48 protein-coding genes, 1 other RNA gene and 1 pseudogene (1 of these 50 running past the window's edge) are annotated in these 57671 nt (G+C 28.2%); 9 read left to right on the top strand and 41 right to left on the bottom strand.

Annotated features, from left to right (window positions below):
- A protein-coding gene (gene priA / locus KE631_RS01675; protein ID WP_212509142.1) for a replication restart helicase PriA crosses the window boundary here: on the top strand, nucleotides 1-891 show its end. 1551 nt of this gene lie to the left of the window's left edge; the window shows 891 of its 2442 coding nt (coding positions 1552-2442); its start codon lies beyond the left edge, outside the window; the stop codon is at nucleotides 889-891.
- Between the two features lie 486 nt (nucleotides 892-1377).
- Nucleotides 1378-2658: a hemolysin family protein gene (locus KE631_RS01670; protein ID WP_212509141.1), complete on the top strand. Its 1281-nt coding sequence runs from the start codon at nucleotides 1378-1380 to the stop codon at nucleotides 2656-2658.
- A gap of 107 nt (nucleotides 2659-2765) precedes the next feature.
- Here the strand turns inward: KE631_RS01670 and pth are convergent, their stop codons facing one another.
- From pth to KE631_RS01500, 34 genes are all read right to left on the bottom strand, one after another.
- A complete protein-coding gene (pth, locus tag KE631_RS01665; RefSeq protein ID WP_212509140.1) occupies nucleotides 2766-3332 on the bottom strand; it encodes an aminoacyl-tRNA hydrolase in 567 nt (188 codons plus the stop codon).
- 301 nt (nucleotides 3333-3633) lie between these two features.
- Entirely contained in the window at nucleotides 3634-3975 is a 342-nt protein-coding gene (rbfA, locus tag KE631_RS01660; protein ID WP_212509139.1) for a 30S ribosome-binding factor RbfA, read from the bottom strand.
- A 3-nt stretch (nucleotides 3976-3978) separates the two neighbouring features.
- Entirely contained in the window at nucleotides 3979-5838 is a 1860-nt protein-coding gene (gene infB / locus KE631_RS01655; protein ID WP_212509138.1) for a translation initiation factor IF-2, read from the bottom strand.
- 159 nt (nucleotides 5839-5997) lie between these two features.
- Nucleotides 5998-6255 carry a YlxR family protein gene (locus KE631_RS01650; RefSeq protein ID WP_212509137.1) on the bottom strand — a complete coding sequence of 86 codons (258 nt, stop codon included), beginning with the start codon at nucleotides 6253-6255 and terminating at the stop codon, nucleotides 5998-6000.
- A 5-nt stretch (nucleotides 6256-6260) separates the two neighbouring features.
- Nucleotides 6261-7334: a transcription termination factor NusA gene (gene nusA / locus KE631_RS01645; protein ID WP_212509136.1), complete on the bottom strand. Its 1074-nt coding sequence runs from the start codon at nucleotides 7332-7334 to the stop codon at nucleotides 6261-6263.
- A gap of 242 nt (nucleotides 7335-7576) precedes the next feature.
- Entirely contained in the window at nucleotides 7577-9433 is a 1857-nt protein-coding gene (locus KE631_RS01640) for a DUF2779 domain-containing protein (protein WP_212509135.1), read from the bottom strand.
- 207 nt (nucleotides 9434-9640) lie between these two features.
- Nucleotides 9641-10099: an SsrA-binding protein SmpB gene (smpB, locus tag KE631_RS01635; protein ID WP_212509134.1), complete on the bottom strand. Its 459-nt coding sequence runs from the start codon at nucleotides 10097-10099 to the stop codon at nucleotides 9641-9643.
- Between the two features lie 245 nt (nucleotides 10100-10344).
- A complete protein-coding gene (locus KE631_RS01630) occupies nucleotides 10345-10899 on the bottom strand; it encodes an inorganic diphosphatase (protein WP_212509133.1) in 555 nt (184 codons plus the stop codon).
- A 93-nt stretch (nucleotides 10900-10992) separates the two neighbouring features.
- Nucleotides 10993-11697 (bottom strand): TrmH family RNA methyltransferase, encoded by a 705-nt coding sequence (locus KE631_RS01625; protein ID WP_212509132.1) that lies wholly within the window; start codon nucleotides 11695-11697, stop codon nucleotides 10993-10995.
- Between the two features lie 108 nt (nucleotides 11698-11805).
- Complete coding sequence (thiI, locus tag KE631_RS01620) at nucleotides 11806-13098, bottom strand: tRNA uracil 4-sulfurtransferase ThiI (RefSeq protein ID WP_249291107.1); 1293 nt, start codon at nucleotides 13096-13098, stop codon at nucleotides 11806-11808.
- A gap of 286 nt (nucleotides 13099-13384) precedes the next feature.
- Nucleotides 13385-15025 (bottom strand): nucleoside kinase, encoded by a 1641-nt coding sequence (locus tag KE631_RS02645; RefSeq protein WP_212509130.1) that lies wholly within the window; start codon nucleotides 15023-15025, stop codon nucleotides 13385-13387.
- Between the two features lie 171 nt (nucleotides 15026-15196).
- Nucleotides 15197-16513, bottom strand: coding sequence for a cysteine--tRNA ligase (cysS, locus tag KE631_RS01610; protein ID WP_212509129.1), 1317 nt, complete (start codon nucleotides 16511-16513; stop codon nucleotides 15197-15199).
- 166 nt (nucleotides 16514-16679) lie between these two features.
- Nucleotides 16680-18029: a glutamate--tRNA ligase gene (gene gltX / locus KE631_RS01605; protein ID WP_212509128.1), complete on the bottom strand. Its 1350-nt coding sequence runs from the start codon at nucleotides 18027-18029 to the stop codon at nucleotides 16680-16682.
- Nucleotides 18030-18128: 99 nt separating this feature from the next.
- A complete protein-coding gene (rpsI, locus tag KE631_RS01600) occupies nucleotides 18129-18521 on the bottom strand; it encodes a 30S ribosomal protein S9 (protein ID WP_011160514.1) in 393 nt (130 codons plus the stop codon).
- A gap of 4 nt (nucleotides 18522-18525) precedes the next feature.
- Complete coding sequence (gene rplM / locus KE631_RS01595) at nucleotides 18526-18984, bottom strand: 50S ribosomal protein L13 (protein ID WP_212509127.1); 459 nt, start codon at nucleotides 18982-18984, stop codon at nucleotides 18526-18528.
- Nucleotides 18985-19326: 342 nt separating this feature from the next.
- Nucleotides 19327-19869 (bottom strand): DJ-1/PfpI family protein, encoded by a 543-nt coding sequence (locus tag KE631_RS01590; protein WP_212509126.1) that lies wholly within the window; start codon nucleotides 19867-19869, stop codon nucleotides 19327-19329.
- A gap of 150 nt (nucleotides 19870-20019) precedes the next feature.
- Nucleotides 20020-20244: a 30S ribosomal protein S15 gene (gene rpsO / locus KE631_RS01585; RefSeq protein ID WP_034172201.1), complete on the bottom strand. Its 225-nt coding sequence runs from the start codon at nucleotides 20242-20244 to the stop codon at nucleotides 20020-20022.
- A 76-nt stretch (nucleotides 20245-20320) separates the two neighbouring features.
- Entirely contained in the window at nucleotides 20321-20644 is a 324-nt protein-coding gene (locus KE631_RS01580) for a cyclic-di-AMP receptor (RefSeq protein WP_212509143.1), read from the bottom strand.
- A 120-nt stretch (nucleotides 20645-20764) separates the two neighbouring features.
- Nucleotides 20765-21466, bottom strand: coding sequence for an ABC transporter permease subunit (locus KE631_RS01575; protein WP_212509125.1), 702 nt, complete (start codon nucleotides 21464-21466; stop codon nucleotides 20765-20767).
- A 12-nt stretch (nucleotides 21467-21478) separates the two neighbouring features.
- On the bottom strand, nucleotides 21479-22522 hold the full coding sequence (locus KE631_RS01570) for a MetQ/NlpA family ABC transporter substrate-binding protein (protein ID WP_212509124.1): 1044 nt from the start codon (nucleotides 22520-22522) through the stop codon (nucleotides 21479-21481).
- Between the two features lie 94 nt (nucleotides 22523-22616).
- Nucleotides 22617-23312: an ATP-binding cassette domain-containing protein gene (locus KE631_RS01565; RefSeq protein WP_212509123.1), complete on the bottom strand. Its 696-nt coding sequence runs from the start codon at nucleotides 23310-23312 to the stop codon at nucleotides 22617-22619.
- A 118-nt stretch (nucleotides 23313-23430) separates the two neighbouring features.
- Nucleotides 23431-24342, bottom strand: coding sequence for an RluA family pseudouridine synthase (locus tag KE631_RS01560; RefSeq protein WP_212509122.1), 912 nt, complete (start codon nucleotides 24340-24342; stop codon nucleotides 23431-23433).
- A gap of 235 nt (nucleotides 24343-24577) precedes the next feature.
- Nucleotides 24578-26596, bottom strand: a complete 2019-nt coding sequence (gene ftsH, locus KE631_RS01555; RefSeq protein WP_212509121.1) for an ATP-dependent zinc metalloprotease FtsH — start codon at nucleotides 26594-26596, stop codon at nucleotides 24578-24580.
- 121 nt (nucleotides 26597-26717) lie between these two features.
- Nucleotides 26718-28028: a tRNA lysidine(34) synthetase TilS gene (gene tilS / locus KE631_RS01550; protein WP_212509120.1), complete on the bottom strand. Its 1311-nt coding sequence runs from the start codon at nucleotides 28026-28028 to the stop codon at nucleotides 26718-26720.
- 9 nt (nucleotides 28029-28037) lie between these two features.
- The gene (gene aspS, locus KE631_RS01545) at nucleotides 28038-29798 is read right to left on the bottom strand and encodes an aspartate--tRNA ligase (protein WP_212509119.1); all 1761 of its coding nucleotides are present in this window, start codon (nucleotides 29796-29798) and stop codon (nucleotides 28038-28040) included.
- Nucleotides 29799-29801: 3 nt separating this feature from the next.
- Nucleotides 29802-31070 carry a histidine--tRNA ligase gene (hisS, locus tag KE631_RS01540; RefSeq protein WP_212509118.1) on the bottom strand — a complete coding sequence of 423 codons (1269 nt, stop codon included), beginning with the start codon at nucleotides 31068-31070 and terminating at the stop codon, nucleotides 29802-29804.
- A gap of 304 nt (nucleotides 31071-31374) precedes the next feature.
- Nucleotides 31375-33612, bottom strand: coding sequence for a RelA/SpoT family protein (locus tag KE631_RS01535; RefSeq protein ID WP_212509117.1), 2238 nt, complete (start codon nucleotides 33610-33612; stop codon nucleotides 31375-31377).
- A gap of 67 nt (nucleotides 33613-33679) precedes the next feature.
- Nucleotides 33680-34843 carry a tRNA 2-thiouridine(34) synthase MnmA gene (gene mnmA / locus KE631_RS01530; protein WP_308507129.1) on the bottom strand — a complete coding sequence of 388 codons (1164 nt, stop codon included), beginning with the start codon at nucleotides 34841-34843 and terminating at the stop codon, nucleotides 33680-33682.
- Between the two features lie 107 nt (nucleotides 34844-34950).
- Nucleotides 34951-36897 (bottom strand): NAD+ synthetase, encoded by a 1947-nt coding sequence (locus KE631_RS01525; RefSeq protein WP_212509115.1) that lies wholly within the window; start codon nucleotides 36895-36897, stop codon nucleotides 34951-34953.
- A gap of 404 nt (nucleotides 36898-37301) precedes the next feature.
- A complete protein-coding gene (locus KE631_RS01520; RefSeq protein WP_212509114.1) occupies nucleotides 37302-38003 on the bottom strand; it encodes a hypothetical protein in 702 nt (233 codons plus the stop codon).
- Between the two features lie 158 nt (nucleotides 38004-38161).
- Nucleotides 38162-39772 carry a chaperonin GroEL gene (gene groL / locus KE631_RS01515; RefSeq protein WP_212509113.1) on the bottom strand — a complete coding sequence of 537 codons (1611 nt, stop codon included), beginning with the start codon at nucleotides 39770-39772 and terminating at the stop codon, nucleotides 38162-38164.
- A gap of 165 nt (nucleotides 39773-39937) precedes the next feature.
- Nucleotides 39938-40207, bottom strand: coding sequence for a GroES family chaperonin (locus KE631_RS01510; protein ID WP_011160495.1), 270 nt, complete (start codon nucleotides 40205-40207; stop codon nucleotides 39938-39940).
- Between the two features lie 247 nt (nucleotides 40208-40454).
- On the bottom strand, nucleotides 40455-41168 hold the full coding sequence (locus KE631_RS01505) for a hypothetical protein (protein ID WP_212509112.1): 714 nt from the start codon (nucleotides 41166-41168) through the stop codon (nucleotides 40455-40457).
- Nucleotides 41169-42447: 1279 nt separating this feature from the next.
- Complete coding sequence (locus tag KE631_RS01500) at nucleotides 42448-42639, bottom strand: hypothetical protein (RefSeq protein ID WP_212509111.1); 192 nt, start codon at nucleotides 42637-42639, stop codon at nucleotides 42448-42450.
- 547 nt (nucleotides 42640-43186) lie between these two features.
- On the opposite strand from KE631_RS01500, the gene rpmB reads away from it, so the two are divergent.
- The 6 genes from rpmB (at nucleotide 43187) to KE631_RS01470 (ending at nucleotide 47921) form a co-directional block, all read left to right on the top strand.
- Nucleotides 43187-43375, top strand: coding sequence for a 50S ribosomal protein L28 (gene rpmB, locus KE631_RS01495; protein WP_212509110.1), 189 nt, complete (start codon nucleotides 43187-43189; stop codon nucleotides 43373-43375).
- A gap of 231 nt (nucleotides 43376-43606) precedes the next feature.
- Nucleotides 43607-43888 (top strand): 50S ribosomal protein L31, encoded by a 282-nt coding sequence (gene rpmE / locus KE631_RS01490; RefSeq protein ID WP_011160480.1) that lies wholly within the window; start codon nucleotides 43607-43609, stop codon nucleotides 43886-43888.
- 117 nt (nucleotides 43889-44005) lie between these two features.
- Nucleotides 44006-44635, top strand: coding sequence for a thymidine kinase (locus KE631_RS01485; protein ID WP_212509109.1), 630 nt, complete (start codon nucleotides 44006-44008; stop codon nucleotides 44633-44635).
- Nucleotides 44636-44693: 58 nt separating this feature from the next.
- Nucleotides 44694-45179 (top strand): nucleoside deaminase, encoded by a 486-nt coding sequence (locus KE631_RS01480; RefSeq protein ID WP_212509108.1) that lies wholly within the window; start codon nucleotides 44694-44696, stop codon nucleotides 45177-45179.
- A gap of 377 nt (nucleotides 45180-45556) precedes the next feature.
- The gene (locus KE631_RS01475) at nucleotides 45557-46777 is read left to right on the top strand and encodes a CCA tRNA nucleotidyltransferase (RefSeq protein WP_212509107.1); all 1221 of its coding nucleotides are present in this window, start codon (nucleotides 45557-45559) and stop codon (nucleotides 46775-46777) included.
- Nucleotides 46778-46871: 94 nt separating this feature from the next.
- Nucleotides 46872-47921 carry an HD domain-containing protein gene (locus tag KE631_RS01470; RefSeq protein ID WP_249291105.1) on the top strand — a complete coding sequence of 350 codons (1050 nt, stop codon included), beginning with the start codon at nucleotides 46872-46874 and terminating at the stop codon, nucleotides 47919-47921.
- Nucleotides 47922-48028: 107 nt separating this feature from the next.
- Here KE631_RS01470 and KE631_RS01465 read toward each other — a convergent pair.
- The 6 genes and pseudogenes from KE631_RS01465 to KE631_RS01440 all read right to left on the bottom strand — a co-directional run bounded on the left by KE631_RS01465 (nucleotide 48029) and on the right by KE631_RS01440 (nucleotide 54576).
- Nucleotides 48029-48637: pseudogene (locus KE631_RS01465) on the bottom strand (ABC transporter ATP-binding protein).
- Nucleotides 48638-48773: 136 nt separating this feature from the next.
- The gene (locus tag KE631_RS01460) at nucleotides 48774-49958 is read right to left on the bottom strand and encodes a hypothetical protein (RefSeq protein ID WP_212509105.1); all 1185 of its coding nucleotides are present in this window, start codon (nucleotides 49956-49958) and stop codon (nucleotides 48774-48776) included.
- A gap of 427 nt (nucleotides 49959-50385) precedes the next feature.
- Nucleotides 50386-51480, bottom strand: coding sequence for a metal ABC transporter permease (locus KE631_RS01455; protein ID WP_212509104.1), 1095 nt, complete (start codon nucleotides 51478-51480; stop codon nucleotides 50386-50388).
- Nucleotides 51480-52544: a metal ABC transporter permease gene (locus KE631_RS01450; RefSeq protein WP_212509103.1), complete on the bottom strand. Its 1065-nt coding sequence runs from the start codon at nucleotides 52542-52544 to the stop codon at nucleotides 51480-51482. Before KE631_RS01450 ends, KE631_RS01455 begins: the two co-directional genes overlap by 1 nt.
- 91 nt (nucleotides 52545-52635) lie before the next feature.
- Nucleotides 52636-53400: a metal ABC transporter ATP-binding protein gene (locus tag KE631_RS01445; protein WP_212509102.1), complete on the bottom strand. Its 765-nt coding sequence runs from the start codon at nucleotides 53398-53400 to the stop codon at nucleotides 52636-52638.
- Nucleotides 53401-53430: 30 nt separating this feature from the next.
- On the bottom strand, nucleotides 53431-54576 hold the full coding sequence (locus KE631_RS01440) for a metal ABC transporter solute-binding protein, Zn/Mn family (protein WP_212509101.1): 1146 nt from the start codon (nucleotides 54574-54576) through the stop codon (nucleotides 53431-53433).
- Between the two features lie 1374 nt (nucleotides 54577-55950).
- Between KE631_RS01440 and KE631_RS01435 the strand changes: the two genes are divergently transcribed.
- Nucleotides 55951-56880, top strand: a complete 930-nt coding sequence (locus tag KE631_RS01435) for a hypothetical protein (RefSeq protein WP_212509100.1) — start codon at nucleotides 55951-55953, stop codon at nucleotides 56878-56880.
- Nucleotides 56881-57166: 286 nt separating this feature from the next.
- On the opposite strand, the gene rnpB is transcribed toward KE631_RS01435, so the two are convergent.
- Nucleotides 57167-57538, bottom strand: an RNA gene (gene rnpB / locus KE631_RS01430) — RNase P RNA component class B.
- Nucleotides 57539-57671 lie beyond the last annotated feature (133 nt).

The following is a 57671-nucleotide window of genomic DNA, read 5'->3' as shown; positions in this document are numbered from 1 at the left end:
ACTAAAGGTTTTGCACCATTTGTTTTATGTCGTTTTTGCGGCTTTGTCCCCAAATGCCATAAATGCAACAATAGCCTTACTTTTTATCAAAAACAAGAACTATTAAAATGTAGTCATTGCAACTATAAAGAGCAATTTACACCAAAATGCATGCGCTGCTCCAAAGAACAAATAAAAGAAGTAGGCGTTGGTATCGAATACATCGAAGCTTATCTCCAAAAAGAATTTTTGCAAGCAAGACTTATCAAATTTGATTCAGATACTATCACAAAAATTAGTCAATACGAAAAATTATGGAACGATTTTAATCAAGAAAAAGCAGATATTTTGTTAGGAACTCAAATGATTGCCAAAGGACTTGACTTTCACAAAGTTACTTTAGTAGGTATTTTAATGGCAGATTCTTTACTCAAAATTCCTAGTTTTAAAGGCTCAGAAAAAACCTTTCAATTACTCATTCAAGCAGCAGGACGTTGTGGCAGAAAAGAACAAGGCAAAGTAATTGTGCAAAGCTATAATATAGACCATTTTGCAATTAATGCGGCAGTCAAATATGAAGAAAAGGAGTTTTTGAGACAACTTTTAGAAGAAAGAAAAATGTCACAAAACCCTCCATTTGGATACCTGAGCCAAATTTTAATCTCTCATAAAGATTTTAAAAAAACTTTTGATATTGCTTACCGCATCAAAGCAGCATTGGCCAATCGCTTTTCACACAAAATAACTGTTTTAGGTCCTGTTTTATCACTTATTCCTAAAAAAAATAACCGTTATCGCTGTTTATTGACACTAAAATATAGCATTTGGCCTTTGGATCTAGATTTTATTTTGGAAAACAACATTCACCAAGATGCTTTAATTATTTTTGATAGGTTTGCTAATTTATTGTAAACAAATTATAAAATCCAAAGATAAATTAAAATTGCATGGAGGCAAAAAAGAAACGCCAAACCAAAAGGCAACAATAATAGCAAACAGAAGTTTTTGAAAATAGTCATCAATTTTTTCAATTACCACAAATCACAAAAAAATCACAAAACCAAAAGAAACACCCAAATAAAATTACTATTCTTTTTTATTGCTTTTATTTTCCATTAACAAAAAATATGTACCACAAAAAGCGAGCAAAAACAAATGAAAAACCAGCAATTATTTTACTTTATAAATTGACATTTTTTATTATTTATGTTAAAATGAAATCAGTTAGTTATTAAAAATATAAATTAAAGGCGAGGTGTTGTTTCAAAAAAATATGGACGATAGTGATAGTATAAAATTTAGCACAATAAAGATCTTTGAAAAAAAGACGTTTGTGGGTAAAAAATCAAATTTAGCAAATAAAAAAATGTGCATTAATGCCAAAAGGTGTTTTTTCTTATGAATCCGATAGTCATATTGATTATTTTAATCGCATTAAATGCTTTTTTTGCAACTTGTGAAATATCTTTTATTTCTACTAACGAAAGCAAAATTGAATTAGATATCAAAAAGGGCAATAAAAATGCTCTAAGAGTCAAAAAAATCAAAGCCAAACCAACCACTTTTTTATCAGTAATTCAAATTATGATTCACATCATTACTTTTTTTCAAGGAAATATTGTAACATCTTGTTGGCTAAGAGAAACAGAAGGGCATTTTTCATTACATAACATCGGAATTGAGGCTTTAATTATTACCCTTTCTATTATTTTTGGAGAATTAATTCCTAAACGCATAGCAATGCATGCACCTTTCAAAATTGCTTATCTTTTTTCTGGTTCTATTTCCTTAATTGCTTGGTTAATTACGCCTTTGGTTTGGATTTTGACTCAAGTAAGTAATCTTTTTCTTATTGTTTTCAGACTAAATCCTAACAAAAATAGCATACAAGTCTCAGAAGACGAACTACGCTTAATGTTAACTTCAAGTTATCAAAAAGGCATCATTGACAAAGATGAAAATAAAATGATTCAAAATATTTTTGAATTTGATCACACAAACATTTCTGAAGTAATGCGCCACCGTACCGAAGTAGTTGCAATTGATGTTGAAATTACCAAAAAAGAATTAATTAAAACTATCCAAAATGAAAAATACACACGTTTTCCAGTTTATGAAAATAGTATTGATAATATTATAGGCATTTTACATGTTAAAGATATTTTTAATTATTTAATGTCCTCAAACCCAAATAAAATTTTTGATTTGAAAAAATTCATTAGAAAACCTTATTTGGTCCCAGATACAAAAAATACTAATGAATTTTTCCGCGAAATGAAAAAAAACAAAACCCATATGGCAATAGTAATTGACGAATATGGTGGCACAGCTGGAATAATTACTTTTGAGGATTTAATTGAAGAGATCTTAGGTGAAATTTCGGATGAATACGACAATGAAGAGCTAATGATTGAAGAAGTTGCCAAAAATGAATATATTGTTAATGGATTTGCTGATTTAGAAGAGGTCGCAGAAGCAATTAAATTAGAATTTAGCACTGAAGATTATGATACTTTAAGTGGTTTTTTAATAGGACAATTGGGAAGATTCCCCAAACCAAATGACAAAAATATCGAAATCATTTACAAGAATTTTAAATTTACAATCTTAAAACACAATGATAAAGTAATTTCTCAAATCAAAATCACAAAAATAGATTTACAAGAAGAAATAAAATAAATAAAAAGAGCAAATATTTTCATATTTGCTCTTTTTTTATACCTTTATAAATTTGTTCAATTAAGAAATCATTTATTTTCAAATAAATAATAATGGGTAATACAAAATCAAAGTTTAGAATTATACCCATTCATTAAAATATTAAAATCCACATCTTGGATAAAATTAAATATAATTTTATTAATAATATTAATGTTTTTTAAAATATTTTTTTGACTGCTTGCATTGACAGGCGTTAAAAGATATTGATCCAAAGGCATGCAAGAATCTAAACTTACTCCTATTTTTAACCTTTTAAATTGTTTAGTGCCTAAACGATCAATAATATTCCTTAATCCGTTATGCCCTCCATGACCACCTTGCATTTTTAACTTTAATTTGCCTTCATCCAAATAAATATCATCTACAATAACTAAAATATTTTCTATCTTAATGCGATATTTATTTATAATTTTTTTTACCACTTCACCTGATAAATTCATATACGTTTGTGGTTTAATCAATAATGATTGGTGGTGGTTAAAATTAATTTGATAAATGTGGGCGGTTTTGTCTTCCTTCAAGATTTGATATTTATTTTGACTTAAAAAAGAATCAACAACAGCAAAACCAACATTATGACGAGTGTTTACAAATTTGGTACCTGGATTTCCCAAACCTACAATAAGTTTCATCGTTTTTTCTTTCTTTTTGTTGTGTTTTATTATTTCATTTTATTATTTATGATAAGCAAAAGCAAAAAAACAAAACAAAAGCCGTTTGCAAATTTATTTTTGCAATTATATATTTGAATTATTTTACTAATTATATTATTTTTTGGAATTGCACAAAGAAAAGTGATTTTAATTTTTGTATTTTGTGCGCAAATTATTTTTAATAACAAAGATAACAAAATACAAACGCCAATAAAGAAAAAAGACGCCTTTATTAAAGCATATCTTATATAAATTATTGAAACAAATAACAAAGAAAGAATTATTTATTAATATCTTTTAAAATATTTTCTATACGGCGTCCATAAGATAAAGATTTATCATATTTAAAAACTAAATCAGGTATTTTACGAAAATTTTTAATTTTTTTAGCTAATTCCAACCGAATAACAACTTTATTTTGTTGAATAGTTTCTTCTGTTAATTTCAAAACAGTTGGATCATCGCTTAAAATAGTATAATAAACATTAGCAAAAGACAAGTCTTTTGTTACTTTAACATCGGTTAAATTAATATATCCTATTTGTTCGTCTTGAATAACATCATTAATTAACACCAATTCTTTTTGAATTAGACTAGACAATCTTTCAGCTGTTGTTACCATTTTTTATTCCTCTACTTTGCTTAGTTTAGATGTTTCTATTATATCATTAATTTCAAAATCATTAAAACCATCAAGTAAAATGCCGCACTCATAACCTTGTTTGGCAGATTTAATGTTGTCTTTGAGATGTTTTAAGGATGCAATTTTACCTTTAAATAAAACTTCATCATTGCGCATTACTTTGGCAAAATCGCTATTATTGACAATACCTTGTGTCACATAACAACCAGCAATATTGCCAACTTTACTGATATTAAAAATTTTTCTTACTTCTACTTTACCAGTAACCACTTCTTCAAAAGTAGGTTTAATCATAGATTTTAATTTTTGTTCAATATCTTCAATAATGCGGTAAATAACATTATGAATAGTAATTTTTACTTCTTGTCTTTGAGCAGATTTGAGTGTGGAAGAAGCAGGTTTGATATTGAAGCCTATTAACAAACTGTCTGATGATTTGGCAAAAGCAATATCTGTTTCTGTAATGGTGCCAACAGCAGCGCGCAAAAGTTGCACTTTAAGATCAGATACTTTAATTTTGGCAATCATACCTTGAAGCGCTTCCAAACTTCCTTGAGTATCAGCTTTTAAAATGATATTTAGTTCTTGCGGTTTTTCGGTTTCTAAGTCTTGTAAAATATCTTCTAAATTAAGAGGTGAAAGGGTTTTGGCTAAAGTTTCTTTAGTTTGGGATTTTTTTTCGGCTACAATTTGGCGTGCTTGTTTTTCATTATCAACGGCGTAAAAAATATCTCCTGCTTGAGGCACTCCTTTTAATCCTGCAACACGCACAGGTTGCGAAGGTAAGGCTTTGGTTAGTGTTTTTTTGTTTTCATCTTCCATGGAACGAATTTTTCCATAAGAAGCTCCAGCAACGACGATATCGCCTACTTTAAGGTTGCCATCACTTACAATAAAAGTAGCCACCAGTCCTAAAGATTTATTAAGGCTTGCATCAATAACTGTTCCTTGAGCTTTTTGATCGGGATTAGCTTGTAAATTTTGGATTTCACTAACTAAAAGAATAATTTCTAATATTTTTTCCAAACCTTCTCTTTTTAAAGCAGAAATAGCAATATAAGGAGTAGTGCCGCCCCATTCTTCAGGCAACAAATCATAACTAGATAATTCTTGCATAATTTGTTGTGTGTTATTATTGGGTTTATCAATTTTATTTAAAGCAACAATAATAGGAATTTGGGCTTTTTGGGCGTGCTTCAAGGATTCTAAGGTTTGTGGTTTGACGCAATCATCAACTGCTACTACCAAAATACAAATATCAGTAATTTTAGCTCCTCTAGCCCTCATCTTCTCAAAAGCTTCATGTCCTGGAGTATCAATAAAAGTTATTTTATTTCCTTGGTATTCAACTTGATAAGCTCCTATGTGTTGGGTAATGCCTCCAAATTCTTGATCAACTACACGAGTTTTTCGAATGGCATCTAATAGAGTAGTTTTGCCGTGGTCAACGTGTCCCATAATAGTTACAATGGGCGGTGTTTTTTGAAAATTAAGTTTTTGGTTGAGTTTGGTTTTAGTGAGGGAAGGCATTTGCGGTTGAAGTTGTGGTGGGGTGTGTTTTTCTTGGGGTTCGATTACTTGAATATTGTAATCTTTGGCTAAAAGTTCAACAATATCTTTTTCTAAGGTTTGATTAACATCTGCTTTAAGTCCTAATTGTAATAATTTTTTAATTAAAAAAGCACTGGTAATGCCAAAAACTTGAGCGATTTGAAAAACTTTGTCTTGGGGATTAAAAACATAGTTTTTACTAGCAAAATCGTTTCGCAAATCCGTTGCCTTGGATAATTTAGGGGTAGTTTTGGATGAATTTTCATTATTTGTTTTTTTGTTAAGGGTCATTTACATCCCTCCTTTAATTTTAATAATTTTTAATGCATGAAAATAAAAGATTGCAACATAAAAAATAAATTGGGCAAAAAATAAAAAATGTGAAGTGTGAAGTGAACAAAAAATATTTCAAAGATGGAAAAATGCATAAATAAAATATAAAAATGTTTGCTAAGTTTGTAAAGCAATCAATTTTAAAAGAGTTTGATATATTTCTTCAGGAACTTTGGTTTTGAGTTTTTTATCTAAAAGTTTCTTTTTTTGCGACAAAATAACATATTCAAGTTTTAAAGTTAGATATACTCCTCTTCCTTGAAGTGCTAAATTAAAATCAACAGCTACTTTTCCTTGTTTAGTGCTATTTATTCTAATCATTTTTTTGATATCTTGAATTTTTTTAGAAACTATACAAGTTCGCAAAACAGTCATTACAATTAAATTAATCCTTCTGTTTGGGCTTGATCTAAGGTTTTGATATCAATATTCCACTTAGTTACTTCCGCTGCTAATTTAACATTTTTACCTAATTTACCAATCGCTAAAGAAAATTGGTCGTCAGGAACAATTGCAAGAGCGTATTTGTTAATGTCATCTTTGATGACAACTTGAAGGCATGAAGCAGGTTTGAGGGCATTTGCAATAAGTTCTTGGGGATCGTCGCTCCAAACAAATAAATCAACTTTTTCGTCTTTAAGGATTTTGATAACATTTTTAATACGGTTGCTTCTTTCGCCAATACAAGAGCCAATGGCATCTACTTGAGCGTCGCAGGACAATAAACCAATTTTGGTACGTTCGCCAGAGATGCGGGCAATCCCTGCAATTTTAACGATGCCTTCTTGGATTTCAGGAATATTTTCTTCTAACACTTTAACTACAAGTCCCACATGATTACAACTGACAAAAATCTTAGGCCATTTAGTAGTTTTTCTTACTTCTGACAAAAAAACTTGAATTCTTTCGCCTACTTGCATTTCATTATTGGAAGCAATTTCTTTTTTAGGCAGCAAGGTAGTAATTTCTTTTTCTAATTCCAAATTATAAAATTTATCGTTTTCCGAAATAATTTTAGCGCTAATTAATTTGCCTTCTTGTTGTTTGAAAAAATTATAAATGTTTTCTCTTTTCTTTTTGGTAAGCTCTTCGTTGAATTGATTTTTAAGTTCTTTGACAGCGTATAGATTAAAATCTTTAGGATCAACTTTAATATCAATTACTTGACCTATTTTGGCATGAGGCTTAATTTGTTGGGCTTCTTCAAGAGTAATGGGAGTTGACTCTTTTAAATTAATAGTGCTCATAGTAGCTTCGTCGGCAACCAAAAATTGTTTATATAAAATAATTTCGCTTTTGTCTTCTTTTAACTGGATTTTACAGCTTTTAACTTTATGATTTTTTTTGCAACCAGAAATCAATCCTTTAGCAAAAGCATCAATAACTTGGTCTTTATCTAAATCTCTTTCTTGAGCGATTTTATCTAAAAGTTTAAAAAAATTCTTACTAATCAAACGATACCTCCTAGTAAATGCATCTTGTTAGATGTGGGCGAATTTAACATTAACAAACACAACCAACTAAAACCAGATACAAAATAAAAAAAACAGTGATTTGTTACAAGCACCATTTTTATCTTTTGATGAAAAAAAATAACTCATAATATAATTATATCATTTCCCAAGGCAAATAACAATTTTTTATGCATCCTTAAGGAATTTTGTGAGTAAAAAGGAGATACAAATAATAAATTTGACTATTGGACAATATCTTTAGGAGTTAAATATAAGAAATTAGGTTTTTGGGTTTGGCTGATAAGTCCTTTCAAAATTTCTACCATTACCCAAGTATCTTGTTTGCAATATTGTTCTAAGGCTTGAAATTGCGCTTGAAATTGCAAAGGAGACATTTTAGGCAGTTGAATATAAGTTAAAAAAGCCTCAATACCATTTTGAATAACTAAATTTTGATAATTCAAATTGCAAAATAAAGGAGTAATTTTTTTGATAGAAAAAGAACCTTGCAAATGGGGATGATAAAAATTAATGCCTGCGGCTTGTTCGGAATCAAATCCTAGATTTTGATAAAAAGTTTTGCTGCCTTTTAGAAGGTCTTTAAGGTCGAAAATACGCGCAATAATGTTTTGGATTTGTAAGGAATATTCAGGAAAAAGCAAAGATAATTCTTGAAGGCGTGTTTTTTCAAAAGCTTTATGATAAACAATAATGGAGCCTCCATCATCTAAAATGGCATTGGTTAGTTTTTCTAATAGGGTTTTTCTGTAATCGGCGTGATCGGGTGCCAAAAAAGAAACGTGATTTTTATCTTTGTTGCACAAACCAGGGGCTTTTTCGATGTGAAGTGAAAATTGAAATAAGGATTGAGTATAGGGTTTTTCGCCTTTAAATCTAGGAAAAGGACACGGAAAAGCCTCAAAATCTAAATAATAAAGAGGGTATTTTAGAATTTGCAACCCTGCTTTAATCTTATCAAAACAATAATAAGGAAGCTTTTTTTGGGTAACTTTTTGTTGCACTTTGTTATCAAAACGATTCAACCAAGCAAAAGGAATGTCAGAAACATGATAATATTGTTGCAAAATTAACTGTTGTGTTTCGTGTTTTTGTTTGTTTTGGGAGTCAAAAAAACCTAAATGATTATAAAAATAAGTAAAAATACTGTCTTTGGAAGGGATGTTTTCATAAAAATGAAGGATTTTTTCAGGCAACAAATAATAAGCAGAAGTGTCGTTTGGCTTGTTAGTTTTTGAAGACAAATAAGAAATTAAAAGATTGGCATCATTTTCTAATATTTGAGTTCCTTGTTGTGTAATCAAAGTCAAATCAATAAAAGTAAGCAAGTTAGGATCCAAAGCCGCATTACAACTTTTGCAATCATAAACATAATCCGAATTAAGAACTACCAAATAATACTCTATTTTTTTATTTTTTTGTGCCTCAGTTAAATTATTTTCAATTACCCATCTTTGATAAGTTAAATCATAGATGTATTTTCCTTCTTGTGATTTGGGATTAAAAAAAGTTTGCATTTTTTTTTGATAAGATGGGTTGTCTTGATTGGAGCCCTTGCAAAAAGGTGATAAGGTGTTAGGACTTGTATAATGGAAAAAGGGCATTTTTTCTTTGTTATCGTTTACAAATTGCAATTTTAAGAATTTTTTGCTAGTAGTAGTTTTAGTTTCAAAAATACGAATAGTAGTTTTGTCTTCTTGATATCCATCTAAAAAACAATAAAATTGATATCCTTGTTTATTCATTTGAAACTTTTTTTGTTGATAAGTTTCCAAAGAAAAAATAACTTCTCCTGGAAAATGTTTTTCCAAATAAGAACCTACCAAAAGCTCTAATTGTTTGTAATAAGGTTGCATAATGTTTAAATGTTTTTGGTTTAAAACAGCTTGATATTCGTCTTGCTCGCTTAGATTTTCTTGTAAAAAAGCAAGTTTTTTAGCATAAGTTTCTTCATTAATTAAATCTTTGAGTTCATTGGAAAAATCCAAAAGAAACTGAGATTTATTTTGATACAAAAACTTAAAATTCAAATATTTTAAAACTTTTAAAAACTTAATAAAACGAGTTTTAGAAATTTTCATTCATGTGTCCTTAATTATTGTCTAATTTGATATCTGCATAAAAGCAAAAAATACAAAATAATTAATTATTTTGTATCATTATTATTGCAAAAATTTAATTGTTATAAATTATTGTTAAACTACAAAAAAATACAAAATATTAAGCAATTTAAGTTGGGGATTTTTAAAATTGGTTTTTTATTCATTAAAAAATACAAGGGTTAAGAGTTATTGTTTTTGATTAAAGTTTTTTAATGTTTTTTGAATACGCAATTTAGCATCAAAGTCTTTTAAAGCATTTCTTTTATCGTGTTGTTTCTTACCTTTAGCTAAGGCAATTTCTAATTTAACTAAATTTTTATTAAAATAAACTTTTAAAGGAATAACAGACAATTTTTCAGTTTTAATTTTGTTTTGAATTTGGATAATTTCATGTTTTTGCAACAAAATCTTTTTAGTTCTATTTTCATCATATGCCAAACAACAACTAAAAGGATATTTTAAAATAGTCATATTCACTATAAAAGCTTCTTCATTTTTGATATGAATATAGGAGTTTAATAAATTAATTTTTCCTATTCTAATTGATTTTACTTCGCTTCCTAATAATTTTATTCCTGCTTGATATTTTTTCTTTTCTAAAAAATAATCATAAAATGCTTTTTTATTAGTGATAATTGTTTTCATAATTTAAACTTTTCCTTTGCAAAATGAAATAAATGCAATAATCAAATTTGAGTTAGTAAGTTTTTTAAAATAAGTTTGTTGTACAGTATATTTATCACCAATATTATTGTCAAATCTTTTCTTTTCAAACATTTTAATCAAATATTAATCAAATAATTTAATTACAATTGAGCCTTATTAAAACTGAAAAATGATATGGAGGCAAAACACAAATAAACTTTATTTGCAAAAATATAAGAAGGTTTTTATTGCTTTTTTTCTTTCTTTAAAGAAGGTTTAATAACTTTTTGATAAGTTAAAAGACTTGTTTCAATAGCACTAAATGCTGCTTGTTTATCTTGTATAGCTTCAATAACTACTTTTTTCTTTTCCAAAGCTTTGTAATTTTCAAAAAAATGCTTAATTTCTGCAATCATTGGCAAAGGAATATCTTTTAAATCTTGTAAATGAGAAAAATACTTATCAAAAACAGGAACTGCAATTACTTTTTCATCTAATTCATCATTATCAATCATTTTAATTACTCCCAAAGGACGACATTTTACCAAAGTCATAGGATCTAGGATTTCTTGAGATAACACCAAAACATCTAAAGGATCATTGTCTTCACAATTAGTTAAAGGAACAAATCCATAATTAATCGGATATCGAAAAGCAGTTGTCAAAAAACGATCAAGCAACAAAAGACCTGTTTCTTTGTCAATCTCATATTTTTTTTTACTTCCTTGAGAAATTTCAATAACTACTATAAACTCTTCTTTTGTAATTCTTTCAGGATTAATATCATGTAATATATTCATTTTTAAACCTCTTTATTATTTTATTTATTTTATAATTTGTTTTATGATATTTTATTGTTTTATTTTTTTGCAATAAATTTTTATCTTTGGTAATTACAAAAGATACATTAAAATGCTTCCTGCAACTGCAACATTTAGGCTTTCGACATTTTGAGTGCAAATATTTACAAAATAATCAGAAAGGGCTTCTGTTTCCAAAGAAATCCCTTGTCCTTCGTTTCCTAAAACTAATACTTTTTTAGGATATTTTTTAGCATCTTCCATAGTAATATTGGCTTTTTGGGGAAAAGCACTAAAAATAGAATAGTTTTTTTCTTTAATTTCTTCTAAAAAGAATTTAGTATTGCCTCTTTTTAAGGAAAGCGAAAATAAGGCACCTTGGCTTGATCTAATAGTTTTTTCATGATAAAAATCAGCACTATGAAAACTGGCAAAAACTTGATTAAACCCAAAAGCACTAGCAGAACGCATTAAAGCTCCTAAATTAGCAGGGTCTTGAATATCATCCAAAACTAAAATTTTATCAGACAATAAATTATTCTCTGAGGTAGGTTTGCAAAGAGCCATTTGCTCAAAGACAGTTTTAGTTTGAGATAATTCTTTCATCAAAGAAGGCGCAATAAAAGTTCCTGGTTTTTCCTCATTAGAAGTAAAAATGGTAACAACAGCGTTGTTTTTTTGTGCTTGTTCAATGAGATGATCACCATATACTAAAAATTGTTGATATAAATCGCGATATTTTTTTAATTGTAATTTTTTTAATTTTTTAAAAGTATGATTTTGTTTCGATGTAATCATAAATGTTCCTTTGAATGAAATTAGTAAAGCATAAAAATATAAAATTAATTTGCATTTTAAGCTCTTTTTAAATATTATTTTATTGAATTGTTTTTTATCTTTTGTATTTTAATATTGACTTACAATTGTTTGCTCTGGATTTTGTTCGCAAAAATGCTTAATTGCTTCTTTTACATCAAAAAAACCATAATCACAGATATTAAATTGCAAATGTTGGTCTATATTTAGAGTAATTGTATTTTGCAAAGCATCATTTAATAAGGGAAAATAATCTATTTTTTGCTCTTCTCTTTTAGCTTTTAGAATAGTTGGTTTAGTGGTGGGATTTTGAGGCAAATAAAGAGTACAACAATCATGAAAAGCACGAATAGAAATATCAAAAGTATCAATTTGTTTAGCTATTTTAATTATTTCATTTTTATCCATAGTAACTAAAGGTCTTAAAATAGTCATACTCGTTACTTGAGTGGTTGTCTGCATACTTTCCAAAGTTTGACTTGCTACTTGTCCTACTGATTCACCATTAATTAAACATAAATGATTTTTTTGAAAAGCAAATTGAGAAGCTAAACGATACATCATCCGACGCATAACATTAATGATATAAGAATCTAGAACTGTTTTAGTAATTGTTTCTTGCAAATATCTAAAAGGCACTAAATGCAATTTAATTTGATTACCAAAAGCATAACGACTCAAAACTTTAGCTAAATCAATTACTTTTTGGATTGATTCTAAAGGAGTTAAAGGGCTTGATTCAAAATGTAATAACTCTACTGTAATACCTTTTTTCATCGCCAAATAAGCAGCTACAGGAGAATCAATACCACCACTCATCAAAACAATTCCTCTACCACCAGAAGAAACAGGAAATCCTCCTAAAGCTTGAGTTTCATCACTTTTTAAATAAAGATAAGTGTTTTCTTTTCTAATACTAACATGTAAAATAACTTGAGGATTTTTAACATCAACTATTAATTTACCTTCAAACTGCTTTAAAATTAAAGGAGCAATTTGTTGGGTAAGTTCCAAACTTTTTAAAGCAAAACTTTTATCTTTTCTAGTGGTGTCTATTTTAAAAGAAGTATTTTTTGTAATTTTTTCTTGCAACAATAAACAAGCTTTTTGAACAATATCATCTAATTGTCTACTTGCTTGACTTACTACAACAAAAGAAGAAATCCCTGATACATAAGATAATCTTTTAAGAATTTCTTTTTCTAAACTTGCATCATAAATATATTCTAGATAAGCATAATCATGTTTAAAATACATTTGAACGTTGCAAAGGTCTTTAATTTTATTTTGTAATAATTGTCTTAATGTATTAATGAAAGCTTTTTTATTTTTTCCTTTTAAAAATAATTCTCCAAATCTAATTAAAATTTTTTTCTGATACATAAAGTTCCTCACATCAATATTTTGTGTATGAATATTTTTGAATAAATTATATTTAAATATCTTTATACACTTAAATATTAAAATATAATAACTTTTTACAGCTTAATTATAACATGAATATAACTATTTTTGTGATACAACTGCATATTGATAAGTTTTTGCCTTAAATACTGCAATTATAATTTATACATCCTCATTTATATAATATATCTTTTTCAACAAAAAAAGATTAACTTTTGCAAAAGTTAATCTTTCCATATAACAAAATATTTAATTATAAAATAATCTAAAAATAAAAAGGACTCCCACCAATAAATTCTTTTAACAAAGACTCATGAAACACTAAATTAGAATCCAAAGATTTAAAAAAACTTAACAAATTTAAAAAATACTGAGCTTTATCAAAATACTTACTTGTTTCAGGAATTTGCAATAACAAAGGAATTAAATATGGTTTCAAAACATTAAATTCATAAATTAATTCAGAATTGAAAACAAAATCAGCTTCTTGTTGATTAGGATAAATCCATCTAAACTCCCCTTTTCGCACAGAATCCCAAAACTCAAAAGTCCTTAAAATAGTAGTATTCCTAGAAATATAATCTCTTATAGCTCTTCTTAAAAACCTCACATCGGTTAAATGTAAAGGATTGTGGAAATCTAGTGATAATTGATGTTGTGGGGCAATATAGATTTGAAATTTTTGTAATCTTGGAATAAAAGGAGTAAGTTTAGGGTTTATGGCATGTATTCCTTCTACCAAAATAATATGATTATGGGTTTGAATATCTTTTTGGGTATGACTACGAGTAACAAAATCAAATTGGGGAATAATAGTCTTTTTGCAAGTCAGCAAATCATAGATATTTTGATTAAATAAAGGAATATTTAAGGCATCAATACTTTCAAAATCAAAGGAGATGCCATCTTTTTCTTTGGGAATATCTTTCAAAGGCAAATAATAATTATCCATAGCAATAATAAAAGTACAAATTCCAAACGCTTGTAATTGTAATTGTAATCTTTTAGCAAATGTAGTTTTTCCACTAGAAGAAGGGCCCGAAATATTAATAATTTTAAGATTGGAGGCACGTTTAGCAATTTTATCACTTAATTGTTGCAACTGATTTTGATGATTAATTTCTGCAAGATTAATTAAATTAAATTGACTTTGAGCAGTTTTGGCAAATTGATTAATTTGGGAAACATTTTGCATTTGAATAGTTTTTTTAAAAGCCAAACTTTGAGTAAGCATTTGTTCAAATAGAGGTTCTTGTTGAAAAGGAGGAATTTTTTCATCACTAAAAGGAGTTACAAATTGCATAACAAACCCATTTTGATGATAAAATAAATGATATTTATCTAAATAACTAGTGTTAGGAAGTAAACCTTGATACATATAATTACAATAGTTTTGGCAAAAATAAAGGGTAGCAAAGGAAGGAGCTTTTTGTTTGAGGAGACTAATTTTATCCCCAAATCCCAAAGATTGATAAATTTGCAAGGCTTTTTCAAGGGGCAATTTCTTTTTGGTAATATCTAATTTTTGCGATACTAACAAATGCATTTCTTCTTTAATTTTTTGAAACATTTCTGGCAAAAAGGTAATTTCTTTGGGAAAAGATACCAAAATACTAGAAGAACTATAATAAGTAAAATGTAATGAAATATTTTCAAAAAGTTTGTAAGATGCCATAGCAACTAAATATCTTAAACTAGCTTCATAAATATTTACAGCCGCAGCGTTCCAAGCGCCTAAAAAAGTAATTTGATTGATGGGGGCATGCAATTTAAAGGTAAGTTCTTTTAATTTATTGTTTACTTTGGCAGCATAAACATTTTTAAGGTTTAATTGATTTTTTAAAGTTTCTAAACTAGTGTTTAAAGGAACATTTAAGATGGTTTGATTATAATAAACTTTTAGCACGATTCCCTCTGATACTGATAATATATTAAAAACCTCAATTAAGAGGTCTTTTTCTAAATAAATAAAATTATTGTAATGTTTGTGAATTGCAATAAATAATATTGAAAAATAAAAAAAGGTAAAAAAAATAATTAAAATGTGGGGGCAAATTATTTGAGTGTTTCAAAGTTTTTAAATAAAGCCTTTATCTAATAATTGCTTTCTTAAAATATCTGCTTGGGAAAAATCTCTACATTTTCTTGCATCTTGCCACAAAAAATATGTTTGTAAGTCTGTTTTTGTTGGTTTGTTAAATGGAATTGTAATTCCTAAAATATTTAAAATTAATAATAAAGAGTTTTGAAATTGGGATAACTTATCCAAAATTTGGGTTTGATGGGCTTGTTTAATTGTTTGTTCCATTAAATCAATTACTTTATGAGTAGCCAAATCATCTTGCATTAATTGATGAAATAACTGCATTATATATTGGTCTAAGGCTTGGCAAGAAAATTGATTAACTTTTAAATAAAAATTATTTTTAGTTAAAAAATCAGTTATTTTTTGGTATTTTTGTTGGGCTTGTTCCATCAAATCATAACTAAAATTGATTGGCTTGCGGTAATGAGTACTCAAAATTAAAAGCTTTATTGTGCAAGGATTGTATTGTTTTAATAAATCTTTACACCAAATAATATTTCCTAAAGATTTAGACATTTTTTGATTTTGATAATCTAATCTTTCTACATGCATAAAAAAATTAGCTAGTTTTTGGTGGCTATGGGCGTGTGTTTGGGCAATTTCATTTTCATGATGAGGAAATTTTAAATCTGTACCTCCTCCATGAATATCCAAAGGCAATTTAAAAAGTTGTTCAATCATAGTTGCACATTCAGTATGCCAACCAGGACGCCCTGCAAACCAAGGACTTGGGTATGTAATACCTTGCGAAGTTTTTTTCCATAAAATAAAATCTCCTGGAAATTCTTTTTGGGGGTCTAATTGTTTACGTGCATTTTGTTTAAGTTGGGATAAATCTTGTTTTTTGAGTTTACCATAATCATCAATTTTAGATACACAAAAATATATTCCTTGATCGGTAAAATAAGCAAATCCTTGGTCTAAAAGAGTTTGGATGTAGACAATCATAGAATTGATATATTGAGTAGCTTGAGGTTTAAAATTAATGGTTTGAATGTTTAGGGCTTTGAGGAGATTGTTGAAAGATTTAATATATTTATTGGCTAAATCTTGTTCCAAAACTTGGTTTTTAAGAGCATTTTCAATAATTTTATCATCAATATCAGTAATATTTACTACATAATATACCCTAAAATTAAGCATTTCTAAATATCTTTTCACTGTATCAAAAAAAATTAACGGTCTGGTGTTTCCTAAATGCAGGTGATTATAGACAGTAGGTCCACAAACATACATGTTAATTTGGGGCGGATGGGCAGGGTTAAAAAATTCTTTTTTGCGAGTTAAAGAGTTATAAATTTTTAGCATTAAAGAAATCCTTTTTGTTTGGAAAATGGCATAAAGAAAAATGAGGGGGCAAATAAAAGAAAAAAATAAGGGTTAAATTGCGATGGAATGAATTATATAAAATAAAATGATAAGTAAATTAAATTAATTATGAAATATATAAATATTATTTTTCAAATGGAATTAATTAAAATTTTTGGGCTTGTTCTAAAACATAAGATAGATTTTTAAGTACTTGTTTTTTTCCTAACAATTCTAATAAAAGGGCGATACTGGGACCATTCATTTTGCAAGTAGTTCCGATACGCAAAGCCATAAAAAGTGTTTTTTTAGCAAAATCATTTTGGTTAGTAACTTGTTTAATGGAATTAGCAATAACATCTTTTTCAAATACAATAACATCAAAAACATTATAAAAAGTTTTTAAAATAAGGGTTGTTTGGGGATTAGTTTGTAAAAAATGTGTAGCTTCTTGCGATAAAAAAGGTGTGGATTGAAAAAAAAGTTGATAAAAATCTGTGATTTGTTGCATATAATTCATTCTATCTTGAAACAAAGCCACAAATTTAGTCATCCACTCTTTGTCATTTGTAGGAGCGGTTGTAAGAGCTAAATATTTTTTTTGCAAAATAAATGATGCAATTACTTCTGGAAGCAACTTTCTTAAATGTTGATTATTCAAATAATCTAGTTTAGTTTTATCAAACATAGCAGGAGCTTTATTGAGGCGTGCCACATCAAATAAATTAATTAATTCTTGGGGACTTAATATTTCGGTTTGGCTTAAAGGACTAAATCCTAACAAAGATAAGAAATTAAATAATGCTTGTGGCAAGTATCCTAATTTTTCATATTGTTCAATAAATTGCATAATATTAGCATCTCTTTTGCTTAATTTTTTTTTGTTGTCGTTAAGAATTAAAGTCATGTGAGCAAATTGAGGAAGATGCCATTGGAAAGCTTGATAAATCATAATTTGTTTAGGAGTGTTAGTGATGTGTTCTTCTCCTCGAAAAATATGAGAAATCTGCATTAAGTGATCGTCAATGACAACTGCAAAATTATAAGAAGGATAGCCGTTTGATTTGAGGATAATAAAGTCTTCGATTTCTTGACTTTGAAAAGTAAGTTTGCCTCTAATTAAATCATCAAAGGCAAAAGTTTGATTGGTAGGAACGCGAAATCTTATGGCAAAAGTGGTGTGTCCTTCTTGAAATTCTTTGTAAGCGAGATCTTGATCAAGTAGTTTTTGGGCGTATTTTTGGTAAATGGGAAGTCTTTCTGATTGGCGATAAGGTCCAAAAGGTCCTTGGATATCGGGCCCTTCGCTCCAATCAATTCCTAACCAACGTAAATTTTTTAATTGAGAAGCCTCGCCGCCTTTAACATTGCGTGAAAAATCGGTGTCTTCGGTGCGGATGATAAACTCTCCTTGATTGTGTTTGGCAAACAAATAATTGAATAAAGCAGTGCGGGCATTTCCTATATGCAAAAAACCAGTAGGGCTTGGAGCATAACGAACTTTAATTTTTTTCATAGTTACAGTAAGGGTTTTCCTTTTAATTTAAAATCGATAGGGGAGGTGTTGGTGGAAAATTTAAAAAAAAGGAACTTTTTGACAAAGTTCTTTTTTGGATTAACGTTTGGAAAATTGTGGTGCTCGACGAGCTTTTTTTAAACCGTATTTTTTGCGTTCAACACAACGAGCATCGCGAGTTAATAAACCAGCTTTTTTTAAAATAGCTCTTAATTCGGGAACACTTTCAATTAAAGCGCGTGCAATTCCTAAACGAATAGCGCCTGCTTGAGCTGAAAGCCCTCCGCCGTTTACATTCACACTTACATCAAAAGCTTCTCTTTTTTCAGTTAATTCTAAAGGTTGAATCATTTCTAAGCGTGTTGCAGGTAATGGCAAATATTTTTCAAAATCTCTAGTATTGATTGTAATTTTGCCAGTACCATTAGTTAAAATAACTCTTGCCACAGCACTTTTACGACGACCAGTACCAAAATAATTTACTTTTTTCATCTAATTAAGCCTCTAAACTTTCTGGTTGTTGCGCTTGGTGATTGTGGTTTTGTTCGGCATAAACAAATAATTTTTTACCAATTTGTGAACCTAATTTAGTATGAGGAACCATTCCTAAAATTGCTTTTTCAACCATTCTTGTAGGAAATTTACGCATCATTTCTGAAGCTACAATTTTAGTTAAACCACCTGGATAACCTGAATGTTTGTAGTAAGTTTTTTGTTGCCATTTTTTGCCAGTTAAATGAATATAGGCAGCATTTACAACAATAACATAATCGCCATTGTCTACGTGTGGCGTGTAATGTGTTTTGTGTTTTCCTTTTAAAATGGAAGCCACTTTGGTAGCTAATCTGCCTAGGGTTTTGCCCTTAGCATCTACTAGGTACCATTTAGGTTTTACTGTTGTTTTATTAGCCATTAAAGTTTTTTGATTGTTTTTTGGTTGCAATTGTTCTTTCATGGAATTTTCTCCTTATTATTAATGAAAAAATAGTGATTAATTTTATGTGTGTATTTGTGTTTTGTTTGAAAGCGACAAAAACAAAAGAGTTATGAAATCTTTTGTAATTTAGATATGAAATAGTCTTAATTATTATGAAATAGTAATTTTTTATTTTCAATATTCTATTAATATTTTACTAAAATAATGTCATTAAGTCAATTAAAAAAAATCATTTTGTCAACTTTTTTTAAAAAAGAATGCATAAATTGTGTAAAAAAAATTGAAAAAAGAGGATAATGGTTGGATGGTTATCAGATAATTTTGATATTTTTTATATACAAATAAAAAGTCCCAAATTTACTAAACATTAAGGGAATTTTTAAAAGCAAAAGCAAAAGCTTTGCCTTTCAGCACTTCTACTAAAGCAAAAACAAAGTCAAAGACGGTTATAGGAGAACGCGAAGTTACAAATTTATCACTAATAACAGCTTTTTGGTCTGGCAAATAAGTACCTTCAATAAAATGATTACAAGAAGGAAAGCAAGTAAAAGGGTGATTTTTTAATAAATCTAGTTTGCCTAGAAACATGGGAGCGGAACAAATAGCTCCAATAACTTTATTAGCATCAACAAATTTTTGAATTAATTTTAATAAAAAAGTTTCTTTTTCAATAATTTGCGCTACGTAAGGTCCTCCAGGAATAACTAAAAAATCGTATTCTAAAGGATTAATAGTAGCTAAATTGGCATCTGCTTTTACACAAAGCCCGCTAGAAGACATAACTTCTAATTGAGGATTTAGAGTTGCAATTGTTAAAGGAAGGGCTACGCGATTTAATAAAGCTCTTGTGACTAAAGCCTCACAATCCTCAAATCCGTCATATAAAACTAATAAACCTTTCATATTTTTCCTTGTTGTCTCCTTTTTAACTTTGTTATGCGTTTAGTTGCGTGTGTGTGTAAGTAATTTTTGGGGGTTGGGGTTGGTTTGAGTAAATTAAATGCAAGGAAATAAAAATAAAAAAATACCACAAAAGCTGTGATATTTGAATTATTAATTTTGGTTTGCTAAATATTTTACTAAATTACGTCTTTTGCTGTTTTTCATAAACAAACCTCTTTTAGAGTGAAAATCGTGAGGGTGTTGTTTTAAATGTTCACTTAATTGTTTGATTTCTGCTGATAAAATAGCAATTTGAACTTCAGATGAACCTGTGTCTTTTGCAAAACGTGAATTTTGTTTAATGATTTCTTGTTTTTGTTCTTTGGTTAATGCCACGTAAAAACTCCTTTTTTTAATTTAAATTTGGTTGAATTTGATAGGTTTTAGGTTTGATAAAAATTATTAATTAATGTTAAACTTTTAAAAACTGGCCCACATCAAGAACAAAAATCGTTGCTCCGCCCACAGAAACTTCGGTAGGAAAAGAATTATAAGCACTAAACTCATTGATGATATTGTTTGGAATCATTTGAGTTTTTTTATGAGAATGGGCTTTTATAATTTCTAAAGCTTTGAGTACTTGTTCTTCTTTGACTCCTAAAATAAAAGTTGCATTAGCTTCTTTTAAAAAACCTCCTTTAGTAGCTAATCTAGTTGTAAAAAAACTATTTTCTATTAAAGATTGTTGTACTTTGTTAGCATCGCGACTAGAAACGATAGCTATAATTAATTTCATATTATCCACAAGAGTATTATACCTTATTTTACTTTATTTGATGAAAAAAAAGACTAAATTGTGGAAAAAAATGATAAAAAAGTTGGTGAGAGGAAAAAATTTGGTAAAAAATGGATGTAATTAGCGTTTATCAAGGGCAAAAGCAATGCGATTTCCTAAAAAATAAACTGTTTGAGTTAAAATAAAGGTAAGCAAAACAGATACTATAATTAAATCAAAGCGAGTAAAAAAGGGTTCAAAATCATAATGTCCGTTATAGCCATTATCAATTGCCACTGCTGCAATACCTTGATGCCCTACAATTTGCAAAACAGAAGAATAAGCAAGGGAAGTGATAAAAAGAGAAGCTAGTTTTAAAATGATATCAGAACGGGTTTCTGTTAACAAAAATTTAGTCACAAATTGAAATTTAGTTGCTCCAAAACTAAATGATGTTTGGTATAATTCTGGATTAGTAGTTAAAAAAACTTGTTCGCAATGACGAGCAAAAAGAGGAGCAATAGCTAAGACTAAGAAAAAAAGGGCAGTACCAAAGCCATAACCCATGCGAAAATAAGGGATTAAAATTAATTTTAGTAATAAAACAATTAAGATTAAAAAAGGAGTAGAAATGAAAAAATTCATCAAACTATTTAAAATCCAATATCTTTTATAATGTTTTTGTATTTTGAATAAATATAATAAAACTCCTAAAATAAGCCCTAGAAAAAAAGCAATAAAACAACCTATTAAAGTAATTTTAAGAGTTTCTTTAAAACCATTCCATACCAATTGATTTTTAGCTAAAACATTCCACAAACGAATAAAAATATTATTTTCCATTGAGTTTTTCCATTAATTAGAAGCAGGAGCAGCGCCTGTTTTGCCTAAATATTTATCTTTAATGTTTTTACTTATTTGTTTAACTTCTTGTCTTGGAATCATATAAAAATTGGTTGCAAATTGGCTGTTTCCCATATATGCAATAGCTTCTTCTTCTTTTAAAATATCTTGTAAAATTTTAATTTTCCAGTTATTTTTATTATTGTTAGTAGTCACTAAAGAAATGGTATAAGAATAAATAATATCATCTAAATTAGTGGGTTTTTGCATTATTCCTAGTGATATAACATTATTTATTCCCAATCCCATAAGAGTAGGATAATTAAGACATAAATCAAAATCATTAGAAGCAAGAAATCTAGATGTAATTGTCATTAAATCCGATTCAGTAGTGTATTCTATGTCAGGATATAAATTAGTATGTTGAAAATCTGTAGTTTTTAAATTAAATTGTTCTTCAGTGCTAAGAGTGCGTTTTGGGTTTTTTTCTTCAATAATTTTTAATTCTTGCAACACGCGCAAAGCTAAAGAACGTTGAAAATTGTCTTGTGGAATCAAAATTTTAAGGTTGTTAGGATGTTTTTTTCTTTCAATTCCTTCTAAATTATTAAAAGGATTAGGTTTAGCAAAAAGCCCAAATTTAGCTAAATAAACTACTTGGATAAACGTTAATTTATCTTGATCTGGAATATTTGGATTTTCTTTATTAAAAATATTTAAATCATGTACATGAGCGTCTAATTTAGCATCAACTTTTTTGTTTAAAAGTAATTCATTGGTTTGTTTAAATCTAGAACTTATATATTGAACATCTAAATCAATATTGTATTCTTTTAAACGGTCTTTGGCATATTCTTCTAAAAAATATTTAATAGTTGGCAGAGCAGTTGCTACTGTTAATTTATGGTTTTTTTGGTTGGAAGGGGTATGAGCTAAAGATTTTTTAGCATCCCAAAGAAAATAACCCAAAAGCAAATTACACAAAAGAGAAATAGTTAATAAGGCAAATAATAGATTTTTTTTAGTTTTGGAAGATAAAGAAGAAAGTTCAAACATGTAATGTGTTTTCTTTCTAAGTGATTTTATTTATTAATATTTTGTTGGACAAAAACATTTGTATGATAAAAAAGGATAAGAAAAAGGATAAAATTTAGATAAAAATGTTTTGATAAGAAGTAGCTTCAAATTTACAAGAAGGATTAAGGGTAGCAATATTAGCTAATTTTCCTTGCTCCAAAATAGCTACACGATGGCACAAACTTTTAATTACTGCAACATTATGAGAAACCAAAACAATGGTAGTTTTTAGTTTTTGATTGGTTGTTTGCAATAACTTCAAAATCTCTTGACTTGTCATTTCATCCAGGGCAAAAGTAGGCTCGTCACAAAAAATAATTTTAGGCTCGTAAACTAAGGCACGTGCAATGGCTACACGTTGTTTTTGTCCGCCCGAAAGCGTTTTAGGATAGGCAGTTGCAAATTGGCAAAGTCCTACAAAATCTAGCATTTTATTTACTTTAGTAGTAATTTGTTCTTCGGGAGTGCTTCTTATTTCTAAAGGAAGAGCCACATTTTCAAAAACATTTAAATTACTCAAAAGATTAAAATTTTGAAAAATCATAGCACTTTCTAGATGACTAAAAGCTTTTTGCATGGAAGAATTAGCATTTTTATCAGGCAACATAAATCCATTCATAATTTTTAATAAAGTAGTTTTGCCAGAACCCGAAGTTCCTACTAACCCAAAGATTTCGCCTTTCAAAACTGCAAGTGAAATGTTTTGTAAAACTGGAAGTTTTTCTTTTTTAAGGAAAAAAGTTTTCGAAAGATTATTAATTTTAATCATAAATAATTCCTTGTTTATTGTTTTTTTAATTTAAATGATTGTAAAATTGGAAAGTGGGTGAAAAAAATAAAAAGTTTAAAACACAAATGATAAAGTAAAGATAAAAAAGTTTAAAGCATTAATTGGAGTTGTTAAGAGATTGTAAAAGTTTTTCAAAATTAGCAGGTAAGGGTGCTTCTAAAATAAGATTTTGATTGGTGATAGGGTGGTTGAATTTTAACATTTTGGCATGCAAAAATTGACCTAAAGGAGTAATATGGTGTGATGAACCATAAAGTAGATCTCCTATAATAGGACGTTTGAGGAAGGAAAAATGTGCTCTTAGTTGATGAGTTCTTCCTGTTTCCAAATTAAATTCCATCAAAGAAAAGTGAGAAAAACGTTGCAAAGTTTTAAAATGAGTAACAGCAGTTTTACCGTCTGGAATAACTTGCATTTTTAATCGATTATGAGGATTTCTTCCAATAGGCAGTTTGATAGTGCCTTGATCTTCTAAAAAACCTTCAATTAAAGCCCAATAGATTTTGGTAATTTTTCTTTGTTGGAACGCAATTTGTAGTTTGTCGCTTACATCATTATTTTTGGCAATAATTAATAAACCAGTAGTATTTTTGTCAAGTCTATGCACGATACCAGGTCTTTGGGTATCTACATGACTTAAAGTTGCAAATTGGTACAACAAGCCATTAACTAAGGTTGTTTCTTGAAAACTTAAAGAAGGGTGTGCTACCAAATTGTCAGGTTTATTAATAACTGCTAAATAGGGGTCTTCGTAAATGATGTCTAAATTAAGATTTTGAGGAGTTTGTAAATTAACAGATTCTTGAGTTTGAGGGATAATAACTGTAATGAGGTCTTGGGCTTTGAGCAAATAACTTTTTTTCGCAGGTTTGGAGTTGACCAAAACTTGTTGTACCAAAATTAATTTTTGACATTGACTTTTATTTAAATTAATGTGAGTCAATAAAAAATGATCTAAACGTTGAAATGCCTCACTTGCAGAAATAAGAAACTCTTTTTTTTCATTCATTTAAAAGGCCTTGTTTTCTAAAAGTTAAAAAAATGTAGTAAAAGAATTGGATTTCAAAAATAAATAAAAAATAATAAAAAGGTTAAAAAATCAAGAAAAAGCATTGGTGATCAATTTAAATTATCATAACGAACACCAACTCTAATCAAACTTAAAATTGGTGTTAATTGTAAAGATATTTTTGGTTTTTGCAAAAAACTATTTTTAGAAATGAAAAAATAGATTGGTTTTGGATTTATTCGGAATCTGTTGACACAACTTCTGGAGAAGTTTTTTCCTTATTGTTTGGATTTGATTCGTTTGATTCTTGGTTGTCTAAATTGGTTGTTGTTTTCAATTCATCATTTAAAGGAGTTGTATCAGTGCTAGTTGTTTCGTTGTTGGCAGGCATGTGAGAAGTTGGTTGGGTTGGGCTGTTGGCTTCTTCTTTTTCTTTTTCCCACCAAGCAATTTTTCCTGTAGTTACAATTTCATCAATATCTCTTTTATTAAGAGTTTCAATTTCAAGTAAATATTTAGCGATTGTGTCAAGCAAATCTTGGTTTTCTTGAATAATTTGTTTGGCTTGTTGATAACAATTAGCAATAATTTTTTGAATTTGTTGGTCAATTTCTAAACCTTTAGGATCAGAAAAATCATTTTGGAAAGTATTTCCTGAATATTGCACTGGTCCTAAATCACTCATGCCGTATTTAGTTACCATCAGTTTAGCTATTTGCGTAGCGTGTTTAAAATCGTTGTAAGCGCCGTTAGAAACGTCGTCAAACATTAATTCTTCGGCAACACGTCCGCCCAGAAAGGAAGTAATTTGGGCTAATAGGGTTTTTTTGGAAGAAAAAAAAGTTTCTTCTTGAGGAAGCATTAAGTTGTATCCACCTGCGTTTCCGCGGGGAATAATGGTGATTTTTTGCACTATTTGGGCAAAAGGAATTTTAATTCCAATAACAGCATGTCCTGCTTCGTGGTAAGCTACCATACGTTTTTCTTTGTCATTGTATTTTTTAGATTTTTTAGCAGGTCCAATTAAAATACGGTCTAAAGCTTCGCTGATATCTTTTTTATTGATAAAAGTAGCATTTCTTCTAGCAGCTAATAAAGCAGCTTCGTTTAAGGTGCCTTCTAATTGAGCACCACTAAAACCTGGGGTTTGTTTAGCTAATTCTTCTAAACTAATTTCTTCTGAAAGTTTTTTATTACTTGCATGTAATTTTAAGATAGCTTCACGGTCTTTAACATTTGGTAAAGTAATATTAAAGTGACGGTCAAAACGTCCAGGACGCAAAATAGCTGAGTCAAGAGCTTCGGGTTGGTTAGTAGCTGCAATAACAATAACACCCATTTTTTGGTTAAAGCCGTCCATCTCTACTAAAAGTTGGTTTAAGGTTTGTTCAGAACTGTTACTCCCACCAATATTGAAGCCTCTTTTTCTAGCAACTGCATCAATTTCATCGATAAAAACGATACAAGGAGCTGCCAGTTGAGCTTCTTTAAAAAGATCTCTGACACGTGAAGCACCAACGCCTACATAAACTTCATCAAAATCAGAACCTGAAGCAGCAAAAAAAGGAACGCCTGCCTCACCTGCAACTGCTTTGGCAAGTAAGGTTTTTCCTGTACCTGGAGGTCCATACAACAAAACTCCTTTAGGAATTCTTGCTCCCATAGCAGCGTATTTGCGCGGGTTTTTTAAAAAGTCAATCAATTCTGACATTTCTTCTTTTTCTTCATCAGCTCCTGCTACATCTGAAAAAGTAAATCTTTTTTGATTGATAATAACTTTGCGACTTTTAGAACCTTTTTTACCAGGGGCTGATGCCAAAATTTCTTGTCCCATTTGTTTGATAGTATCGGCAAAAAAGAGAAAAAAACAGTAAAAAATTAACATTGTTAAACATTGTCTAAATACCCAAACAACAGGTTCATAACCATTCCAAGGTCTAGGATCTACAGAATCAATTTTATATTTGGGGTTTGGTTTTTTGTCAAATACTTTTTCACAAGGAATATTAAAAAAATCAATTTCTTTACCGTCTGTAGTAGTAACTACAACATTACAAAAATATGAATTAAAATAGTGAGGTTCATAAATAATTTTTTCAATTTTGTTATCTTTTGCAAGTTCATCAAATGTATTGTTATCTTTTTTTGCATTCTTAGTAAAATAACAATAAATAAAAGTGGCAACTATTAAAATTAAAGCAAAATAAAGGACGCCCATATTGAATTTTTTAAAAATTTTATCAAAAAATGACATAAATTAACCTTTCTTGCAAGAAATTATCTTTGAGTTAAACATTGAAATCAAATATTTTAATTTTTGGAGTTTAATTTGGGATGGATGTAATTTCTGCATTTATTTTTTTGGATTCTCATTTTTAATTTGTTTGAGAAAAACAATTTGAAGAAGTAAAAAAGTTTTTAAAAGCTAAATAAATCTTGGATTGGTTTCCTAAAGTTAGGTTGATATATAAGTGAGGAATAAATAAAATATTGTCTAGATTGTCTACTACTAACCATAAATTATTTCTTTGAGTAAGGGGCACTTTTTTTTCAATTAAAAATTTTTTCAATTTTTTAGTGCCAAAACTAAATTTTAATGTGTCTTTTGGTTGGCGCAAACGCACTTTTAAAGGAAAACTAACTTTTTGAGGATTATAATTGAGGGATTGTAACGAAGGAGAAATGCAAGCAAGACAAAGATTACATGTAGAAACACACAACAAAGGTTTTGACAAAGCAAAGGAAAGTGGTGGTGCAGGACTCATTAATGTAATGTGCTTGTAATCTTTAATTAAATGCCACTCAAAATTAAGATGCCAAGATAAATTAGGCTTATAAGGATTGTTAATGCCTTTGATGATATTTTGGATAAAAATAAAACTTTTAGTAATATTTTGTTGTTCTAATAATAATAAAATGATATCTTTTTGAATAACTAAATCAAGGTTTAAAAAAGGTGCAAGCGCAAAAGAGTTTGGTGAGTTACAACTATGATTTGTGTGTTTTATAAGAAATAAAAGAGTTTGTTTGCGAATAAAATTATAGGCTTGCAAAAGAGTTTGTTGGTATTTTGGGATATTTTGCAAAAAACTAGTTTGGGTTTTTAAGTAAGGAATAACTTGGTGCCTGATTTGGTTTCTTTGATAAGTGAAGTTTTGATTGGTGTAATCTTCCAAAAAAGGGATTTGGTAAAAAGCAGCATAACTTATGATTTTGGCTTTGGGCACGTATAAAAAAGGTTTTAAAAAAATGAAATCTTGCCAAGAAGTTTGGATCTGCATGCCACTATAACCTAGCAAAGTGCTGCTTCTAGTTATTTTTTGTAAAATAGTTTCTGCCAAATCATCTAAATGATGGGCTGTTAAAATAAAAGGAGTTTGGTGCTTTGTAGCTATTTGCATTAATTTTTGTTGTCTTAATAAACGTGCTTGGGTTTGAAAGTTTTTTTGGGGGCAGTTAAGTTCAAAATAATGGAAACAAAGGGAGTTTTGCAGGCAATAACTTTGGACTAATTCTTTATCTTTCCAAGCATTAGGGCGCGCTAAATGGTTGAAATGCACAACTTGCAGTTTTATTTTTTGTGCCACCAAACAATGAAGTAAAGCCATTGAATCAACGCCGCCACTTACAGCTATAATATAGGTTTGATTGGCATCTAGACTACAAGCAAGTTTGATAGTTTTCATGAAACATCCTTAATTACAATTGCATTTGAATTTGAGTTTTAGGGTGTTGAGTTGTTCTTGGTCAACTGCGCTGGGAGCTTCTAACATCAAATCTTTGGCACTTTGGGTTTTAGGAAAAGCAATAACATCTTTGATATTGTTGGTTTTGGTAAACAACATCACAAGACGATCAAGACCTAGGGCAAGTCCTCCATGAGGTGGGGTGCCGTATTTAAGGGCTTCAACTAAAAAACCAAAACGAGTTTGCACTTCTTCTTGTGAAAATCCTAAAAGACTAAAAATTAATTCTTGCGTTTGGGGATTGTTAATTCTTAACGAACCACCACCCACTTCGTAGCCGTTCCAAACTAAATCATAGGTTTTGGCAAGAGCTTTTTGAGGATTGCTTTTCAAAATGGCAATATCACAAGGAGCAGTAAAAGGATGATGCAAAGAATAAAGACGATTGGAAGTATTTGAGTTTTCCAAAGTAAGATCTGGTTGGAGCAGGTCTTCTTGAGTAGTTTCAAACAAAGGAAAATCAACAATCCATAATAACGCTTCTTGAGTTGTATCAACCAAAGATAAATCAAGGGCTAGTTTGGTGCGAAAAATACCTAAAGCTTTGTGCATAATGTCTTTTGTGCCAGAAACGACAAAACAAATTTCTTCATTTTTTAAAAAAGAATCATCTTTAATAAATTGAGATATTCCACCTATAATTTTATCATTTTTTTTAACAAAAGAAAACAATTTCAAGTTAAAATGTTTACTAAAAAACAATTGATACTCATCTAGTTTTCGGCGTGTCAAAACTGCTGTTTTAGAAACTTTAAAGCCTTTAATGTTGCCTGAAAACATATTTTGGGGGCAAGTGGTAGTATCAAAAAAAGTAGTAAAATCGGTGATTTTAAGGGGATTCCTTAAATCTGGTTTATCAGAACCATAAAGTTCAAAGGCTTGTTGATAAGTTAATCTTAAAAAGGGTTGAGAAAGTGGTTTTTTCCAAATATTGGCAAATAAATCTACTATAATTTCTTCTGTTAAGGACATAATTTCATCTTGATTTAAAAAAGATGTTTCAATATCGATTTGACTAAATTCAGGTTGTCTATCAGATCTGAGGTCCTCATCGCGGAAACAACGTGCTACTTGAAAATACCTTTCAAATCCTGCAATCATGTATAATTGTTTAAAAAGTTGGGGAGATTGAGGAAGGGCATAAAAATTACCTGGATAAATTCTGGAAGGCACTAAATAATCTCTTGCTCCTTCAGGAGTTGATTTAGATAAAATGGGAGTTTCTAGTTCTAAAAAATCATTTTTCAAAAGAGTTTGACGAATACTTTGGGTAATGTGGTGTCTTTGAATCAAAAAATGTTTAACTTCAGGATTTCTTAAATCCAAATAACGATATTTAAGTCTGGTTTCTTCTAAACTTTCTTGACTTTGAAACACATTTAAAGGTAAGGTTTGAGCCTCACTTAAAATTTCAATATGAGATACTAAAATTTCAATATCACCAGTTGGCAAATCAGGATTTTTATTGATTCTTTCAATTACTTGACCTTTAATTTGCACGACTGTTTCTAATTTAATTAAAGCTATTTTGTCGTATTGTGGATTATTTTCTTTAACTAATAATTGAACGATACCAGAAACATCACGTAAGTCAAAAAAAAGAGTTTTTCCTAAGTTGCGTTTACGAAAAATAAAACCTTTTAGAAAAACTGTTTTTCCTTGATGGGCAAGTTGTAATTGATTGTTATAATGGCTATATTTAGTTTTCATGAATTAATTTAACTCCTTGTTGTTTTGAAAATAAGAAACAACATCTTTTTGCAATATGGTGGTTTGCTGTTGGGTGTCAGTATTTTTGATTGTAATTTGATTGTTGTCAAATTCTTTTGGTCCCAGAATTAAAAGATAAAGGGGTTGTTGTTTTAAGGCTTGTTTGAGACTTTTGGAAAAAGATAAAAACTGATAATTAAGATCGGCGGAAAAACCTTGATGGCGGAGAGTTGTTGCAAGTGCAAGTCCTTGATAAAAAAATTGCGGCACACTAACTAATATAAAGGCATCCAAAGAAGGTAAGATATTTTTATTGCAAAAGGAATGAGTGGCTAAAATCGACATTAAACGTTCCATGCCTAAGGAAAAACCAATACCAGGCGAAGGGTTTCCTCCAAATAAAGTAACTAAATTATCATAACAACCACCCCCACCTAAAACTGCTTGATGTCCTTGTTCGTTATTATAAACAATTTCAAAAACGCTATGAGTATAATAATCAAGTCCACGGACTAAATCATGACACAATTCAAAATTAACATTCATTTGTTTAAGCCCTTCTAAAACTTGTAAAAAACGAACTTTGGCGTCCTCAACAAGATGGTCAAAAATGCGTGGTGCTTGCTTTAAAAAAGGTTCGTTGTGACAATTTTTACAATCCCAAATACGCAAAGTATTTTTTTTAAATCTTTCTTGACATAAAGGACATAATTGTTGATAGTGTGTTTGTAAATAGTTTTTAAAAACTTGTAAATAATTATTGTATGTAGTTTTACATCCCAAAGAATTAATCTTCACAGTAATATCACAAATCCCTAATGATTTGAGGGTTTCATAGGCAAGAGCAATTACTTCTACATCTAAAAAAGGGCTTGATTTTCCTAAAATTTCTACTCCTACTTGATGAAATTGACGATAGCGTCCTTTTTGAGGTCTTTCATAGCGAAAATAAGGTCCATAATAAAAAAACTTGTGTAATTGTGAGGTTTTATCTAATTTATTTTCCACATAACTACGAATAACACCAGCAGTTCCTTCGGGACGCAAAGTAATAAAACGTCCTTTTTTATCTGCAAAAGTATAAGTTTCTTTGGAAACCATTTCTGAATGTTGAGCTGCTCTATCAAAAACACCACGATATTCAATTATAGGGGTTCTTATTTCTTGCAAATGATACTTGGCAAACAAAGTGCGAATGTGATTTTCTACTTTTTGCCAACAAACCATTTTATCTGACATCAAATCATAAGTACCTTTAATTTTAGAAAACATCTTTGGGCTCCTTTGCTTTTGGGGTTGGGTTGGGTTTTAATTTTGTGATGATTATTTTTTTGTTATTTTTTTGTTGTTTTGGGATAAAAGTTTTGATAAAGCTTTTTGGGTTTTTGTTGTTGGAGATTTTATATTTTTTAATTTTTGGTGCTAATAAAGCTTTAAAAAATACATGAAAATGATTTAAAAAATACGCACAAACACACAATAAACAAAATAATTTTAATAAGGTGTCATTAATATATGGAGTAAAATAAAATAAATGGGGAATAAATAATTGTCTGCATTATAAATAATAAATTATTTAATTATTGATTCTTTGAATTTGATAAATTTGCGAAATTTTATATAAATTAGTAATTAGATTATTTAATTCTTTAGTATTAGCTATTAAAACCCTAATCTTAATAATAGTTTCTAATTTTTGTTTATTAATAACATTAAATTCTAAAATACTTACATTAAAACTGTTAATTTTATTAATAATTTGTTGCACTAAAGTATCTTTGGTAGAAGCAATAATACTAATCCAAGCAGGATATTTAGCAATAGTAGGGTCTTGTTGCCATGAAGCAGTAATTAATCTTTTTTCATCACATTGAGCTAAATTATTACATTCCTTGCGATGCACAATAATACCTCTTCCTTTAGTGACAAATCCTAGGATTTCGTCGTTATAAACAGGGGTGCAACAACTTGCCAATTTTAATTTAGGATTTCTAAGACCTTCAATAATAACGCCTGTCTCACTTTGATGTTTGAGTTTTTTATGCGATTTTGCCATTTGTTTTTGTAAAATATTTTGACTTAAAGTTTCTTTGGCTAAAACAAGCAATTTATTAATTACTGACTTAGGATTTAATTGTTTTTTAGCAATTTCATAATAAAAATCATTAAGAGTTTGAATATTGTAACGCTCAAAATGTTTTTGGACAAAATTATTATCAATCAAGGAAAGTTCAATTTTATTGGCAGTTAATTCTTTTTCAATAATATCTTTTCCTTTTTGAATCTCTGCTAAATATTCAGTTTTATTTTCTTTGATATCTTTTTTTAAAAAACCTTTAATTTTTCTTTTGGCATGCGTTGTTTTTACCATGCGCAACCAGTCTTTATTAACTGATAAAATATTTTTATTGGTTTTAATCGAAATAATATCACCATTTTTGAGTTGATAATCAATTGGTACAATTTGCCCGTTAATGATGGCTGCTGTCATTTTGCTTCCTACTGCGGAATGAATACGAAAGGCAAAATCAATGGGGGTAGAACCTTTGGGAAGCTCAAATACTTCTTGAGTAGGAGTAAAAACATAGACATTATCACTTAAAATATCATTTTTAATAGAATCTACAAATTCTTTGGGTGTTTCTTCGGGATGATTTTTGGCATCCATAGTAATTTTAACTAATTCTTGATACCATCTTAATTTTTTGGCAAGTTCTAGTTGTTTATCTTCTTGGGAATAAGTTTTATTTTCTTTATAAGCCCAGTGAGCAGCAATTCCTTTTTCAGCAATTTCATCCATTTCTTGAGTTCTTATTTGCATTTCAAACAAAGAGCCGTCCTTAGTTAAAACAGTTGTATGCAAAGATTGATAAAGATTAGGTTTAGGAACTGCAATATAGTCTTTAAATCTTAGGGGAAGTGGCGAAAAATGACCGTGAATAATCCCTAAACATTGATAACACAAATCCACAGTAGGTACAATAATTCGAATAGCTAAAAGGTCAAAGATTTCTTCAAAACTAACTTTTCTTTTAACAATTTTTTTATAAATACTATAAATATTTTTGACACGCCCTTTAATAGTGTAATTTTTGAGTTGGTTGCTGTCTAAAAGAGATTTAATATTGGTGATAATTTTGGTAATTGATTCTTCACGTTGTTGTTTTTTTAACCGAATTAAATTAGAAACACGATAGTATTCTTGAGGAAAAGCATATCTTAGAGACAAATCTTCTAATTGTGATTTAATTTCAAAAAGCCCTAAACGATGTGTTAAAGGAGCGTAAATTTCTAAGGTTTCTTTGGCAATACGTAATTGTTTTTCTGAAGACATCGCATTTAAAGTTTGCATATTGTGCAAGCGGTCAGCAATCTTTACAATAACAACTCTAATATCTTTTGCCATTGCTAAAAACATTTTTTGTTGATTATCGGCATGTCCTTGATTTTTGTGAAAAGCAATTTTGGTAAGTTTAGTTGCCCGATAAACTAAATAAGCCACGTCTTCGCCAAACAAAGAAGTTAAATCTTGCATAGTAGCATTAGTGTCTTCCAAAACATCGTGGAGTAATCCTGCCATTAAAGTATTGGGTTCGCTGTTTAATTGTGCCAAAATTTTAGTCACTGCACAGGGATGAATAATATAGGGTTCTCCTGTAAAACGTGTTTGTCCGTGATGTTTTTCTTTGGCAAAAAGATAGGCTTGAGTAATTTTTTGCAAAATGGTGGCATCTTGAATATTTTTGGAAATCACAGCCATTAAATCTTGATATAATGTATCTTTTTCTAAAGTTAAATCGGAATCTAAAATCATCTTATCACCTTCTTTTTTAAGGATTTGCAAAAAAACGCAAAGAAAATAAAAGAAATCAAAAAATAAATTAAGTGTATAGTCTTTTTGTGCCTTGAAAATAAACTTCTTTAATAACGCCTGCCCCACAACAAATATTGTTATCATAAAAAGCAAATATTTGCCCTGGAGTTACTGCTTTAATTTTTTGAGGATAATGAATTTCTAAGTTGTTTTGGTCTAGCCAAGTTAAAATAACGTCTTGATTGGGTTGGCGGTAGCGCATTTTGGCTTGTAGGTGCAAATTGGTTTTTTTGCCGCGCCAAACAATATCACCAATTAAGGCTTTGTCGCTGTATAAATAAGGATGTGTGCTACCTTGTTCTACGTATAAAGTGTTAGTTGGAAGGTGTTTGCCAACGACAAACCAAGGTTTTTGGCTGGGAACATCACCCAAACCTAAATTTTTACGTTGCCCTATGGTATAATACATTACTCCTTTATGATGTGCTAAAAAAGTCCCATCCAAAGTTTTAATATCACCTTTTTGAGCGGGTAAATAGTTGCTTAAAAATTGAAAAAAATTTCTTTCACCAATAAAACAAATCCCCGTGGAATCTTTTTTAGTGGCATTAATTAAATTATTTTCTAAAGCAATTTGGCGTACTTCTTGTTTTGTGAGATTGCCCAAAGGAAACAAAATATTTTGTAATTGTTTAGTTGTTAGTTGTGATAAAAAATAAGTTTGATCTTTGTTTTGGTCAACAGCACAAGCAAGTCGTGGAACTAATTTTTGGTCTGAAGAAGTTTCATATATAATGTTAGCATAATGTCCCATAGCAATATATTGAGGGGCAAGTTTTGTTGTTGCATACTCAATAAAAGCTCTAAATTTAATTTCATTATTACACAAAATATCAGGATTCGGAGTAAGATTGTTTTCAAAGGCTTTGATAAAAGACATAAAGACTTTTTGCCAATATTCTTCAATAAAATCAACACGATGCAACTTAATTCCTAGTTGTTCAGACACTTTTAAGGCATCTTTATAATCTAGTTCTTGCGGGCATATGTCATTTAAAGTGGGATTGCCTTGGATATCAAAATTAAGATTGCTATCCCAATTACGCATAAAAACTGCTTCTACCAAATAACCTTGTTTTTTTAAAAGAAAAGCAGCAACGGCACTATCAACTCCGCCTGATAAACCAACAACAACTTTTGTCATTTTTTGCTCCTTTTCTTTGTTTTTAATTGGTTATGTGTGTGTGTTTTGATTTATTATTTTGATGATATTTATTGATGTTTTGAGATTTGGGTGTTTTGGGATTTTATATTTTTAGAACTTTGATTTATTGCTTTTTATTCTTGTCTTTGTAGATAAATAGGAAGCAAAAATTCGTTTCTGGGCGAAAGACTATTTTCTAAAACTTTAGGACCTGGTGCCATATTTTGTCTTTTAAATTGATTTTGATAAAAAGTTTTTAGATATGAAACAACTAATTGATTGCTTTTTTCTGGACTTAAATCAAAGGCAATTTGCAAAAACCAAGCAATTTTAGTTTTGGTAAAACCTTTTTTAATGTGGCAACAAAGAATAAAATCTTCCATAATTAATTTTTGATTGATGTTTTCTTGCACTAATTTTTGATATAATTTTTTTAAGGCAGGTGTAATTTGTAAATAGTTTTTTTCTAAATGATAAAGTAATAATTCTTTGACTAAAACATTAGGAACGCCAGCATTGACATTATAAATGTGGTCGTAATGAATACGAGGATTGTTTTTTCCTAAAGCCATATCCGAAAAATTATTATTTTCTAACAACAAAAACTTTTGTGTTTGGGAAGCTAATTCCTTTAAAAAAACTTGATCTAGGTCTTTGGAACAAGAAGCAAGTTCGTTTGACAAAGTAGAAATGTTGTTAATATCGTTGAATAAAGTGGTTGTTTCGTTTGCTTCATTTATTTCATTTGTTGAGTTTGTGTCATTTGTGGCATCAGTTAGATTAGTTGTGTTAGTGGTGGCATCAGTTTTGTCAAGCCCCAAAAAGGCTAACAAATCTTTTTTCTTTAAAAAACTACTTTCACAAATGTGGCAAACTCCTTTGGTTTGTAAAAAATCTTTGAGGAGTTGATAATGAGTTTGGTTGGAAAAAAGAAGCGGATTTAGGATTACAATGAAATCTTCTAACGGTTTTTGCAACAAGGAAAAGCTTTGAAAAGCAACTACCAAAGTTAACAAATCATTAATATTTTCAGTAATTTCTACAATTATTTTGGCGTTTAAATTGCTAAGTTTAGTTTTAAGTGCTAATACTTGGATTTCATTTGCCAATTTTAAATGCGAAGCAACATTTGATTGAGGAATAAAAGGCGTTTGATTAATTGGTTTTTCAAAGTGATAATGGGGCGTTTCTTGGAGTTCAAAATAAGCTTTTAAAAAAGGATGTTGTTTTCCTATTCTTTGGTCACCATAAGTAGTATCAATTCTTCTTTGAAATTTAATTAAATCAACACAAACATCAACTACTAAACTTACATCTTGATTAAATAAATCTTTTTCGGCGACCATTTCGCCTAACAAAGCAGCCATTTTGTGATTAGAAAATAAATTATCAACAGTAGATTCAGTAATTCCGCTACTAGTGTAAAAATAGCCTCCAATTTGTTTGCGCGAATGATCAAGAACAGCATTTTTTCTTAAATCAAGTTTGCCTATGTGATCGGTTGAGGCAGAAGGATTAAAAATTAAATGAGCACCGTTTAAGGAAAGTAGATCACCAGGAGAAAAGACAGTCCATAAATCTTGACAAATTTCTACTCCAAAAATAAGATCAAATTGGGAATTAATAAATAAAACATCTCCAAAAGGAACTGTTTGACCCAAAATTTGGATGTATTGGGATTCGCAGGTTTTGCCTGATTGAAACCATCTTTTTTCGCTAAATTCTTTATAATTGGGAATAGTTTTTTTAGGGGTTATTCCTAATATTTTATCTTTTTGAATGATAACTGCTACATTAAATAAAACTTCATGCAAAGCAAGAGGCATGCCTAAAATATAGACTCCTTCAAAAGAATTATTTTTTAAAAGCCAATCTAGAGCTTGAAAATTTTGTTCTAAAAAAGTAGTTTCAAAAAAAAGATCTCCTGCTGTATAACTACTTAAACAAAGTTCAGGGAACAAAACAAAACTGGCTTTACTTTTGTTTAGAACATTTTGCATACTATAAGCATTTTTTAAGGGATTACCTACTGTTAAAGGAGGGCTTGCTAATTCAATTTTAATAGAACCGTTTTTGTACATTTTCTTTCATTTGCTTCCTTAGTTATTCATTATTTAATAATTAAAGATTAATATTTATGATAATTAATATTTTTATTAAGATAATTTATAATAATAACTATAATTTTTATTGTTTATATTTAAATAATTTAATAATTTTTTATGATGTTAAATAAATTGATAAATATTTAATTTATGGTTTGGGATGATAAAAAAAATAAAACCATTATATATATTATATAATTTTTTAATAATTTTCCCAAATAAAACCTTATAATTGATTCTTTTTTATTATTAATAATAATTTTTGATTATAATTGTATTTATAAAGATTATTTTATTGCTAAAAACTATTATTAATAATAAAGATAAATAAAAAAAACTAGGTTAAAAAACCTAGCTTTTTAAATAATGATTAAATAAGATTATTTATTTTTTTTGTTTTTTTTAACAAAGAAAAACACACCACCAGCAACGGCAGCAACAACTACAACAGCTACTAATGTTAAGAACCACACTGTTTTGTACAAAGGTTTTTGAACTACATTAAATTCAAAGGTAACGTTTCCTGAAACAGTAGTTTTACCATTTACAGCTTCAACAGTAACTTTATCAACATTGTTGTCTTTACTAACTGTGAAAGTTACGTCGTCTTTGGTTACAGTTGCAGGAACTTTAGCTCCAGCTTCTCTTAAAGCTTTTAAACCAGCTTCTGCATCTACTTTGTCATCTTTAACTGTAAGTGTAAGTTTTTTGTTTGTTCCTAAAGTTAATTTATTTAATTCACATACGCCTACTAAATCTAATAATTTTTCGCCTTTTAAAGCGCTTGTAGCTGAGATATCTACAGGTGTAACTTTTACTTGATTATTGATAACTTGTACTTTTACAGAATCTCTTGTTACTTTTTTATCCAATGAAGTGTTTTGAACTCTCCATTGAGTAACAACTTTGTCTGCATTAGATGCATCATTAGCAGTAAGTTCAAGAGGGGTGTCACATTTTAAAGTGGCTAAATCTAGTGGATCATCAGCAAAAACTTGAACGCCAACAAACATTAAAGCAACAGCAGCAAATAAAACTAAAACTTTAGCAACTAAAGATTTTTGAGTTTTTTGATTTTGCATTGTTTATTCTCCTTTCTTGCGTTATATAATTATATGGTTTGAGTTGTTTTCTAATAAAGAGTTAAAAGACAATCAAAACCTACTATTATTTTAACATGAAAAAAGGAAAAATGGGAAATAATAATTAAAAAAATAAAGCTTTATTAGTTATAAAAAAATTATTCTTGTGTTCCTAAATCAAAGTTATTATCTTTATTTTCTTTCAAACTTACCACAGCAGCCTCAGTTGTAATCATCAAAGCAGAGATAGAAGCAGCATTAAGAACAGCTTGACGAGTTACTTTAGTAGGGTCAATTATACCTTCTTTTAAGAGACAAACATACTTACCTTCTTTAGCATTAAACCCAAAATTTAAGGGTTGTAAAAGTTGTTGTTTTACTACATCTTCGCCTACAAATCCTGCATTATAAGCAATTTGATAAGTAGGTACTAAAAGACTTTGTACTACTACATCAATTCCTTGTTGTACTTCTTTATTATCAGATACCAAAGTATCTTTTAATTCTTGATAAACCTCAACTAAAGCTTTTCCACCACCAACTACAATTCCTTCAGTAATAGCAGCTTTAGTAGCATTAAGAGCATCTTCAATACGTAATTTTTTATCTTTTAATTCAGTATCAGTTGCAGCCCCAACTTTAATTAAGGCAACTCCTCCTGATAATTTAGCTAATCTTTCTTGCAAATTTTTAGTTTCATAATCAGAAGTAGCATTTTTAATTTGAGTTTTTAATACTTGAATACGTTTTTCTAATTCAGGACTTTTAGAATTACTTATCAAAGTAGTATTATCTTTTTTAATAATAGCTTTATTGATATTGCCTAAATCATCTATTTTTAAATCTGCTAATTTCATATTAAGTTCTTTAGAAACAAAATTAGCTTTTGTAAGTACTGCAATATCTTGTAACATTTCTTTTTGATTATCACCAAAACCAGGAGCATTAGTTACAACTACATTAAAAGTTCCTCTTAATTTATTAGCTACCAAAACCCCTAAAACTTCATTTTCCACAGCTTCAGCTACAATTAATAAAGGTCTAGATGCTTTTACTACTTCTTCCAAAATAGGTACAATTTCTTGCACAGTACTAATTTTATGATCAGTTACTAAAACTAACGCATTTTCTAACTGTACTGTCATACTTTCTCTATCAGAGACAAAATAAGGAGAAGCATATCCTTTATCGTACTGCAATCCTTCAACAACTTCTAATTCTGTTTCAAAACCTTTGGATTCATCAACATTAATAACTCCATCTTTTCCTACTTTTTGCATCGCTTGGGCAATGATTTTACCAATTTCTTGACTACCTGATGAAACAGCAGCCACATTTTGAATATCTTCTTGGGCGTCTACTTTTTTAGATTTAGCTAAAAGTTTTTTGGCAACTGTTAATGCAGCTAACTCAATTCCTTCTTTTACTAAAACAGGATTAGCTCCTGCATCAATTGCATCAAACCCACGATGAATCATACTTTGTGCCAAAACAGTTGCTGTAGTTGTTCCATCTCCTGCTTTATCGTTAGTTTTGGAAGCTACTTCATATACTAACTTTGATCCCATATTTTGATAAGGATTTTTTGATGCAATTTCTTTAGCAATAGAAACACCATCATTTACAATAGCAGGTGAATCATAGGCTTTTTCTAAAATAACATTACGTCCTTTAGGTCCTAAAGTCACTTTAACAGTATTTGCAATTGCATCTACTCCTTGTAATAAAGCTTTTCTTGCTTCTTTGCCATAAAGTATTTTTTTACTCATTTTATTACTCCTTAAATATTTTGATTATTGATTATTGATTATTATATCTTTATTTATTGATTTATTGATATTTAATTAATATTTATAATTTTAAAAAAAGTTTAAAATATTGTCTTTTTATTTATTAATACTTAGTTTATAATTATTTATCTTATCTATATTATCTTATTTAATTTGTGCCAAAATATCTTTTACAGCAACAATTAAATAATCTTTTTCTCCTAAAGTAACTTTGCTACCAGAATAGCTTTTATAAACTACTTCATCATCTTTTTTTAAACCTTCAACTTTGGAACCTACTCCAACAACAACCCCAACAGAGGATTTTTCTTTTTCTGATAAAGCCAAAATAATTCCGCTAGCTGTTTTAGTTTCTTCCATTTTCAATTTTAAAACAACATTGTCATGTAAAGGGATAATTGTTTTTTGTTTCATGATTAAACTCCTTTTAATTTAATAATTTATTATAGTAAATAAAATATTTTTGTAATGATTTAATTTTGGCACTAAATAATTTAAGTGCCAAAGCACTTTTATTATATCATAAGATTTAATAATTGGCAAGTATTAAAAAAAATAATTTGGTTTGGAGGATTCAAAAATTTATTTTATATTTTTGGTAAATATTATTAAATTTGTCTTATTGGGAATTGCAAAAAAAGTTTTTCATTTATGTTATTGTTTATTCATAAAAATAAGTTTGATAAATAATCTTTAATCTTGGATTAAGATAAATAACACAACCAAATAATAATAAATTACAAGTAATAACTGTTTCTAAATTAAGAACAAAAATAGTGATAAAGGAAGTTATTTCATTAGCAAAAAAGATATTATAATATGGATTATCTTTTAGAATATGTTTAATACTTGACAAATAACATAAATAACCATTTATAGCATAAGAACAAGCATGAATTAACATAATTATAATTAAAATACTTAATAAACGTATAATATTTTTTTTATTAATATTAAAATGACTTAAATCTTTACAATATAATAATCCTGTAAAAGACCAAGATAAAATAGGTATTAAAGTTTTTAAAAGATAATTAAGTATAAGAAAAGTTGATTGATTAATATTTTTTTTCCCAAGCGAAAAAATATCATAATTAGCTAAAATCCAAGAATGTCCCAAAGTAGTTACAAAGTCACAAAACACATAAATAAGAAGCATCCAAGAAGCTTTCTTAAATCCAAAGAAAAACCCTAAATAAAATAAAGGTACTAAAGCCAGATTAAAATAAGCTTTATAAGTTAAAGAAGACTTAAAATTAAATAGCCCCATTTGTTTAGAAAGATGAAATAATATAAGAGCTAAAGCAATTATATGAGCTGCTAGAATATATTTATGTACTTTCTTATTTTTCTTATTCTTATTAACATTACGCATATATTTATTCTAATTCCCTTCCAATATTGTTTTTATTATGAAAACAAAATATAAAAAATTTTTTTATACAACATGTTGTTTCCTTGAAGCAATATTTTAACTTAACTAAATAGTATTAAATAATAATTAGTGTCAATTAAAATATTTATAATTTATCAATTAATCAATTAGCTATTATTAAAGATTAGATAATAATTAATTTGATAATAAAAAAAATAGCCTTCAAAAACTACTCAAAAACAATTTTAATTAATAAATAATTAAAGATAATAATTTGATAATTTTTAAAAACTAATTTAATAAGGATAAAAAGGGTATTCCTATAATAAGGAACAATTTGTTCTTAAATTAAGGAATAATGATGTTCTTAAAATGAAGAACAATTAAGCAATACAAAAAAATGATACTAAAAGTAAATTATTTATTGTTCCCTTTTTCAAATATTAAATGTTTCCAAACATGCAAAACAAAATAATTGATGGATAACAAATAATAATTTAACCAGCTATATTATATAATATTTTTTTAAGGAATGAATCAATTATTTTTTTAAGGAATGAAAAAATTAAGATGCAAAAAAAGGGCGAAAAAGTGAAAAAAAGCGCGGCGCAATAATTATGATATTATAGTTTTTTTACTCAACTCTTATATGACAGTGTTGAGTTTTTTATATTATAAATTCAGATCTGATATACAAAAAGAGCTAGGATATGACGCCGAACTCTTTTTTTATTTTTTTCTACAAAAATAAAGTATGACACCGTTATGCCAATGAACCAACCCAAAGACAACTAACCAAAAGGTTAAAGTTCAATTATATTTGAACAAATTATAAGGGGTTCGTCAATATTCAGGGTTAATTATTTTTTGGGTTTTTGAGATTTATCATTGTTTTGCTGCTTTGGTTTTGGTGGATTTGGCTGAGAAAAACTATTTTTCGCTTGTTGGTTTTGAGTTTGATTTTTGTAATCCTTTTTGGGGTTTGAGGGTTTATCGTTGTTCTTCTTTTGCTTTTGTTATTGTGTCCCTTTATTTGGGTTTGGGTTGTTTGGGTTGTTCGGTCTGAACTGTTCCGTTTTTTGCATCAATTGTTAAAATATTAGATTTATTTTCTTCAGTTAAAATTTAGATCCACCAAAGGCTTTAACTCTCCTTTTATTGCTTCTAATTGTTCTTTGGATAAAACTATTTTGCCATCCTTAATTTCTTTAATTTGGCTTTCTGTTAAAGTAGTCAGTTGAAATTGTTCCTTTACTTGTTCAGCAACTCTTTGAGCTAATTAATTTGTCTTATTATTTCTTTGCTCTTGTGTTTTAGGTGATTTTATGTCTTTGTATAAATTAGGTTCTTTAACATCTTTAAAACTCAAATATCCTAACTTACTTACAACAATTACAAAAACTAACAACGAAAATAACATTGCAATTAAGGAACACACAAAGACAATCAATAAATTTTTTTTCTCAAACATAAATATCTCCTTAATAAAAATATGAATAATACAAATGTTAATAATGCAAATGAAATAGGAAAAAAATAATTAGGAATGAAAATAATAAATAAAATAAATAACAACAAATATAATAAACCCTAAGCAAAAACAAAATATACTAAAAAAATAAAATATTCATTCTTTACTAGGGGCAAATTATTGGAGTGTTTCATCTAAATATATATTATATTTTAATTGTAGCAAAAAATATAGCAAAAATCCAAGAAAAAACAAAGTGTTTATGTACAAACCAAATAAAGGCTTTAACTATTTTACTAAATTATCAAATAAATATACAAATATAATGGAGATGATGGGCAAAAAAGATAATAAACGTGCGCAAAATAACATAAAAACAATCAAATCAAATAATGTTGCAATTAAAATAAATCCCTATCCTAAATATAAAATTATCCCAAACCAAACAACTAACAATAAATTTATTTTTAACAAAAAAACATCACCCAAATAAACCCTTATTGTGATATAATAACTTATATATTGTAATTAACAAAGGAGAAAAGCAATGAGTAAATGTTATATCACTGGAAAAACCACCCTTTTTGGTAATCGTCGTAGCCACGCTATGAACGCAACTAAAAGAATTTGGAAAGCCAACTTACAAAACGTAAAAATTGTTGACGAAAACGGCAAGGTTCAAAAAGTAAAAATCTCTGCTAGGGCAATCAAAAAGCTCAAATTACAAAGAGCCTAAAAACTCTTTGCCTTCCTTTTCTTTCTTATTTTTTATATTTATATTTTATGATTTTTTCATAAAGATAAAGAAAGAAATAAGAAATCAAAAGTTCAAAAATCCCATCAAAAAGTTCAAATAATAAAAACCAAAAATTAAAAAATAATAAATAATAAATAATAAAACACAAACACATCGCATAACAAAATAAAAATAAATAAAATCAAAAAAATAATAAGGAGTCCTAAACACATGAAAGCAAATATTCACCCTCAATTTGAAACAGTGGAAGTTTCTTGTGCAACTTGTGGCAAACAACACCCAATTGGCACCACAGTTACTAGCATCAAAATAGAAACTTGTTCTAATTGCCACCCTTTTTACACTGGCGCACAAACTTTTGTAGTTAAAGCAGGGCCAGTTGACAAATTTAACAAACGTTATGGTATTACCCAAGACCAAAAAGTTAAAACAGTTTCTTCAAATGCTGATAACCAAAAAGAAACCACCGAAGAATTGATTAAAAATAAATAATAAATACTTAAAAAATAAAATAGCAAATCACCCTCCAAGTTCTTTTGGACCAACTATCACACCACAAAACCAAAAAAATTAATTCAAATTATCTTATTTATAAAGGAGTTCAAAAGAATGACCCAAAAAGAACAAGGGCAAGGGTTTATTGAAGTTGTTTGTGGACCAATGTTTGCAGGCAAAACAGAAGCATTAATTCAACGCAGTAATCAAGCATTAAAACTCAACAAAAAAATTTTATCCTTTAAACCGCAAATAGATGACCGTTATTCTGTTAAAGAAGAAATAGTTTCTCACAATCAAAACACTATTCCTGCTATTTTAATTGACAAAAGCAAAGACATTCTCCCGTTTATTACTCCCGAAATTAATGTTGTCATAATAGATGAAGCCCAATTTTTAGATAACGACATTGTCGCTATTGTAGATTATTTAGCTAACTGCAATATTGAAGTTATTATATCAGGTTTAGAACTTGATTTTTGCGGAAAACCATTCGGACCAATGCCTTATTTATTAGCAATTGCAGACACCGTTACTAAATTAACTTCAATTTGTGCTATCAGTGGCAAAAAAGCCAACCGCACTCAAAGATTAATTGACGGCAAACCTGCTCAAAGCAATGAACCTGTTGTTTTGGTAGGCGGAAAAGAATACCACGAACCTCGTTGTCGCAAACACCATTGTTTAGCAGATATTGACAAAACAAAAATTAACTGGCAAAACTTCACCAACCAATCTAAATAACTCCACTAAAATAATTCATCTCAATAATTCGTTTGGAATGTGGATTAATACTTAAAATATGGAAAATAACAACCAACAACATATTTTTTTTATGAAAGAAGCTTTAAAAGAAGCCCAAAAAGCCTACCTCAAAAAAGAAGTCCCCATCGGAGCTGTCGCTGTTTTAAACCAAAAAATAATTGCACGAGCTCACAATAACAGAAACACTAAAAAACTTTTTTTTGGACACGCTGAATTTTTAGCCCTCATGAAAGCAGGCAAAAAGATAAACAGCCGTTTTTTAAATGATGTATCTCTTTATGTCACTTTAGAACCTTGCTTAATGTGTACAGGAGCCATCATACAAGCAGGCATCAAAAACCTTTATTATGGCACAAGCATGGAAAAATCATATTCTTTTAATGATATGTCATCTATCCAAAATATGCCTTTTATGGATAAATTAAATATCCAATCAGGAATTTTAGCTCAAGAAAGCATGCAACTTTTACAAAAATTTTTTCAAGAACTAAGAATCAAAAAAAATAATTTACTATCCCGATAAAAACAACAAAAAAACAAAAAAAATAATTTCAGCAACCCAATAAAAACTCTTATCACAACCAAATTAGACCATCACAACCGATGGTCTTTTATTTTCAAAAAAACTAATTTGCCAATAATAAAATGTTGTTATTTTAAATATTGGCACATCCTAAATAATACACCCTACATTAAAATTACAAATAAATACTAATAAAAAATACTATATTGAACCACATTTACCAAAAAATAAATAATAAAACAAACTAAAAACAACCTTTAATATTTATATCTATTATCTATTTTACTTTTATCTTAACTATATTTATAATCAAAGGCAACCAACCAATCAAACACAACAAAATAAAAAAATTAGAAATATTGTTAAAAGCCCAAAATATGAAACATTCCAATCAACTAAAAACAGCTCAAAAAATAATTACTATCTTAAAAACAAACGGATTCGAAGCCTTTATTGTGGGTGGCACTGTCAGAGATTATTTACTCCAAATAAATGCTAACGAAGACATCGACATCACTACTAACGCCGCCCCCCAACAAATAAAACTCCTTTTATTCCCAGAAAAAACAACCCAAATAAAAATTAATTATGGTAGCTTTAAAATAACTTTTGAAAATTATCTTTTCGAAATTACTACTTACAGAAAAGAAGGCACTTACAAAGACTATCGCCACCCTAGTGAAATTTTTTTCACCAAAAACGTCCATCAAGACCTTTTAAGACGTGATTTTACTATTAACGCTCTTTTAATGGATGAAACTGGTAAAATATTTGATTTCACACCTGAAAAACAAGGAAAAAAAGATTTAAAGCAAGGTTTGATCCGCACCATAAAAGACCCTTTTATTAGATTCCAAGAAGATCCTTTAAGAATTTTAAGAGCTTTTTATTTTCAATCTAAACTAGGATTTTGCATAGAAAAAACTACCCAAAAAGCTATCATCCACAAAAACCATTTATTAGCTAAAATTTCTTCTCAAAGAATCTATGAACACATCGAAAAAATCATCACTCACAAAAACTGGCACCAAACTTTTAAAACTATGATAGAAACTAAAACCCATCTATTTTTACCCCAACTAAACCAAAGCATTCTTTGTTTAGCTTATCTACATGAAACTCAACTTAAATACATTCAAGCACACCACAAATTAAAAAGAAGAATTTTTTGGTCAATGTCGCTTTTACTCAACAACCAAATCCTTGCATCTTTTCCTTTTACCAAACAAAAGAAAAAAAGCTACCAAAACATTGCCTCTTTAAGTTTATATCTTTGGGAAAATATTACTTTTAATTTATTTAAACATGGATTAAAAAATTGTCTCCTAGCTAATCAAATTAATTATCTTTTGCAAAAAGAACCTTATGCAGCAGCCAAAATACAATATATTTATCAATATTTACCAATAAAAACAATTACTGAACTTAATTTTAGTTGGCAAGAAGTCTTAAAACAATTACCCCACAAACCCAAAGGAACATGGATTAAACATACACAAAAACAACTAATTACCAAAGTACTTAATAGAGAAATGCCCAACATTAAAGAACAATTAATTAATTTTGTACTTAGCCAAAATCAAATCCTAGATAAATAATAAATAAATAAAATAATGAATAAAAATAAAATGAACTAAATTATGTAATAACAAAATTATAAACATCAATTTATTTTTGTTTATAAATGTAATAATGCAAACTTACTATTTCCATTTACAAACACTTCCATCAACATATTTTTATCAATCCCAATCTAGACCAATAGGAAACAAACGTATGAAAAAAACCCAAACCAACATCTTACCCAAATATCAAAAAGGACAAATCAACTTTTTTACAGGCAAAGTAACAAGCATCAATCAAGGACTTCATTTTTATAATATCACCTTGCAATTACAAGACAAAAGCGACATCAACATCAAATTAGAACCTCAAACCAAACCACCTATCCAAGGAAAAATATATCATTTTAAAACTATTTGTCTTCTCAAAAATGAAGAACTTATTTTGATGAATCAAACATACAATTTAGCTTATAATGTATTAGATATGCAAACTTTGTATGAAATTTATTTAGCCTTTTATGAATGTGCTCCTATTTCTTTTGTAATAGTAAAAGACGAATTAGAAAACTATTTACATAAAATAAAAAACAAAGTCTTAAAACAAATTACTTACAATTTATATTGCAAAAACAAAAATAAATTTTTAATTTCCAAAGCAGCGTTAAAAATTCATCATAATTATTATGGCGGACTTGGTTATCATACTTTAACTATGTTAAAAATGGCAGAATCTCTTTTAAAAATTTATCCTTTTCTCAATAGTGATTTACTATTTGCAGGTACTATTTTACATGACATGGAAAAAATTAAAGAACTAGATTTAGAACAAAAAAACTATACTCCCAAAGGTTTGCTATTAGGTCATTTAGTCATGAGTGCTTGTGAAATAGAAAAAGAAGCCCAATTATTGGGTTTTCAAGATAAAGAAGAAGTATTATTATTAAAACATATGTTAATTTCTCATCATGGACTTTTAGAACATGGAGCTGCCAAAAGACCACAAATAGGAGAAGCTCTTTTACTTTGGTATTTAGATAATATTGATTGCAAATTAACATCTTTACAAGAATTTTTACAAAAAACCACCACCCAAACATTTACAAAACCCATCCCTGTTTTAGAAAGAAAAGGGTTTTATAAATCATTAGATTTAGATCAAAATAATGATGATGAATAATTTTGTTTTCTTAATTATAAAAAATAGTGAGTTTGAAAATGCATTTCATAATAAAAAAAGACCGTTTAAAAACGGTCTTTTTTGTTGTAATAATCATTATTTATTATCTATTTTATTTTTGTTATAATATGAAATATTAAAAGTTTTGTAATTAAATTATCCAAGTAAGAATTCTTGCAAAGTTTGCCAAGGCAACAAAACACAATTAATTTTACCTGGCAATTGATAAACTTGAGGTGTTCCAAAATCATTTTAGGATTTTTAATTAAAGCACGAGCAATACTTACTCTTTGTTTTTGTCCTCCTGAAAGTTGATTAGGATAGCGAGTTTCTAGACCGTCCAATTCTACTTGTTTTAATATTTGTTGCATTTTCCAATTATCTACTTGTTTTGATTGTAGTGCACAAACCATTTGAATATTTTCAAAAACTGTTAAATTATCTAATAAATTATATTCTGGGAAAACAAATCCTAAAAAATAATTGCGATAAGCATCTAGTTCGAATGAAGCAAATTCATTAATGTTTCATCCTAAAACTGTAATATTTCCCTTAGTGGGTTTGTCAAGCCCTCCTATGAGATTCAATAAAGTAGACTTACCAGAACCTGATTTACCAATAATAAAAACTAATCCTTTTTGAGGCAATTGAAAAGAAACATTTTCAAGGACTTCTGTATTTTGAAATTTTTTAAATAAATGGTTAATTTTTAACATAAAAATTAATCTCCTTTTTATTTCGTATAAAATTGAAATAAAAACACTAATAATGTAATATTTAAGAAATAATAATAGCAAATGATGTAAAATAAATTATTGTTTTTGCTTATTTATTATTTAAGAATAAAAAAGTTTATTTTGTTTTATTTAAGGTAACTTTTTTACTTATTTGTGGTTTTTTAATTTGATTTTTTATAATTTTTTTAATTATAAACCAGTAAAGAAATGCAATAACTAAAGCGGTAAAAGCAACAGCAGCGGTAATAACTTGAAATATGTGGCCTTTAACTGCATCTGTAGCTTTTTGAGGAACATCTTTTTTAGCTTGTTCTACTTTATTTTGAACTTGTTCCTCAGCTTTATTGCTTATATATTGAGCTAATCTGTTTGTTAAATTATAAGCTATTGTTTGAACATCATTACTTTTTTCTCCTAAACACCAACCAAGCAATTTAGTTGCAAATTTATGATTATTTAGAAAATTTTTAATAGAAGGTATTTCTTCTTGTGAATTTAAATCAGAAGGTGTAGGAGTGACATCAGCATTAGCAGAAGGCCAAAAATTATTAATTTTATCTTTAATAGATGCCCAAAGACTTTTTCCTTGTACATCATCATTTATATTTTGTAATTTATTACAATCTTCTTTTACTTGTTGAACTTTTTGTAAATTATCCAACGCAGTTTTATAAGCTTCTTTTAAGGGTTGAGGAGTTTGATTATCCACAAAAGGAAAAAAACTTATAAAAGAGCGCCACCCAGTTGGAGAAGGTTTTAATAAATTGGAAGCTTCTTGAAACTTATTTTCTTTTAAATTGTCTTCTACTTCTTTATATTGTTGTTCCGCTTTTTTATATGCTTCATCAGATTCTAACATATTTTTTAATGTTTCGTCTTGTTGAGTTAATTCTTTAATTTTTTCTTTTTTTTCTTCAATGGCAGTTATTTCTTCTTTGATTTGGTTTAATAATTGTGTGTCAATATTTTCAGGAGATTTGGTTCCTGGCAATATATTATAAATAGCTGTTCTAACTTCTTTGACTTTATTCCAAAACCAAGAATCAGAACATTTTTTTTGTTCTTCTTGCTTTTCTTCGTTTGGTTTATTTAATTGATTATCTTTTGCATTTTTTTGATCTTTATTATTCCCCTTATTTGAACTTTCTTCTTTCTGTGCATAAACAAAATTATTATTAAAATAAGGATTTTTCTTCTTAAAAAAACTAAAACTACAAACATTAAAAACTATAAAAATAAAAAAATTAACTAAATTTAATATTAATGCTAAACATAATATTTTTTTACCTATAAATTTCATCGTTTTACTCCTTAGTTTTATAGAACATTTAAGTATTACATTAAATGTTATGATAAGATATTTTATTGTCATTATAATTTATTTTAGTTTTTTCTAAGTTAAACAAATAAATTAATTTTTTTGATAATTATGGTTTTTCGGTGCAAAGTTAAAAATAATTCATGATGTTTTTGGTGATAATAAAGTGTTGATATAAAATAGGAAAGTGTTGTTCCTAATTTCTATATACTTATAAATGCTACCTTATTTATTATAACTTAATTTTATAAAACAAAAGCAAATTTGTGATGTTGGTAAGCTAAAAAAATACCTTAGCAAAGGGTTAATTTTTTTTATTTAAGTGTTTTAAAATTCTTTCAATATGATAAAACTCATTATAAATATGATAAAGCCCACTTTATTGAAGTTGTTTGTTGGGTGTAGGTTTTTATATCCAAAGAGCAATTTTTTCTTCTAAAATATAGTTTCCTGAATCATTTAGTATTACTTGATTTTGCTTTATTTGAATATAGCCTTTTTTTAAAGCATTATTAAGACATTTATTATAACGAGATAAAGACCATTTTAGATCTTTATAAATCTCTTGAAAATGGTTTTTTTGTAATTGATCTTGATGATTTTTGAGATGCATTAGTAAAGAAATAATCATAAATTCTTTTTTTTGCAAATTATTTTTAATCATTTTGGCAACAATTCCAGTTTTAGGGGCTAAGAAGAAAAAGAGCAAAAAGTTCACTAAATTCATAAAAGCAATTAATCCTGATACTGGTAAATTAAGTCCAATTGCCAAATAATAACCAAGACTAGAATTCACAAATGCAAGCCATAAAGAAAGCAAAAAGCTATTATATAGATTCTTAGTAACTAAAAGAGATGTAACAGCAGGTCCAATCATACAAGAAATTACCATAATAGAACCAACTACATCAAAAGAAATAACAGCTGTCATAGAAACTAAAAACATCAATAAATAATTAAATAAATTAGTTGAAAATCCGAGGATTACAGCAAGAGTAGGGTCGAAAATATAGATTTTTAATTCTTTATAAAAGAAAAGCACAAACAACAAATTAAGACATAAAAGAGGAATAATTTTTTTGAGTTGTTTAATGTGGGTAAGTTCAATATTGCCTAAAAAAACAGCATCAGTATCTAAATGTTCGTGTCTTGTATAAAGACTTATCAAAATAATTGCTACCGAAAAGAAAAAAGTAAACACAATCCCAATAGAAGCATCTTTGGTAACTTTAGAATGTTTGCCTAAAAGTTCTACCATATAAGATGTAAGCACACCTACTAAAGCAGCTCCCATAATTAAAAGAGGGGAATTAAGATTTTTAACTACTAAAAAAGCTACAACTATTCCTAATAAAACACTATGACTCATAGCATCAACTACCATAGAAGACTTTTTCAATACTAAAAAAACTCCTAAACTAGCCAAAGTCAAAGAACAAAATAAAATAACTAAAAAAACATCTAGTTCAAAGCCACCAACAACATTATTTATAAAACTTATCATTAAACAATACCATCAATTAAATTTTCAACTAATTTAATTCCTTTAGGTGTTAATTGGGCTTTTTGATTTTGTAACATTAAATATTTTTCCTTCCATAAAAAACTTTCTATTTGAATTATTGGCAAACTCAAAGTATGAGTTTCTTCTTGTTCGTAATAAAGATGAATAAGTTGACGAAATTTTTTAATCTTTTTTTGATATTTAATTTTTTGCACATATCTACTAATAACTCCATATTTAGGAGAAAATAGCAAGGACAAAGCAATAAATAAAGTAGTAATAACAATAATAATTGGTCCTGTTGGCATATCTTGTACACTATTGCTTATAAAAACTCCAATTAAACTAGAAAAGGAAGTAACAATGGAAGCAACAATAACATTAGTAACAAATCTATCACTAAATTGACGAGCAATTACTCCTGGCATAATTAAAAAGGCACTTGTCAAAATAATACCAATAATTTTTAAACTAATAACTACTACTCCAATTAATAAGAAATTAAGAATAAAAGTCATAATTTTAGTGTTAAATCCTACACTTTGGGCAAACTTATCATCAAAAATATAAATTTTGAATTCTTTCCACAAGCCAACTACCACAACTAAAGTAATTAAAGCCATAATGCCAGTAGAAATCATATCTAGTTCAGTTACTAAAGCAATTTGCCCTAAGATAAATTTTTCCAAAGTAGCTATTTTGTTATCCTCACCAGTATTTTGAGCAATGGCAATCAAAACGTTGCCAAGACCAAAAAAAGAAGCAAGCACTAACGATAAGACTGTATCTGATTTAATTTTGGAATATTTTTTAATAAGTTCCATCAAAAGCAAAGTAACAAACGAGGCAAGAATAGCACCCAGCCACAAAACCCAAATATCTGTACTACGAGCAAAAAAATAAACTAAGGCAATTCCTGGCAAAGCGGTATGAGAAAGAGCATCTCCAATTAAGGCTTGTTTTTTCAGGATAATAAAAACACCTAAAATACCTGATGTAAATCCTAAAAAACTAGCTGCTAAAAGCACTTTAACAACAGTATAATTAAATTCTAAAGCAAACATATTTCATCCTTTCTTATTTATTGGTTATTTTATTATATGATTATTTATTTTAATCATTTATATTTAATTTGATTATTTATTTTGGTTCTTTTTATTTAGTTGTTTTGGGGGTTTGCAAATTATGGATGTCTTTTTTTAATTGTTTATTTTGAAAAGTTTTAGTTAAATTAGTTTGGTTAAAAACTTCATCCGTAGTACCACTTGCAATTTTTTGTACGTTTACCAAAACTACATGATCAAAATATTGAGTCACTGTTTCTAAATCATGGTGCACTACAATAATGGTTTTATTTTCTTTTTGCAAATCTTTTAAAACTTGGATAATTTTTTTTTCTGTTTGGATATCAACTCCTTGAAAAGGCTCGTCCATAAAATAAATATCTCCTTGTTGAGCTAAGGCACGAGCTAAAAAAATTCTTTGTTGTTGTCCACCTGAAAGTTCAGATATTTGACGGTCCTTAAGGTCTTGCATTCCTGTTTTTTCCAAAGATTGCATTACTATTTCTTTATCTTTAGCAGTTGGTTTTTTAAACCATCCTAAATGTCCGTAGCGGCCCATCAAAACAACATCAAACACAGTAGTTGGAAAATCCCAATCAACTGAATTTCTTTGTGGCACGTAGGAAATTTTTTTTCTTACTTGTCCATATTTTTGATTATAAAATAAAACTTCTCCAGAAACTTTGGGAATCAATTCTAAAATAGTTTTAATTAAAGTAGATTTTCCAGCACCATTAGGACCCAAAATAGCTGTCAAAGAGCTTTGATAAATATCTAAATCAATATCCCACAAAACTGGTTTTAGATGATAAGCTACAGTTAGATCTCTAATTTTAATGGCTATTTTTTTTTTCATTATAATCTCCTTATTTCTTTGTTATTGTTGTTATTGTTTTAATTCTTTTTCTATTGTATGAATGTTGTGTAATAAAGCTCCAATATAGGTGGAATGTTTGTATTTTGTTGGTTTGGAATTCCCGTCTTTATCTTTGTCGGCTTCAAATTCTATTGGCTCTTCGCTTTCTGAACCCAAAGCATCAGCGTATAATTCTTCATCACTTTTTTTAATATTATGACCTTTACTTTTTACAGATTCTTTAATAGAATCAAGCGTTCCTTCTGGAAAAGCACTTTCTACAAAAATAGCTTTTACTTGGTTTGCAACCAGTTTATTAGCTAATTCTTCAATATCGCTGATACTGGCTTCTGTTTGAGTAGAAATTCCTTGAATTGGACTTAATTCAAAATCATATTTTCTAGCTAAATAAGAAAAAGCATCATGGGCAGTAACTAAAATAAATGTTTTGCCTTGAGAAGAAAATTGTCCTTTTAATTCGTTAAATGTCTTGCCTACATATGTATCTAATAATTTTAATTTTCGTGCATATTTGTCGCAATTATTTTCTAAATTAGCAATATCCCTTTGGATAAAACGTAGGTCTTTCCCCAATACTGTTTTTAATTTGTATTTTAATTGTTTTAAAACTTTAATCCAAAGATCTATATCAAACCAAATATGAGGATCTGGTCCATGAGTATCTTCATCTCGCTTAATATTTTCTTCTTTAATGTGTTCCTCCTCTTTACCTTCTTGATTTATAACTTTGGTATGCGTTTCATCTAACTGCACTGCGGTAAAGGAATTATTCGTTAAAAGCGGGAAGGCTTCTGCCATTTTAGCTTCCAAATGCAGTCCATTAATCACAACTAAATCAGCTTCTTTAATTTTTTTGCGATCTGATAATTTGGTTTTGTAATTGTGCGGATCAATTCCTACTCCCATCAAAGAATCAACTTGAATACCTTCAATTTTTTGATATTCGTTTTGTTCTTCTTCTGCCACATCACCAACTAAATGCCTGACTAAATCTTTTAACATGGTAGTAGTCGTTACTATTTGTAAATCTTTTGAAGCAGTTTTGGCATTATTGGTTTTTGTCAAAGATAAAAAAGGAATAGACAAAATCAGCGTTGTTATTGTTGCCAAAAGAAAAATGATTATTTTTTGTTTGTGTTTAATAAAAAAATCCATAATTATGGTCTCCTTTTGCCTTTCTGAATTGATTTAAAATGATCTAAAATGGAACTATTTTGTGAGGTAAAAAACGATGTTATAAAAAATATCTAATGATATGCAATTATAAATTAGTGGTTTTGGAATTTCTTTGTAAAATCCATCATTAAAAATTTCAATTTTGATACAGTTATGGCTATACATTTGTAATAAAGTAGCAAAAATATTTAATTATAATGAGGGCTAATTTGTTATTTGGGGGGTGGTTTGGGTTAATTTTAGTAATAAAATGTTTTTATTTTATATTTTAAAATAAGTTTATTACTTATAATTTCATTTTTTAAAATGTGTTTCATATTTACATTATAAAAAAACTAAAACTTTAAAGATATTTATTATATCTTAATATAAATTAATGCAAAATATTATGCAAGTGTTTTTGAAATGGTTTTGTAATAACTCGTATAAATGACCCTGAATAAATATAAAAAAAGGGGGGTACAAAAACTAAATTAAGGTGTTAAGGGAAATGTTGCAAATATAATAATTTAGTGCCAAAGTTATTAAAAAAAGATACAAATATGGCTTTAGGGTGCAAAATTGATAAAACTTACAATAATTAACAAAATCTAAATTACAATTAACGCTAATTTGTTGTTGGTGGTGTTTGTTGCGAAAAATGATAAAATTATGGCTAAGAATTAAATAAAAGAGGCTATTAACACAATAATAAACTTAGAAAATATGCTTATTATTTTCCAAAACATTGCAAACATATTATAAAAATAATTTAATTAATGATTAAATATATTGGGGATTATATAAATTATTATACAAATAAGATTTTATTTTGTGAAAATCAATTGCAAAAAAATAATTTTTGGGTTTGAGTTTGAAAGCAATTGCAAAATAGAAATATATCCATTATGTAAATTGTATATAATTAAAAATAAAGAATAAATATAGTTAATTTATTATCTTGTTTGTTTTGCTAATATGTGATTTGTGAAAAATTAACAAAATTAATAAAATTAGAAATAAATAATTTATAAAGTTAGTAGTTGCTTTTGAATATTTTAAATCTAAGATAAGTAAGAGTTTAGAAATTAAGAGTCAAAATATTTAAATAATTATATTTATATTATAATATAAAATTGTTAAAATTAAACATAAAAAAACAAAAAAATAACTTTTGGCACAATATTTTAATTCAAATTTTTTTATTTGGGGGGCGTAAAATAAAATTAAAGGATGCAAAGTTGTTGAAAAAGGCACAATAATAAAATGTGATAAATACAAATGTTGCACAAAAAATATAATTATACTGTAATATTTTAATGGGGTTATTTTTGAAACCCTTTAATATTTATAGAAAAGTAAAATATTTGTAATATGCAAATCCAAAGCAAAGCAATTATGCGTTTGTTTCCCAAATACTTTACTTTAATTTTATTCATGATTTTATTGGGCATACATTTTTGCAATCAAATTAGTATTTATGCTGGAAAACCACAACAACTAGAAAACATCCAAGAAAAGGAAAATGGAGTAGGGGTTGAAAAAAATGCAAATAACACACAACAAAAACCCCAAATAATAAATAATCTGCCTTTAAAAAATTTAAAGAATCCCAAAAATTTCGAACAATTATTTCCCCTAAAAAAAAGAACAATCAATGATTTTAGTTATTATAAACAAAATAATCAATTAACCAAAGAAGATATTATAATTGCTTTAAATGGCATACTTAAAGAAATAAATAAAGAATCAAACATCCAAATACAAAGCGATGATTTTGAAATAGCAAGCGAACATTTAGAAGAAAAATATGAATCGGAAGAAATGCAATGGCAAGGCAGTTTTCAAATTGAAGATATATTGGGAAATAAAATAGAATTTAATTTTACTAAAAAAACGATAAACTTGGAGGACATTATTACAAATGCCCATTTAGGAACAATACAAATAACACCTAATATTACTGATGAACAAAGAAAGCAATTAATATGTGAATCTATTTGGCAAAAAAATCCTCAACTTCAAAATAAATTTTTACCTAAAGATTTTCAATTTAGCAAAAACAAAGATGGCAGTAATAATTTTTGTAAAATAGAATACGATTTAGCAAAAGAAGACCAATATCACGAATATGAAAGCGAAATGGAACTAGAAATTAACTATCAACAAGAAACAAATGCAGCTTCAACAACTAAAACTACTACAACAAATTCAATAATTTTTTATACAATTATAATAATTATAACTGGTCTAATAGTTGCTTTTTTACTAATTTTAATTTATAAAATCAAACATCAAAAATAAATAAATTGCTATCTTTACTTATTTAATATCTTTTAAGAAATATCACAATATGAAAAGCATAAAGACAATGAAAGCCAAACTTTACAGTTTGGCTTTTTTGTTTATAAAGGGGGAACAAATAATTTTTAAATTACTTAAAAACAAATAAAATACAATAATTATAAATAAATAATATAAATAACATTAATTATAATTCTTGCCAAAATATAGATATACCAAATAATAAATATAATAGCAAGCAAATAATCTTTATTGATTTTTAAATAATTTAATAAAAAAGGTCAATGTGCATAAGCCATGTTCTGTTCTTGTTAAACAAGTGTGGCTATTTATCTTCTACTAATAAGTAGTGCAAAACTAATTTCATTTAATCGCTTTGCATGCCCCTACCATTATTTTGGGTTGTTAGCTTGAGGGGTTTATCGCGTTTCACTTAATTATTTCTAATTAACTCGTCTCTGTGACACTTTCAGTTTTTATCTCATAGATTAAAATAATGTAATTATTGCAATCCTTAGAGCTAAAAAACGCCGTTACTTTTTACAGTACTCTAAGTTATTAATTCCTTAGACACAAACACTACATGCAATCGCAGCATGTGCTAACATGGACTTTCCTAAGCTTAAAATACTTATTTTAAACCTCAGCCACTTCCATTGACCTCTTTTATTGTATCAAACATTAAAGTAAAATGCAATCTTTAAATTATGTTTGTAGATATTTTATTAATTTTATTTAACAATCCACAATATTTTACATCCTTTGTAAACAAGTAGGACAATATTTAGGAA

Source organism: 'Santalum album' aster yellows phytoplasma, assembly GCF_018283495.1.
GTDB lineage: Bacteria > Bacillota_I > Bacilli_A > Acholeplasmatales > Acholeplasmataceae > Phytoplasma > Phytoplasma asteris.
Note: the sequence above shows the minus strand (reverse complement) of the source record. Positions and strands in the feature narration are given on the sequence as shown.

Bases quoted from the DNA above. Each gene is read 5' to 3' on its own strand.
- KE631_RS01455 (WP_212509104.1), bottom strand. From the start codon at position 51,480: ATGATAAGTTTTATAAATAATGTTGTTGGTGGCTTTGAACTAGATGTT.
- KE631_RS01590 (WP_212509126.1), bottom strand. From the start codon at position 19,869: ATGAAAGGTTTATTAGTTTTATATGACGGATTTGAGGATTGTGAGGCT.
- smpB (WP_212509134.1), bottom strand. From the start codon at position 10,099: ATGAAAACAATTATCACTAATAAAAAAGCATTTTATGATTATTTTTTA.
- rplM (WP_212509127.1), bottom strand. From the start codon at position 18,984: ATGAAAGAACAATTGCAACCAAAAAACAATCAAAAAACTTTAATGGCT.
- KE631_RS01560 (WP_212509122.1), bottom strand. From the start codon at position 24,342: ATGAATGAAAAAAAAGAGTTTCTTATTTCTGCAAGTGAGGCATTTCAA.
- rpmB (WP_212509110.1), top strand. From the start codon at position 43,187: ATGAGTAAATGTTATATCACTGGAAAAACCACCCTTTTTGGTAATCGT.
- KE631_RS01575 (WP_212509125.1), bottom strand. From the start codon at position 21,466: ATGGAAAATAATATTTTTATTCGTTTGTGGAATGTTTTAGCTAAAAAT.
- KE631_RS01535 (WP_212509117.1), bottom strand. From the start codon at position 33,612: ATGATTTTAGATTCCGATTTAACTTTAGAAAAAGATACATTATATCAA.
- cysS (WP_212509129.1), bottom strand. From the start codon at position 16,513: ATGCTAAAAATTTATAACTCTTTAACTCGCAAAAAAGAATTTTTTAAC.
- KE631_RS01630 (WP_212509133.1), bottom strand. From the start codon at position 10,899: ATGAATATATTACATGATATTAATCCTGAAAGAATTACAAAAGAAGAG.
- groL (WP_212509113.1), bottom strand. From the start codon at position 39,772: ATGAGTAAAAAAATACTTTATGGCAAAGAAGCAAGAAAAGCTTTATTA.
- KE631_RS01580 (WP_212509143.1), bottom strand. From the start codon at position 20,644: ATGAAATTAATTATAGCTATCGTTTCTAGTCGCGATGCTAACAAAGTA.
- KE631_RS01520 (WP_212509114.1), bottom strand. From the start codon at position 38,003: ATGCAAAATCAAAAAACTCAAAAATCTTTAGTTGCTAAAGTTTTAGTT.
- infB (WP_212509138.1), bottom strand. From the start codon at position 5,838: ATGACCCTTAACAAAAAAACAAATAATGAAAATTCATCCAAAACTACC.
- hisS (WP_212509118.1), bottom strand. From the start codon at position 31,070: ATGTTTTCTAAAATTAAAGGTACTTATGATTTGATGTCAGATAAAATG.
- rpsI (WP_011160514.1), bottom strand. From the start codon at position 18,521: ATGAAAAAAGTAAATTATTTTGGTACTGGTCGTCGTAAAAGTGCTGTG.
- KE631_RS01570 (WP_212509124.1), bottom strand. From the start codon at position 22,522: ATGTTTGAACTTTCTTCTTTATCTTCCAAAACTAAAAAAAATCTATTA.
- KE631_RS01640 (WP_212509135.1), bottom strand. From the start codon at position 9,433: ATGAAAATTTCTAAAACTCGTTTTATTAAGTTTTTAAAAGTTTTAAAA.
- KE631_RS01480 (WP_212509108.1), top strand. From the start codon at position 44,694: ATGGAAAATAACAACCAACAACATATTTTTTTTATGAAAGAAGCTTTA.
- tilS (WP_212509120.1), bottom strand. From the start codon at position 28,028: ATGAAAACTATCAAACTTGCTTGTAGTCTAGATGCCAATCAAACCTAT.
- pth (WP_212509140.1), bottom strand. From the start codon at position 3,332: ATGAAACTTATTGTAGGTTTGGGAAATCCAGGTACCAAATTTGTAAAC.
- KE631_RS01500 (WP_212509111.1), bottom strand. From the start codon at position 42,639: ATGTTTGAGAAAAAAAATTTATTGATTGTCTTTGTGTGTTCCTTAATT.
- KE631_RS01460 (WP_212509105.1), bottom strand. From the start codon at position 49,958: ATGAAATTTATAGGTAAAAAAATATTATGTTTAGCATTAATATTAAAT.
- KE631_RS01475 (WP_212509107.1), top strand. From the start codon at position 45,557: ATGAAACATTCCAATCAACTAAAAACAGCTCAAAAAATAATTACTATC.
- KE631_RS01445 (WP_212509102.1), bottom strand. From the start codon at position 53,400: ATGAAAAAAAAAATAGCCATTAAAATTAGAGATCTAACTGTAGCTTAT.
- KE631_RS01510 (WP_011160495.1), bottom strand. From the start codon at position 40,207: ATGAAACAAAAAACAATTATCCCTTTACATGACAATGTTGTTTTAAAA.
- aspS (WP_212509119.1), bottom strand. From the start codon at position 29,798: ATGAAAACTAAATATAGCCATTATAACAATCAATTACAACTTGCCCAT.
- KE631_RS01625 (WP_212509132.1), bottom strand. From the start codon at position 11,697: ATGATTACATCGAAACAAAATCATACTTTTAAAAAATTAAAAAAATTA.
- ftsH (WP_212509121.1), bottom strand. From the start codon at position 26,596: ATGTCATTTTTTGATAAAATTTTTAAAAAATTCAATATGGGCGTCCTT.
- KE631_RS01650 (WP_212509137.1), bottom strand. From the start codon at position 6,255: ATGACTGTTTTGCGAACTTGTATAGTTTCTAAAAAAATTCAAGATATC.
- KE631_RS01485 (WP_212509109.1), top strand. From the start codon at position 44,006: ATGACCCAAAAAGAACAAGGGCAAGGGTTTATTGAAGTTGTTTGTGGA.
- gltX (WP_212509128.1), bottom strand. From the start codon at position 18,029: ATGAAAAAAATTAAAGTTCGTTATGCTCCAAGCCCTACTGGTTTTTTG.
- KE631_RS01440 (WP_212509101.1), bottom strand. From the start codon at position 54,576: ATGGATTTTTTTATTAAACACAAACAAAAAATAATCATTTTTCTTTTG.
- KE631_RS01435 (WP_212509100.1), top strand. From the start codon at position 55,951: ATGCAAATCCAAAGCAAAGCAATTATGCGTTTGTTTCCCAAATACTTT.
- KE631_RS01450 (WP_212509103.1), bottom strand. From the start codon at position 52,544: ATGTTTGCTTTAGAATTTAATTATACTGTTGTTAAAGTGCTTTTAGCA.
- KE631_RS01505 (WP_212509112.1), bottom strand. From the start codon at position 41,168: ATGCGTAATGTTAATAAGAATAAGAAAAATAAGAAAGTACATAAATAT.
- rbfA (WP_212509139.1), bottom strand. From the start codon at position 3,975: ATGGTAACAACAGCTGAAAGATTGTCTAGTCTAATTCAAAAAGAATTG.
- rpmE (WP_011160480.1), top strand. From the start codon at position 43,607: ATGAAAGCAAATATTCACCCTCAATTTGAAACAGTGGAAGTTTCTTGT.
- KE631_RS01670 (WP_212509141.1), top strand. From the start codon at position 1,378: ATGAATCCGATAGTCATATTGATTATTTTAATCGCATTAAATGCTTTT.
- KE631_RS01470 (WP_249291105.1), top strand. From the start codon at position 46,872: ATGCAAACTTACTATTTCCATTTACAAACACTTCCATCAACATATTTT.
- thiI (WP_249291107.1), bottom strand. From the start codon at position 13,098: ATGTATCAGAAAAAAATTTTAATTAGATTTGGAGAATTATTTTTAAAA.
- KE631_RS01525 (WP_212509115.1), bottom strand. From the start codon at position 36,897: ATGTACAAAAACGGTTCTATTAAAATTGAATTAGCAAGCCCTCCTTTA.
- KE631_RS01565 (WP_212509123.1), bottom strand. From the start codon at position 23,312: ATGATTAAAATTAATAATCTTTCGAAAACTTTTTTCCTTAAAAAAGAA.